The sequence below is a fragment of the Chryseobacterium sp. T20 genome (genome assembly GCF_047345655.1).
Taxonomy (GTDB): domain Bacteria; phylum Bacteroidota; class Bacteroidia; order Flavobacteriales; family Weeksellaceae; genus Chryseobacterium.
On sequence record NZ_JBLFDU010000009.1, the window covers coordinates 114951 to 172621 of the forward strand.

48 protein-coding genes and 5 tRNA genes (1 of these 53 only partly in view) are annotated in these 57671 nt (G+C 36.7%); 35 read left to right on the plus strand and 18 right to left on the minus strand.

The features are described 5' to 3' along the window. Positions 1 to 39 precede the first annotated feature (39 nt). Both ACMA47_RS18750 and ACMA47_RS18755 read left to right on the plus strand, forming a co-directional pair. Complete coding sequence (locus ACMA47_RS18750) at positions 40 to 1764, plus strand: hypothetical protein (protein WP_413931067.1); 1725 nt, start codon at positions 40 to 42, stop codon at positions 1762 to 1764. A 98-nt stretch (positions 1765 to 1862) separates the two neighbouring features. After that, positions 1863 to 2651, plus strand: coding sequence for a choice-of-anchor J domain-containing protein (locus ACMA47_RS18755; RefSeq protein WP_413931002.1), 789 nt, complete (start codon positions 1863 to 1865; stop codon positions 2649 to 2651). Between the two features lie 51 nt (positions 2652 to 2702). On the opposite strand, the gene ACMA47_RS18760 is transcribed toward ACMA47_RS18755, so the two are convergent. Then, positions 2703 to 3584, minus strand: coding sequence for a cupin-like domain-containing protein (locus tag ACMA47_RS18760; RefSeq protein ID WP_336701887.1), 882 nt, complete (start codon positions 3582 to 3584; stop codon positions 2703 to 2705). Between the two features lie 449 nt (positions 3585 to 4033). Here ACMA47_RS18760 and ACMA47_RS18765 point away from each other — a divergent pair, with 449 nt between their 5' ends. After that, positions 4034 to 6811: a carboxypeptidase regulatory-like domain-containing protein gene (locus tag ACMA47_RS18765; RefSeq protein WP_413931003.1), complete on the plus strand. Its 2778-nt coding sequence runs from the start codon at positions 4034 to 4036 to the stop codon at positions 6809 to 6811. Between the two features lie 50 nt (positions 6812 to 6861). On the opposite strand, the gene ACMA47_RS18770 is transcribed toward ACMA47_RS18765, so the two are convergent. Next, on the minus strand, positions 6862 to 7359 hold the full coding sequence (locus ACMA47_RS18770) for a DinB family protein (protein ID WP_413931004.1): 498 nt from the start codon (positions 7357 to 7359) through the stop codon (positions 6862 to 6864). A gap of 182 nt (positions 7360 to 7541) precedes the next feature. Here ACMA47_RS18770 and ACMA47_RS18775 point away from each other — a divergent pair, with 182 nt between their 5' ends. From ACMA47_RS18775 to ACMA47_RS18815, 9 genes are all read left to right on the plus strand, one after another. Beyond that, positions 7542 to 8441, plus strand: a complete 900-nt coding sequence (locus ACMA47_RS18775; protein WP_413931005.1) for a GLPGLI family protein — start codon at positions 7542 to 7544, stop codon at positions 8439 to 8441. A gap of 182 nt (positions 8442 to 8623) precedes the next feature. Then, a complete protein-coding gene (locus tag ACMA47_RS18780) occupies positions 8624 to 8914 on the plus strand; it encodes a hypothetical protein (protein WP_413931006.1) in 291 nt (96 codons plus the stop codon). A 119-nt stretch (positions 8915 to 9033) separates the two neighbouring features. Further along, positions 9034 to 9288 carry a FeoA family protein gene (locus ACMA47_RS18785; protein WP_034693968.1) on the plus strand — a complete coding sequence of 85 codons (255 nt, stop codon included), beginning with the start codon at positions 9034 to 9036 and terminating at the stop codon, positions 9286 to 9288. Beyond that, a complete protein-coding gene (gene feoB, locus ACMA47_RS18790) occupies positions 9288 to 11321 on the plus strand; it encodes a ferrous iron transport protein B (protein ID WP_413931007.1) in 2034 nt (677 codons plus the stop codon). Before ACMA47_RS18785 ends, feoB begins: the two co-directional genes overlap by 1 nt. Positions 11322 to 11569: 248 nt before the next feature. Beyond that, entirely contained in the window at positions 11570 to 12532 is a 963-nt protein-coding gene (locus tag ACMA47_RS18795) for a DUF4421 family protein (RefSeq protein WP_413931068.1), read from the plus strand. Positions 12533 to 12601: 69 nt separating this feature from the next. Further along, positions 12602 to 13984 (plus strand): phosphoglucosamine mutase, encoded by a 1383-nt coding sequence (glmM, locus tag ACMA47_RS18800; RefSeq protein ID WP_413931008.1) that lies wholly within the window; start codon positions 12602 to 12604, stop codon positions 13982 to 13984. A gap of 6 nt (positions 13985 to 13990) precedes the next feature. Then, positions 13991 to 14611: a Crp/Fnr family transcriptional regulator gene (locus ACMA47_RS18805; protein ID WP_413931009.1), complete on the plus strand. Its 621-nt coding sequence runs from the start codon at positions 13991 to 13993 to the stop codon at positions 14609 to 14611. A 359-nt stretch (positions 14612 to 14970) separates the two neighbouring features. Next, a complete protein-coding gene (locus tag ACMA47_RS18810; protein ID WP_413931010.1) occupies positions 14971 to 15939 on the plus strand; it encodes a quinone oxidoreductase family protein in 969 nt (322 codons plus the stop codon). A 207-nt stretch (positions 15940 to 16146) separates the two neighbouring features. Then, positions 16147 to 17529 carry a tetratricopeptide repeat protein gene (locus ACMA47_RS18815; RefSeq protein WP_413931011.1) on the plus strand — a complete coding sequence of 461 codons (1383 nt, stop codon included), beginning with the start codon at positions 16147 to 16149 and terminating at the stop codon, positions 17527 to 17529. Positions 17530 to 17574: 45 nt separating this feature from the next. Here ACMA47_RS18815 and ACMA47_RS18820 read toward each other — a convergent pair whose 3' ends face one another. The 4 genes from ACMA47_RS18820 to ACMA47_RS18835 are packed head-to-tail and all read right to left on the minus strand — an operon-like array spanning position 17575 to position 20444. Continuing rightward, positions 17575 to 18441, minus strand: a complete 867-nt coding sequence (locus ACMA47_RS18820) for a hypothetical protein (protein WP_413931012.1) — start codon at positions 18439 to 18441, stop codon at positions 17575 to 17577. Positions 18442 to 18488: 47 nt separating this feature from the next. Beyond that, the gene (locus ACMA47_RS18825) at positions 18489 to 19367 is read right to left on the minus strand and encodes a DMT family transporter (RefSeq protein WP_253318024.1); all 879 of its coding nucleotides are present in this window, start codon (positions 19365 to 19367) and stop codon (positions 18489 to 18491) included. Next, positions 19354 to 20007 (minus strand): leucyl/phenylalanyl-tRNA--protein transferase, encoded by a 654-nt coding sequence (gene aat, locus ACMA47_RS18830; protein ID WP_413931013.1) that lies wholly within the window; start codon positions 20005 to 20007, stop codon positions 19354 to 19356. Before aat ends, ACMA47_RS18825 begins: the two co-directional genes overlap by 14 nt. A gap of 59 nt (positions 20008 to 20066) precedes the next feature. Beyond that, on the minus strand, positions 20067 to 20444 hold the full coding sequence (locus ACMA47_RS18835) for a DUF3127 domain-containing protein (protein WP_034694219.1): 378 nt from the start codon (positions 20442 to 20444) through the stop codon (positions 20067 to 20069). A 178-nt stretch (positions 20445 to 20622) separates the two neighbouring features. Here ACMA47_RS18835 and ACMA47_RS18840 point away from each other — a divergent pair. The 5 genes from ACMA47_RS18840 to ACMA47_RS18860 all read left to right on the plus strand — a co-directional run bounded on the left by ACMA47_RS18840 (position 20623) and on the right by ACMA47_RS18860 (position 21235). Further along, positions 20623 to 20704: transfer RNA gene (locus ACMA47_RS18840), tRNA-Leu, on the plus strand. Positions 20705 to 20708: 4 nt separating this feature from the next. Next, positions 20709 to 20784, plus strand: a tRNA-Gly gene (locus ACMA47_RS18845). Between the two features lie 6 nt (positions 20785 to 20790). Beyond that, positions 20791 to 20874, plus strand: a tRNA-Leu gene (locus ACMA47_RS18850). A gap of 120 nt (positions 20875 to 20994) precedes the next feature. Next, positions 20995 to 21076: transfer RNA gene (locus ACMA47_RS18855), tRNA-Leu, on the plus strand. 75 nt (positions 21077 to 21151) lie between these two features. Continuing rightward, positions 21152 to 21235 (plus strand) — tRNA-Leu (locus ACMA47_RS18860). A gap of 81 nt (positions 21236 to 21316) precedes the next feature. Here ACMA47_RS18860 and ACMA47_RS18865 read toward each other — a convergent pair. After that, positions 21317 to 21946 carry a helix-turn-helix domain-containing protein gene (locus ACMA47_RS18865; protein ID WP_413931014.1) on the minus strand — a complete coding sequence of 210 codons (630 nt, stop codon included), beginning with the start codon at positions 21944 to 21946 and terminating at the stop codon, positions 21317 to 21319. A 122-nt stretch (positions 21947 to 22068) separates the two neighbouring features. On the opposite strand from ACMA47_RS18865, the gene ACMA47_RS18870 reads away from it, so the two are divergent. The 8 genes from ACMA47_RS18870 to ACMA47_RS18905 all read left to right on the plus strand — a co-directional run bounded on the left by ACMA47_RS18870 (position 22069) and on the right by ACMA47_RS18905 (position 33491). Further along, positions 22069 to 22464 (plus strand): hypothetical protein, encoded by a 396-nt coding sequence (locus tag ACMA47_RS18870; RefSeq protein ID WP_034693957.1) that lies wholly within the window; start codon positions 22069 to 22071, stop codon positions 22462 to 22464. 19 nt (positions 22465 to 22483) lie between these two features. Further along, complete coding sequence (locus ACMA47_RS18875) at positions 22484 to 23185, plus strand: PspA/IM30 family protein (RefSeq protein WP_413931015.1); 702 nt, start codon at positions 22484 to 22486, stop codon at positions 23183 to 23185. Between the two features lie 3 nt (positions 23186 to 23188). Further along, on the plus strand, positions 23189 to 23845 hold the full coding sequence (locus ACMA47_RS18880; RefSeq protein WP_413931016.1) for a hypothetical protein: 657 nt from the start codon (positions 23189 to 23191) through the stop codon (positions 23843 to 23845). Positions 23846 to 23968: 123 nt separating this feature from the next. Further along, a complete protein-coding gene (locus ACMA47_RS18885) occupies positions 23969 to 25990 on the plus strand; it encodes a flotillin family protein (protein ID WP_034693954.1) in 2022 nt (673 codons plus the stop codon). Positions 25991 to 26144: 154 nt separating this feature from the next. Next, positions 26145 to 30947 carry a DNA repair ATPase gene (locus ACMA47_RS18890; protein WP_413931017.1) on the plus strand — a complete coding sequence of 1601 codons (4803 nt, stop codon included), beginning with the start codon at positions 26145 to 26147 and terminating at the stop codon, positions 30945 to 30947. 218 nt (positions 30948 to 31165) lie between these two features. Beyond that, on the plus strand, positions 31166 to 31534 hold the full coding sequence (locus tag ACMA47_RS18895; protein WP_413931018.1) for a hypothetical protein: 369 nt from the start codon (positions 31166 to 31168) through the stop codon (positions 31532 to 31534). A 41-nt stretch (positions 31535 to 31575) separates the two neighbouring features. After that, the gene (locus tag ACMA47_RS18900; RefSeq protein ID WP_233333272.1) at positions 31576 to 32991 is read left to right on the plus strand and encodes a PLP-dependent aminotransferase family protein; all 1416 of its coding nucleotides are present in this window, start codon (positions 31576 to 31578) and stop codon (positions 32989 to 32991) included. 14 nt (positions 32992 to 33005) lie between these two features. After that, a complete protein-coding gene (locus tag ACMA47_RS18905; RefSeq protein WP_413931019.1) occupies positions 33006 to 33491 on the plus strand; it encodes a GNAT family N-acetyltransferase in 486 nt (161 codons plus the stop codon). Between the two features lie 75 nt (positions 33492 to 33566). Here the strand turns inward: ACMA47_RS18905 and ACMA47_RS18910 are convergent, their stop codons facing one another. The 6 genes from ACMA47_RS18910 to ACMA47_RS18935 all read right to left on the minus strand — a co-directional run bounded on the left by ACMA47_RS18910 (position 33567) and on the right by ACMA47_RS18935 (position 42900). Further along, entirely contained in the window at positions 33567 to 35420 is a 1854-nt protein-coding gene (locus ACMA47_RS18910; RefSeq protein WP_413931020.1) for a LamG-like jellyroll fold domain-containing protein, read from the minus strand. Between the two features lie 396 nt (positions 35421 to 35816). After that, positions 35817 to 36485 carry an HAD-IA family hydrolase gene (locus ACMA47_RS18915; protein ID WP_413931021.1) on the minus strand — a complete coding sequence of 223 codons (669 nt, stop codon included), beginning with the start codon at positions 36483 to 36485 and terminating at the stop codon, positions 35817 to 35819. A gap of 7 nt (positions 36486 to 36492) precedes the next feature. After that, positions 36493 to 37647 (minus strand): TIGR03364 family FAD-dependent oxidoreductase, encoded by a 1155-nt coding sequence (locus ACMA47_RS18920; protein ID WP_413931022.1) that lies wholly within the window; start codon positions 37645 to 37647, stop codon positions 36493 to 36495. A gap of 11 nt (positions 37648 to 37658) precedes the next feature. Further along, positions 37659 to 38957, minus strand: a complete 1299-nt coding sequence (locus ACMA47_RS18925; protein WP_413931023.1) for a DUF5690 family protein — start codon at positions 38955 to 38957, stop codon at positions 37659 to 37661. 9 nt (positions 38958 to 38966) lie between these two features. Further along, positions 38967 to 41792: a TonB-dependent receptor gene (locus tag ACMA47_RS18930; protein ID WP_413931024.1), complete on the minus strand. Its 2826-nt coding sequence runs from the start codon at positions 41790 to 41792 to the stop codon at positions 38967 to 38969. 538 nt (positions 41793 to 42330) lie between these two features. Beyond that, positions 42331 to 42900 carry a helix-turn-helix domain-containing protein gene (locus tag ACMA47_RS18935; protein ID WP_079243618.1) on the minus strand — a complete coding sequence of 190 codons (570 nt, stop codon included), beginning with the start codon at positions 42898 to 42900 and terminating at the stop codon, positions 42331 to 42333. Positions 42901 to 43093: 193 nt separating this feature from the next. Here ACMA47_RS18935 and ACMA47_RS18940 point away from each other — a divergent pair, with 193 nt between their 5' ends. From ACMA47_RS18940 to ACMA47_RS18985, 10 genes are all read left to right on the plus strand, one after another. Further along, entirely contained in the window at positions 43094 to 43801 is a 708-nt protein-coding gene (locus ACMA47_RS18940; protein WP_413931025.1) for a response regulator transcription factor, read from the plus strand. 3 nt (positions 43802 to 43804) lie between these two features. Next, positions 43805 to 45220, plus strand: coding sequence for a sensor histidine kinase (locus ACMA47_RS18945; protein WP_413931026.1), 1416 nt, complete (start codon positions 43805 to 43807; stop codon positions 45218 to 45220). Between the two features lie 234 nt (positions 45221 to 45454). Continuing rightward, positions 45455 to 45949, plus strand: coding sequence for a hypothetical protein (locus ACMA47_RS18950; RefSeq protein ID WP_413931027.1), 495 nt, complete (start codon positions 45455 to 45457; stop codon positions 45947 to 45949). 30 nt (positions 45950 to 45979) lie between these two features. Continuing rightward, on the plus strand, positions 45980 to 46807 hold the full coding sequence (locus ACMA47_RS18955) for a YoaK family protein (RefSeq protein WP_062672662.1): 828 nt from the start codon (positions 45980 to 45982) through the stop codon (positions 46805 to 46807). Between the two features lie 315 nt (positions 46808 to 47122). Further along, positions 47123 to 48919, plus strand: a complete 1797-nt coding sequence (mutL, locus tag ACMA47_RS18960) for a DNA mismatch repair endonuclease MutL (protein ID WP_413931028.1) — start codon at positions 47123 to 47125, stop codon at positions 48917 to 48919. 5 nt (positions 48920 to 48924) lie between these two features. After that, entirely contained in the window at positions 48925 to 49653 is a 729-nt protein-coding gene (locus ACMA47_RS18965) for a rhomboid family intramembrane serine protease (RefSeq protein WP_413931029.1), read from the plus strand. A gap of 9 nt (positions 49654 to 49662) precedes the next feature. Further along, positions 49663 to 50655 (plus strand): endonuclease/exonuclease/phosphatase family protein, encoded by a 993-nt coding sequence (locus tag ACMA47_RS18970; RefSeq protein ID WP_413931030.1) that lies wholly within the window; start codon positions 49663 to 49665, stop codon positions 50653 to 50655. 73 nt (positions 50656 to 50728) lie between these two features. After that, the gene (locus tag ACMA47_RS18975) at positions 50729 to 51700 is read left to right on the plus strand and encodes an endonuclease/exonuclease/phosphatase family protein (protein WP_413931031.1); all 972 of its coding nucleotides are present in this window, start codon (positions 50729 to 50731) and stop codon (positions 51698 to 51700) included. 4 nt (positions 51701 to 51704) lie between these two features. Beyond that, positions 51705 to 52067 (plus strand): hypothetical protein, encoded by a 363-nt coding sequence (locus tag ACMA47_RS18980; protein WP_413931032.1) that lies wholly within the window; start codon positions 51705 to 51707, stop codon positions 52065 to 52067. Positions 52068 to 52095: 28 nt separating this feature from the next. Further along, positions 52096 to 52506: a hypothetical protein gene (locus ACMA47_RS18985; RefSeq protein ID WP_413931033.1), complete on the plus strand. Its 411-nt coding sequence runs from the start codon at positions 52096 to 52098 to the stop codon at positions 52504 to 52506. Positions 52507 to 52576: 70 nt separating this feature from the next. Here ACMA47_RS18985 and ACMA47_RS18990 read toward each other — a convergent pair whose 3' ends face one another. The 5 genes from ACMA47_RS18990 to ftsA form a co-directional block, all read right to left on the minus strand. Next, complete coding sequence (locus ACMA47_RS18990; RefSeq protein WP_413931034.1) at positions 52577 to 54091, minus strand: GH3 auxin-responsive promoter family protein; 1515 nt, start codon at positions 54089 to 54091, stop codon at positions 52577 to 52579. 105 nt (positions 54092 to 54196) lie between these two features. Then, positions 54197 to 54607, minus strand: coding sequence for a BrxA/BrxB family bacilliredoxin (locus tag ACMA47_RS18995; RefSeq protein ID WP_079243608.1), 411 nt, complete (start codon positions 54605 to 54607; stop codon positions 54197 to 54199). 452 nt (positions 54608 to 55059) lie between these two features. Next, the gene (locus ACMA47_RS19000) at positions 55060 to 55506 is read right to left on the minus strand and encodes a GatB/YqeY domain-containing protein (protein ID WP_062672649.1); all 447 of its coding nucleotides are present in this window, start codon (positions 55504 to 55506) and stop codon (positions 55060 to 55062) included. Positions 55507 to 55607: 101 nt separating this feature from the next. After that, positions 55608 to 57521 (minus strand): cell division protein FtsZ, encoded by a 1914-nt coding sequence (ftsZ, locus tag ACMA47_RS19005; protein WP_413931035.1) that lies wholly within the window; start codon positions 57519 to 57521, stop codon positions 55608 to 55610. Between the two features lie 122 nt (positions 57522 to 57643). After that, positions 57644 to 57671, minus strand: partial view of a cell division protein FtsA gene (gene ftsA, locus ACMA47_RS19010; RefSeq protein ID WP_413931036.1) — the 3' portion only. 1358 nt of this gene lie beyond the right edge of the window; the window shows 28 of its 1386 coding nt (coding positions 1359-1386); its start codon lies beyond the right edge, outside the window; its stop codon occupies positions 57644 to 57646.

Sequence of the window (57671 nt, forward strand, 5' to 3'; positions counted from 1 at the left end):
AAAAGATAACTACTTTTAAAGTCTGAAAATATGACTTCAATGAAACTGAAATATCTTTTATTCACCCTAAGTTCTACCTTGTTTTTAGCTCAAAAATCATTTCAGACTCCTTTTGAAAAAGGGAATGGAAATCAGACGGTTACCTACGATGAAATGAACAGTTATTACCAGGATCTGGCGAAAAATTTCAATACCATTCAATATCTGAAAAAAGGAGAAGATGACAACGGAAAGCCCATTTATGTAGTGGTCTATAACCCTTTTCCTGAAAAAGATCTTGAAAAATTAAGAAAAGACAAAGCCGTCCTCTTCGTCAATAATGGGATTCATCCTGGAGAACCGGACGGAATTGATGCAACCATGATGCTGATGAGAGACCTCGCTGCCAAAAAGATCAAAACTCCACAAAACTTTATTATTGCGGCTATTTCTGCCTATAATGTAAGTGGAATGCTGAATAGAGGATCCTATTCCAGAGCCAATCAAAATGGCCCGGAACAGTACGGATTCAGAGGAAATGCAAGGAATTATGACCTGAACAGAGATTTTATCAAGGCCGATTCTAAAAATGCCAGAAGCTTTCAGGAAATCTATCAGTGGTTAAAACCGGATGTTTTTATCGATAACCATGTCAGCAACGGAGCAGATTATCAATATACATTCACCTATATTTCTACATTTAAAGAACGTCTGGGAAATACCCTTGGAAATTATTTCTACAATGATTATCAGTCTAAAAATCTTGAGGATATGAAAAAACTGGGGTATGAAAGTACTCCCTACGTCAACATTCATGGAGATGTTCCGGAAGTCGGATTTGCCTCATTTGAAGATTCTCCCCGATACTCTACGGGATATACTTCCCTTTTTAATTCTTTGGGAACCGTTCCCGAAACCCATATGCTGAAACCGTATGATAAAAGGGTAGATGCCACTTACAAATATATGCTGGTGAATCTGCAGAATTTAGATAAAGATTATCATAAAATAAAGCAGCTTCGCATAGAAAATCTAAAACAATATCAGGCAGGTAAACCATACGGAATCCGTTGGAAAATAGACTCTACAAAATTCTCTATCATGGATTTTAAAGGCTATGAAGGAAAATACAAACCCAGTGAAGTTTCAGGGAAGCCAAGGCTGTATTATGACAGAAATAAGCCTTTTACGAAGAATATAAAACTCTTTACGACGGCTGTTCCAACGGGATACATTACCATTCCAAAATATTATGTGATTCCACAGTCTCAATATCGTGTGATTGAAGAATTTAAAAGAAATAATATTCAGATGAAACCGATACAGAAAGACAGCACTTTAGCGGTTGAGTCCTATAAAATTAAGGATTTTAAAACCGTTAAAAGCCCTTACGAAGGACATTATCTGCATTTTGAAACTACAGTTGATGCTACACAGAAAAATAGGGCATTTACAGCCGGAGATTATCTGGTTTCAACCAATCAGCCTGGTGTGAAATATATTATAGAAACCCTTGAACCTGAAGCATTAGACTCATTTTTCAATTGGAATTTCTTTGATGGAATTCTGGCGCAGAAAGAATACTATTCCGCCTATATTTTCGAAGATACTGCCGCTGAACTTCTGAAAAAGGATAAAAAGCTGAAAGAAGCATTTGAAGCAGCTAAAGCATCTGATAAAAAGCTGTCTGAAGATGGAGATGCCCAATTGGATTGGGTGTACAGACATTCTCCTTATTTTGAAGAAAAAACATTCAGACAGTATCCTGTTTATAGGGTGTTGTAAATATTTTTCACGAAAATTCTGACTATTTTTTTGTTTTTATAGTAATTTGTTAATCAATGTTTTAGTTTTTTATTAAATTAGTATCAAAAACAAACACTATGAAACAAATTTATCAATTCGTAACATTGCTGTGCTTTGTACCGATAGGTTTACTGGCACAGTATTCTCAAAGTTTTGATTCGGCAACAATGCCTGCTGACTGGACAATAATTAATGGTGGAGATCCCGGAACCTGGGAAACCTTTAGTTCTTATGACTCTTCATTCAATGCTCCTCATTCGGGAACACACTTCCTTGGATTGGAATATGGCAGTACTTCCCATGATGATTATGCCATAAGCCCTGCCATAGTGGTCACTGCGGGAGTATCTGATAAGCTTACTTTCTGGGCAAGAAACAGAGGAGCAGGGCTTGCTGAGACAGTGGATATAAAAGTGTCAACCACAACTCCTACTATTGCAGGCCTTACCAACACGCTTGCTGCAGCAGTAAAACCTCCTACTTCGTGGAATCAGTATACGTACGACCTGACGCCTTTTGTAGGACAGACAATTTATATTGCTTTTCATTCCACTACAGAAGATGTCTGGTTTATTGGGATCGATGATTTCCAGATTTCAACAAACAGTTTATCGGTTTCTGATGCCAAAGCCGATAACAGCCGTGCATCCATCTATCCAAACCCGGCACAAGATGTTTTACACATCAAAAATAAAACTAAGATGTCTGAAATTAACATCTATGATCTTAACGGAAAGCTAGTGAAAAAAGAAACAATGAATACAGAAAACGGAACGGTAAATGTAAGTGAACTGGCAGCGGGAAATTATATAGTGAAGGTCAAAGATAAAGAGACTGAAAAAGGCTATAAAATGATTAAGAAATAAAATTGTTATAATAGAATCAAAAAAGACGTTTCAAGTGAAACGTCTTTTTTATTATCTTGGTAAGCCTCTCTTCAGGGCCATTTCTGCTCTTTTAACAGCCATTTTTTCTTTCCAGTCCATGTAGCTTTTTTTGAAGTTTGACTTCATAATGTCGTCAAATTTACGCTGTACGGTAAGATTCCATAGAGAATGTGCTTTTACTGCCCATGATTTGTCCCATGCTCTTAAGGAAATTGAGAAACTTCCGTCCAGATATTTCATCCAGTGCCACCATCCGGTAGGCATAAATAAAGTATCACCATGCTCAAGATAGCATTCAATTCCTTCTACACCATCCAGTGCAGGGAATTTTGTAAAATCAGGGTTTTCAATATCATAATCTTCCAGTGCATAGGTTGCATAAGGAATCTGGTAAAGTCTTTCTCTCCATTTATAATCAAAAAGAAGAATATGTTTTCTTCCGTTGAAATGGGTATGGAAAATATGGGCCATATCGATATCGAAGTGAAGGAAGGTTACAGAGCCTTTTCCTCCAAAGAACATATTCGGGTATTTATCAAGGAAGCCTCCCATTAATTCTTTAGGAGAAATATAATCTTCCAAAAGTTTAGGAGCATATTTTATGGGGTCGAATAGGAAAATTCTAAGATCAGTAGGCTCTCGCTGGATAAGATCTATATAATCTCCGAACTTCATTTTTGCTGCTGATGCATTGATGGGAGCAGAAGGATCTGCCTTTGAGCTGTCATATAGCGGGACCTCCACATCTCCTACAACCTCCTTCATATATTCCATCGTCCATTTTTGGTAAGCAGGCCATTTTTTTGCCATATTTTTGATGACAACGGGCCTTCTTGGCTTCAGATATTTTTCGTAGAATTCTTCTTTCGAAATGTCATCTACAACATCTATAGGCTTTAAAATTATTCCCATTTTATAAATTTTATGTTACAAAATTATTAAATATATATTTATGTACCAGTGTTTAATTTTTTTTTAATCTATGATTCAAATCAGATTTTCCTATTTAGAATAAGTAAGATTATTAATTCCTTAGCTTCTTATTAAAATTGTTCTTTTATCTCATTAATAAGACAAAATCTATTCAGATTATGTTACATAAATCAAAAAATAAATCACTCGCTTATTTTGCGAATTTTTTATGCCAAACATGATTTTATGATACAATAAATATTCGCAAAAACGGATAAACAGATTCTGAATTTGCTTAAAAAGATTTCTTTTTTCAAATGAAAATCAAAAGTTTGAAAATTATCACTATGTTTGTAGTGATATTGATTTAACCTTTAACTATAAAATTCATCTTTATAAAAAGTGTAACAAAAAACTATAATGATTAACTAATTGAGCAAATAATAAGTATGAAAAAAAATATTTCTTTATTTCTGATGCTTTTCTTTACTGTGCTTACTTTTGCACAGAAAACGGTTTCAGGAAAAATTACTGATGATGACGGGGTAGCAATACCAAGCGCCAGTGTAACGATAGAAGAGCCCGGTAAAGACGCTATTCTTGCTTATGCCATTACAAATTCCAAAGGAGAATATAAAGTAACTTTTACTTCCGCTGAATCCAATGTGGATCTGAAAGTGAAAGCATTCAATCAGAAACCTCTTACGAAGCAAATTAATAACAGTGATCAGACTCTGAACTTTAAAATGCAGTCTGAAGCTACAGAAATTAAAGAAGTACAGCTGAAAACCAAAATGATCACCGCAAGAGGTGACACCATTTCTTACGATCTTAAAGCATTCAATAGTAAAAATGACAGAACCCTTGCGGATGTAATGAAAAAGATTCCGGGAATTGAAGTAAACAAAGACGGAACAATTCTATACCAGGGAAATGCTATCAATAAATTCTATGTAAATGGAAAAGACCTGATGGAAGGCGGTTACGGTACCATCAACAACTCACTTCCTAAAGATGCCGTACAGAAAGTAGAAGTTCTGGAGAACCACCAGCCGGTAAAAATACTTCAGGATAAAGTACCTTCAGACCAGGCAGCCATCAATATCAAACTGAAAAACTCTGTCACCATGACAGGTAGAGGAGAAGTAGGAACCGGTTTCGGAGATCCATGGCTTTGGAATGTAAAACTGACACCCATGTTTTTTGGGCAGAAAAGCCAATGGGTAGTCAATTATAAAACCAATAACATGGGTGAGCAGGTTGAAAATGAAGGGAATATTTTAGCATTTGGCAGTCCATGGGAAGGAAGAAGAAGTAACATCTCGCAAAATAATTGGTTAAGTGTAGAAAATGCAAGTACACCAAATTTACCAGTGAAAAGGTATTTGATGAATAATGTTCACTATTTGTCTGCAAATTACTTAACTAATATTGATAAAAAGAAAGAATGGGAATTAAAGGTTAATGCAAATTATACAAATAATGCAGTGGAAAGAGAGGATTATAATGAAACAACTTATTTTCCAACTAATGACAGACCCCAACAGTCTACTGTGGTGATGAGTACCAGAAATAATTTTTATACAGATAAACTGAAGGGAGAATTAATCTTTACCAAAAATGCTAAGAAAGGATTCTTTAAAAACACCACAAGTTTCAGTCAGTTCTGGAATGCAGACAGAGCATTTGCTGAAAGAGCAGGAAGATCAGGAAATCAAGGAGTGGAATCTCCAACATCATCTTTTCAAAACTCATTGAGTACTATTATTCCATGGGGAGAAAAGATGGTGAATTTCAAATCATATATCAATTATCAGGATGATCAGCAGACATTGAAAGTAGATCCGGCAAGTTATTTACAGCTGCCATACAAACTTCCAAAGGTAAACCCTAACGATCCTAACGAAAAAGATAGATATGGCATTGTAAATTTTGCACCAGGCACTTTAGCGTTACAACAGTTCAGACTAAAAACTTTAGATACTTCACATTCAGCAAATATTAGTTTTTCTAAAAAAGGATGGACATTTACTCCTCAGGTGGGATTTGATTTCTCTACAGATAAGCTAAATACAAACTTTGATGGGCAGGCAATTCCAAATCCTTCTGTACCGAATGATGTTCCACCAAATTTCAATGATGGTATTTATGAAAACAACCTGAAATTTACAGAAATTGTTCCTTCTGCTTCACTAGGTGTTAATTATAAATCTGAATCTTGGAGTATTTTTGCAAATTTTCCTGCAAATTTCAACAGCATAAAAGCTGAAGATGATTTAAGGGGAGTTTCAAAATCACTAAATAAGACAACATTTACTCCAAATGCTTTTATTCAATATTCATTTGCTTCATTCTGGAAAGCAAGTTTGAATGGAAACATCAGCAATAATTTTGGAGATATTCAAACGGCTTATGCAGGCTACATGCTATTAAGCCCTAGAGGATTTAATGTAATGGACCCTAATAACCCGATCCCTCAAATAACGTCAAAAATGGCAGGATCAAGAATTGAATACAGAAATCCATTAAACAATCTATTTTTTAATATAAATTATTCATTGAGCGATAGTAAAAGAAATTTGCTTTCTTCTCCAATTTTGGATGCAGCAACGGGGTCTACTTTAATCCGATACATTGAAAGAGAAAATCATTCAAAGAGTAATAGATTTAATGTTGAGGTTGGTAAATACTTCCCAAAATTCAAGACCAATGCTTCTGTGAGCTATGGAAATACATTGACAAAAAGTGATGCGTTCTTGGATGACACTCAATATTTGAGCAAAAACAATACTCAGACTTATGGACTTAAGTTCAATAACACCTATTTCAGCTGGGCGAGTGTAGATTATACACTTAATTTATCAAGAAACAAACAAGATAATATAGGCTTGAGTTCTAATCAAAGCAGGCTCGGTGTCAATACAGGATTTAATCACAATCTGGCAGTTTATTTCTATCCTATAGAAGACCATACGATTGGATTCAATTGGGATCAGGTGAATACAAGTGATGGAAGTAATAAATATAAGAATGCGTTTTATGATATTTCTTACCAATTTTCATGGTCTAAAAAGAAAATTGATTTTGAAATTAAATGGTTAAATATTGCTAACAGAAAATTCTTTGAAACCTATAATATCAATCAAACAACAAATAGTTCTTCTTACACGAAGATTCAGCTCCGCCCAAGTCAGGTGATGCTAAGTGTAAAATTCAACTTTAAATAAAATAAAAACCAATCCATCCGGATTGGTTTTTTTATTGAGATATACTGAAATTAAAAGCTTTGCTGGTCTGCAGAAGGCCCATAGCTTCCCGGCAAAGGAATATTGTTTAGTCTGTAATACACTCCCAGTTGAGCCCTGTGATGAGTGATTTGGTTTAAAGCATGCCGGATAGCTCCGTATTTGCTCCAGCTTGCCAGTTCATGGCCATCATTTTTAATGGTCCAGCTGGGGTTCAGATCGTCCTCTGTACTATTTTCCAATGCTGTTTTTGCAGACTGATAATCATCCTCCAGTTTTTTTATGAGATCATCTCTTGTAGAAAGAATGGTAGGTTTATAGTCTCCTTTGGCAAAATCCAGCTCGGAAGTTTTCAAAATAGTATTTGGCCATTCAAAAACTTCAACAAGATGGGTGGCAAGTGGCATTAGTTTCATACTTTTTTCATGCGGAGCATAATCATTTTTTCCTTCAGGGAATAGTTCAATAAATTTTTTTGTGGTTTGGAACTCTCCCTCCAGTTCGGATTTTAATTGAGATAAGGTATCCATAATATTTTGTTTTTTAGAAACTTAAAGGTAAGTGTTTTAAAAATGAAACTGTTTTAAGAGAATCATAATTTTTTAATTAGTAAAGATTTGAAACGGTGAATATTTTTTACCAAAAAATAAAATTTCTGAAAAACTGTAACAAAAGAAGACAAGTGATTACTAATTATATAAAACTTGCTACAATGAAAAAGTTATTCTCAGTATTTCTTATTGCTCTTTTTGCATTTGCGGGAGCTCAGGAATCTAAAGAAACAGCGAACCGTTTCTTTTATGAACTGACTTTTAAGCCGAAGAAAGATTCGGCAAGAATGGATAAGATCATTACGATTCTTGATATTACCCCAAAGAAATCAATCTACCAGGATTATACAATGCCGGCTCAGGATTCTATCATTAAAGTTCAGATAGAAGAAATGGAGAAAACCAAGTCTTTCAAGGACATGACCAAATTTATAAAGTGGCCAAAATTCTCTTATAAAATTATCAAAAGCTATCCGGACATGAAGGTTCAGTATGTAGATAGAATCAGTAGAAACCTATTCTCCTACGAGGACGAACCGAAATTACAATGGAGTATTTTACCTGATAAAGAGAAAGTAGGTGCATACAATGCTCAGAAAGCAACTACAGAATTTGGAGGAAGAAAGTGGACAGCCTGGTTTAGTTCTGACATTCCTTTTCAGGATGGACCTTATAAATTTAAAGGACTTCCTGGTCTGATTGTAAAAGTCGAAGACGCAGATAAAAACTATTCATGGCAATTGAGCGGAAATAAAAAGATCGAAAACTATGATGAATTATCATATGCCGATAAGATCAATGCTAAGATGGGAATGATGAGCAATACTGTAACACCTACATCCAAAGAAAAATTCCTGAAGTCTTACGAGGGATACAAAGCAGATCCATTCGCAGAATCAAGACCTTACATGACTGCAGAAAATATGAGCAGACCGATGCCGGGAACAGACGGAACAGTAGGAGATTTCATGAAAAGACTGGAAAAGCAGGTGAAAGATTTCTTCGGGTCCAATGATAATCCCATAGAAAAAGAACAGGCTTCTGACAAGAAGAAAAAATAAGCATTCATATCAACTAAATTATATTTTGAATCAACCCAGATACAGCAATGTGTTTGGGTTGATTTCTTTTTATCAGGTAAATTCTACGTTTGACCAGCAGAAACTTTAAAAAAATCTCAGAAAAAATTTGATTTTATTTTTTATTCTCATATGTTTGCTAAAACTAATTTAAAAATTATACCATGAAAAAATCTATTGTCGCAGTTCTGCTGACAACATCTGCATTGCTATTTGCTAAAAATGAATCTCCAAATAAAAATACGGAGCCCAAAAAGGCAACTGAAACTGTTTTAGTCACTAAGAAGACTATTGAAAAAACAGATCAACTACAAAAACCTATTACATTATCCACAACCGCAAAAGAGAGGGAAAAGGAATTGACTACAGAAGAAAAATGCGCTATTGAACTTGCTGTAGGTCCTGTAATTGCGGGACCTCCTGTTCATTGCTTTCAGCTTGGAGCAGAAGGATAATCTTAATAAGATATAAATAAGCCCAGATACAACGATGTGTCTGGGCTTATTTCTTTTATCCCAAACGTTATTTAGATTAAATTTAAATAGCGTATATTTGCAGGACTAAAAATTAGGCTTTGAAAGAGAAAGGATTACATAAATTAAGTGGATTCCCTAAAAACAAAATGGGGAAGATATTGGGGTATGATAATGACCATCTGAAAATGCCCAATAAAATCATTGAAATGGGGCTTCTTCCGGAAACCACTTTCAGAATTTTGTATCAGGCACCATTCAATGGGCCTATGTATGTGGAGTTTGGAGCAGAAAAAAGCCGGATTGCTCTTCGTGAGGAAGAAGGAGATTACATCATTGTTGAAGAATTGAATTAATGCAGGAAAACAAGAAAAAACAGATACTTTTAGTCGGAAATCCTAATGTAGGAAAGTCAACGGTTTTTAATACGCTTTGTAACAAAAAGCAGAAAACCGGAAACTATGCCGGCGTTACCGTAGCAAGCCATTCAGGGAATTATGCTTATAAAAATGAGGAAGTGGAGGTTATTGACCTTCCGGGTTCCTACAGTGTATACCCAAGCTCAGAAGATGAGGCTATTTTTTCCAAATACCTTATTGACGAGCAGAAAAACTACGCAGGAGTTGTCTATATTCTTGAAGCATTAAGTTTAAAAAGAGGGCTGCTGCTATTTCAGCAGATTCAGGATCTCGGAATTCCAATGATTTTGATTGTCAATCAGATTGACCAGGCAGAAAGAAGAGGAATTACTATAGATATTCAAAAATTTTCCGAAGCATTGGGCATTAAAATTATTCAGACCAATGCCAAAGAACAAATCGGGATTGATGAAGTAAGAGAAGCTGTTTACAACAACGAATTTGTAAAAACAAATACCCTTTCTTTTGAAACACCTAATGAGCACAGGGATTTTATCCAGAAACTGGCAGCACATAAAGGTTTCGATAATGAATATAAAGCATGGATGAGCCTCTCCCTGGGAACAGATCTTGGAAGAATTGGCTCAGTAATGGAACAGCTGAATGAATCTGATTCTAAAAGTTTGGTTCCGAAAAGATTACAGGTGCAGGAAACCGTAAGAAGATATCAGAATGTAGACAAAATACTGGCTGATGTCATCTCTAAAAAAGCTCAGTTCAAAGAATTATTAACGGAAAAACTGGATAAAGTTTTAGTTCATAAATTCTGGGGTTATGTCGTATTCTTAGCGATATTACTTGTTATTTTCCAAAGTGTATTTTTCCTTGCGGAATACCCGATGAACTGGATCGAAGAGACCTTCTCATGGCTGGCAGCATTCTCCAATGAACATCTTCCTGAAGGGCCAATTAATTCACTGATTTCAAACGGAATTGTTCCGGGAATAGGAGGAATTGTAGTGTTTGCCCCACAGATCGGAATTCTGTTATATTTTCTTTATTTATTAGAAGATTCAGGATATATGGCAAGAGTCGTATTCCTGATGGACAGATTGCTTCGTCCTTTCGGGCTTAACGGAAAAAGTATTGTTCCGCTAGTATCAGGAACAGCCTGTGCCATCCCGGCGGTGATCTCTACAAGAAATATTGAGAATGTAAAAGAAAGATTGCTTACGATATTGGTAACACCATTTATGACATGTTCTGCGAGACTTCCGGTTTACAGTATCATTATCGGACTGATTATCTCAGAAGGAACATTTTTAGGAATCAAATATAAAGCGCTGGTCTTGATGGGAATGTATCTCCTTGGCTTCTTAGTCGCTTTATTCTCTGCAGCAATCCTTAAAAGATTTATTAAAAGTAAAGGAAAGACATATCTCGTAATGGATCTTCCAGCCTATAAAAAACCACTTTTCGGATATGACTTTAAAATGGTTTTAGGAAAAGTATGGGACTTCATTACCGGAGCCGGAAAAATAATTTTCATTGTAAGTATCATCATCTGGTTTTTAAGCTATTTCGGGCCAAGCCAGAAAACAAATGAATTGGTAGCTACAGATGTTCACTTAGACCATTCTTACCTTGCTAAGATGGGTAAAGGAATAGAACCTGTAATTGCTCCGCTTGGTTACGACTGGAAAATGGGTGTAGGAATCCTTACAAGCTTTGTCGCAAGAGAAGTTTTTGTAGGAACAATGTCTACCCTTTACAGTTTGGAAGATGATGCTCCCGAAGTGAAAGTAATTGATAAAATGAGAAGAGATGTAAAACCCAACGGAGAAAAAGTCTTCAGTTTTGCAACCGGAATCTCGGTTCTTCTTTTCTATGCATTTGCAATGCAGTGTGTTTCTACACTTGCAGTAGTCTACAGAGAAACCAAAAGTTGGAAATGGACCGGCTTTCAGGTAGTCATGATGACAGGTTTGGCATATTTTGTGTCGATGATAGTATATCAGATTTTAAAGTAATGGAATCATCATTAATCATTCAGTACGTACTTATTGTATTAATCGTAGCATTTGCTTGCTACTCTTTATTTAAAGTACTTAAAAAGAATTTCGCTCCTAAGAAATTCAGCTCCAAAAGAACCAACTGCGATAAAGATTGCGGCTGTTCTTAAACAAGCCTTAACAGAAATTTAAAAAAATAATAGTATTTTCATCCTTTGAAAATATTAATTATTTTGACTCTAAAAAACACAATTTCAGTTCTCTTGTTGTTCTCATGCATTTTTTACGCTAGGTGCCAGACAGATACAACACTGGTAAAATCGTACAAAGATCAGGTGATGATCCGCCTTAATCTGGATACCAATCTTGAAAAGTATATTCTTTCCCAGGGAGGAAATGATAAAATGGAGCTGTCCATTAATAACAAAACAAGGACATCAGTATCTATTGACTACCGTGCCATTAGTGCAACCCTTTCTTTCTCACCCAAATTTATCCCAGGAAATAATGAGGATGATCTGAAAGGAAAAAGTTCTTATACAGATCTGAGCTTCAGGTTTTTTCCAAAAAGATTTATCCAGACTCTTTATTATAAAAAAGTAAAGGGGTTTTACGTGGAAAATATGAAAGATTTTAATCCGGATTGGCAGGAAGCAGATGCTTATTTGCAGTTCCCGGACTTAAAAGTACTGAGCTTTGGAGGAACAACATCGTATGTGCTCAATAAAAACTTCTCAGCCAAAAGTGTATATACTCACAGTGAATGGCAGAAAAAAAGCAGCGGAAGCTGGGTTCCCTATCTGGATTATGATGTCAGCTTTTTCACCAATACAATCAATGAAGTGAAAAGCAAAGAAGTTCAGTATAAAATAGGGGCCAATATGGGATACTTTTATAATTGGATTATAAGAGATAAAGTGAATGTTGCACCCTACCTTTCTGTAGGACTTGGAGGACAGTTTTCAAGCTCCCGGCAGAACAATGAGCAGAAAGAAAATGAACAGTTTGTAACCCTGAGAATGGAAGGAGGTCTTCACGTGGGATATAATTCGGATCGTTTTCTTTTTGGAGGAAGGATGAACTTTAGGGCTTATACGTATCAGAAAAATGGCGAAGCAGTTGAAAATAATAATCTTTATGGACTGTTATATATAGGGTATCGTTTTGCACCACCGAAAGTTGTGAAAAATACCTATGATAAAGTCCAAAAAAAGATTCCGGTTCTATAAGTTGAAGGGTCTTTTAAGTATCTTTGCGTTGGAAAAATTCAGAAAGAACAAAATAAAAGCAAAAACATCATGTCATTAATAAAATCTATTTCCGGAATTCGCGGAACCATTGGTGGAAGAGTAAATGATAACTTAACACCGCTGGATGTTGTAAAATTCGCATCCGCATTCGGAACCTGGCTTCAAAATAATAAAAACAAAAAAGATCTTACCCTTATCATCGGAAGAGATGCCAGAATTTCTGGTCAGATGGTTTCTTCTTTAGTTACAGCTACATTGCAGGGATTAGGAATCAATGTGGTAGATCTGGGTCTTTCTACAACACCCACAGTAGAAGTAATGGTTCCTGAGCTGAATGCAGACGGAGGAATCATTCTTACCGCTTCCCATAATCCAAAACAATGGAATGCTCTTAAACTCTTAAACGAAAAAGGAGAATTCATCAGCGGTGAAAACGGAGCTGAAGTACTGGCTTTGGCAGAAAGTGAAGATTTCAATTATGCAGAAGTAGATGATCTTGGAAAATATGAAACAAGAGACGATGCTTTTGATATCCATATTCAGCAGATTCTGGATTTACCGATGGTAGACGTGGAAGCAATCAAAGCAAAGAATTTTAAAGTAGTTCTTGATGCTGTCAACTCTACAGGAGGAATTGCTATTCCAATGCTTTTAGATAAATTAGGTTGTGAAACCATCAAATTATATTGTGAACCTACAGGACACTTCCCACACAATCCTGAACCGTTGAAAGAACATCTGGGAGATATCTGTGACCTGGTGAAAAAAGAAAATGCAGACTTAGGAGTAGTCGTAGATCCGGATGTAGACAGATTAGCCCTTATTGATGAAAAAGGAGAAATGTTCGGGGAAGAATATACACTGGTAGCTGTTGCAGATTATCTGTTGAAAAATAAAAATGGAGTAGCAATCTCCAACCTTTCTTCAAGCCGTGCATTGAGAGATGTAGCACAAACCCACAATTCAGAATACTTTGCAAGTGCTGTAGGAGAAGTAAACGTTGTTACTTTGATGAAAGAGAAAAATGCTGTAATCGGAGGAGAAGGAAACGGAGGAATTATCTACCCTGAATTGCATTACGGAAGAGACTCTTTAGTAGGAGTTGCATTATTCTTAACGCATTTAGCTAAAGAAAACAAGACCGTTTCTGAATTACGAGCTGGATATCCAAGCTATTTCATGGGTAAAAAGAAAATAGAGCTTACACCGGAGATTGATGTAGATGCTATCTTGAGTAAAATGGAGCAGGAATATCAGAATGAAGAAGTTTCTACCGTTGATGGTGTTAAAATAGACTTTGAAAACAACTGGGTTCACCTTAGAAAATCCAATACAGAACCAATTATCAGAATTTATACTGAAGCTAAATCTCAGGAAGAGGCAGATCAGTTAGGAGATGATATCATTGCTAAAATCAAGAGTTTAATCTAAAAATATATGAAGAGCGGACAAACAGTCCGTTCTTTTTTTATATCAGAAATGTTTGAACATATTAAAAACAGATTTCCTTTCCCTAAAGAAAAGTGGAGAAAATTTCTGGGCAGTTTCCAGCGTATGGAAGTCCCTGCCAAGACTTTGCTTTTAAAAGAAGGTGAAGTTTCCTGCAATGCCTATTATATTGAAAAAGGCATGGTAAGAGCCTGGTATAATAATGACGGAAAAGATGTTACCTTTCAGTTTTTCCTTGAAAACACAATGTTTTCCTCTCTTGAAAGCTTTAAAAAAGGTTTGCCAAGCATGGTTTCATTTGAGACCATAGAACCCTGTATTTTATACAAAATCAATAAACCTGATGTGGATGCTTTTCTGGAAGAAGTTTACGAAAATCCGGAGCTTAGAAACCTCTTTATGGATGCTCTTTTTGAAAGAGTATTCGATTATATGAAACATTTCTTTTCATTCATTAAAGACACGCCACTGCAGCGATATCTGAATCTGGTTAAACAAAAACCGGAGATCATCAAAAGGGTTCCCCAGCATTATATTGCTTCCTATCTCGGGATTACTACCGTACATCTCAGCAGGATCAAAAGTAAAATATTAAAAGAAGGACTTTAAGAGGGTGGAAGATGGAAGTCAGAAGCTGGAGGTTTCAAGAAACACCGTATTACTTCGGACTTGTCCTATTTAAATTTTAAACGCGATGTCCGCAAAGAATAATATATATTGTTGAAAATTCTCGCAATGGTGTTTCACTCAGCAAGGGTCGCTATTCTTTGCTGAATGAAGTGCCCTTGCGAACAAATAATAATAACAATATCATGTTTCCTAGCGACCGCAGCGTTTTAACTCTATTACTGGCTCTATAAACTCCCAGCTTCCCACTTCCAGCCTCCTTTCCCAAAATCCAAAACTCATAACAAATGTTATCGCCCGACAGTATTCATTCCTCATAATTTTGTATAAAAATTAAAAGAATGAAAGCAGCAGTAGTATTTGAAAAAGGAAGTATTCCTCAATATGCAGATTTCCAAGAGCCTGAAGTACAGGAAAATGAAATTTTGATTTCAGTAAAAGCCGCATCAATTAAAAATCTCGACAGAGCCAGAGCAGGTGGAAATCACTATTCAACAGAAAACCAGGAACATCAACCAACGGTTATCGGAACAGACGGAGCAGGATACCTTGAAAACGGAAGTAAGGTTTATTTTTTCAGTAAAAAAGGAACTGTCTCTGAAAAGGCTGCAGCCGATAAAAAGATGATCATTCCAATTCCTGAAGAACTGGATTTTTCTCTGGCTGCTGCATTACCTAATGCAGTTATGGGATCTGCTATGGCATTAAAGTTCAAGGCAGGAATACAACCTGGAAACACTGTTTTGATTAATGGAGCGACAGGAATTACAGGCAGAATTGCTGTTCAGATCGCCAGATTATATGGAGCACAGAAGATTATTGTTACCGGAAGAAATGAAGAGTCTTTGCAGTCTTTACTTGAGCTGGGTGCTGATGAGGTCGTTTCTCTAAAACTGGAAGACAATGATTTTAAACAAAAAATAAAAGAAATTCATCAGGAAACACCGATAGATATTATCATAGATTATATCTGGGGACATTCTGTTGAAATGATTTTGTCTGCTTTTAAAGGAGACGGAACCTTTTCCCATAAGACAAAGCTTGTAACTATAGGAGGAATGAGCGGAGATACCATTCAGCTGTCTTCTCAGATCCTCAGAGGAACTGATATTCAGATTTCAGGATCTGGATTGGGAAGCTGGACAAAAGAAGAATCAGCACTTCTTTTTTCGGAAATTATCCCGGAAATGTTTCAGGCGGCAGTTGAAGGAAAAATTAAAATGGAAACTCAGGACATTGACATAAAAAATATAGAAAGCATATGGAATGCTGAGATAGAAAGCGGAAAACGTCTGGTCATAAGAATTTAACCCCAATTTCCGTTTTTTTATCCACAATCCTTTTATCGGTTTTCTTTTTTTACTATTTTTATAATAGAAATTTATGAAATGGAATATTCAAAAAAAAGTTGCAACTTTGCATAAATATTTGAATATCAGTTTCAGATGTATTATTAACTAAACGTTTGCCGAGGTTTGTAAGCAAATTCAAGCGTTGGGCCGACAAAGAGGACACTATTGGAAGAGTATTTTGGAAATGAACTTGTAAAAAAGTTCGAGGAAATGATGGAAAACAATGACGAATTCTACTTCGATACCGAAGAGCTGGAAGACATTATTGTTTATTATTTGGAGCTTGGTGATTTTAATTACGCTGACATGGCTGTTAATTATGGACTAAAGCTTCATCCCAATTCGTTGGATATCAAGATCAAAAGACTTGAGATCCTTCTGGAATGGGAAGAGTATAATACGGCGAAAGAACTTATTGACGAACTGAAAGGTGCTTCTATGGAGCATACAGACTTTTTGGTTTGCTACGCCAAGTATTATTCGAACCTAGGAAATCCCAGAAAATCCATTGAAATCTGCAAAAAAGCTTTGACATTAGAGGAAGAAGAAAACTTTCTCCACAACTTTATTGCGGATGAATATGTGAATCTCGGAGATCCTTTTAACGCTCTTAAACATTACAGAAAAGCACTGAAAGAAGATCCTACGGATGAATATTCGCTGGAAAACTGTATGGTGTGTTTCAGTGACCTGAATAAGAGTGAGGAGGCTATTGCCTTTCTTAATGAATATTTAGATGAATTCCCTTATTCTGAAACCGCATGGTTTGAATACGGACAATTCTATTTCAACAGAAAAAATTATGATGAAGCGATAAGAGGCTATGACTATTTACTGGCAATCAACTCAAACTCTGTAGGAGTATATGCCAATAAAGCAGCCTGTTATGAAGCTTTAGGACAATACCAGAAGGCCATCGAAACTTATGAAGAAATGCTGGAGCTGGAATATACAAAAGCATTTACTTTTTATAAGATCGGATTATGCAACAAGGCTTTGAAACAGCCTATTTTAGCTTTAAACGCATTCCAGAAATCATTGAGAGAAGACCCTCAGTTTTATCTTGCGATGATGGAACAGTCTTATCTTTATGAAGAAATGGGAGGAATGTCTGAAGCATTGCATTTTGCCAAAGAAGCTACCCAGCTGAATGAAAACAATCTTGACTATCAGAAGAGACTGGCATTTTTATTCATTGATTCAGGGAAGTTTGAAGAAAGTCTTTCCTGTCTTAAAAAACTGGTAGATGCTGAACCTTCAAGGTTCTACAACTGGTATGCCTATTCAGAAGTTTTAATGTTGGTAGGAGAGTATGAAGATGCGGTAACCGTATTAAACAGAGCGATAAAAAAACATTACAGAGCCGAGTTATTTTATCAGCTGAGTAATTGTTTTTACAATCTGAAAGACCAGGATAAAGGAATGGAATCTCTTCAAAAAGCATTGGAACTTGATCCTTCTTTAGCTAAGGATATGCAGAAAAAATATCCTTTTATTAAAGACGAAGTGAAAAAGGTAAAAGCCAGCAAAGTGAAGAAAAAGAACTAGATTTCTCTAACAAATAACAGAAAACCTGCAGAAATGCAGGTTTTTTTATTGATAATTGTATTCGTAGAAAAATTTATCTGGAGCATTGGTATTGGCATTTCCATTCATATCAAGAGATTGTCTGCTCTCTTCAGATGGATAACCGGCAGTATTAAAAGTGGTTGTATACTTGTGAGACGTCGTTCCGGTTGCTGTTCCTCCTCCAGCGGTTGTATTGGAAAACTCTCCTTTGTAAGTGCTTAAGCTGTTCTTAATATTCGAAAATAGCATGCTTATCCCATCGCTGCTTTCATTTCCGTTAAATATAATTTTGTCAAAACCTTTGACATTTTTAAAAGGATAGTTCTTATCCGTATAGGTATAAGTCTCTTTTTCTGTATAATTAATCGTATTTCCATTAACGATTCCGGTTCCTGATCCTACGTTACTTACCATATTTCCATTGCTGTAGGTAAATACACTGTTGATCGTAGAAGAACCGGCAGTTCCTGAATTCGTCTGTCTTTTTACATTGATTTCTGTATTACTGGTATAGTTATAAGTAAATGTAACCGTATTCTGTACAGTTCCGGTAGTGGAATATTCCTTTATGACAGCTGAAGCCATACGCCCATTAGAATATCCGTATTCTACAGTACTTTCAAGAACATTATTTTCGTAATGTTTAACCCCGGAAATATAATCATCGGTATAGGAGAACTCCACTCTCTGTCCATGATTAATGTTGTTAATCATACTGATGATTTTGACTCCGTTGTAATTGATTTTCATTACAATACCGTCCATAGTCATCTTCGTGGGAAGAATTACGCTTTGATTAGACGGATCACTGTTGTCGAAAGGCGTGTCGTCAGAGTTGGAACAAGAAAGTGTAGATAGGGCTATAGACCCAAAAAGTAGAATTTTTTTCATAGTTATAAGTTAAATCATCCAAATATAATTTAATTTATAACATAATTTTACTTTTTCGGATTTGTTCTTAAAAATATCAGTCCGGCAATAATAACTCCGGCTCCTATAAATTGTAAATAAGTGAGTTTTTCACCATCAATAATTCCCCAGATAATTGCAACGATTGGCATTACCAAGGTAACCGTTGAAGCAAAAAGAGGAGAGGAAACTTTCAGTAAACGATAATTCATCATCATTGCCAGTCCGGTTCCGAAAACAGATAAAAGGCTGACAAACATAAGTCCCATCAGATTATCCTTTGAAAAGCTGAATTCTGAAAAGAATCCTGTACCTGTTAAGGCAATAATGGACGGAAGTAATAAAACAAATGAGAAAACAAAAGCAGATAAAACGGTAGAAGATACCTCCATCAGTTTAGACTTCACGGTCGTTGTACTCATTGCGTAGCATAAAGTAGCCAATAAAAGCAACAGAATCGGGATCATTTTCAATTCTCCGCTGTCTCCACCACCAAAAGCCAGAATACAGACTCCAGTGAAGCTTATTAACGTGCCCACAATTTGTTTTTTTGTTGTTTCGAACTTCCATACCAAAGCTCCAACAATAATGACGAAAATAGGCATCATGGAGTTGATAATCCCTGCAATGCTGCTGCTTATTTCGGTTTCAGCAATCGGAAACAGAAACATCGGAATGAAATTCCCTGTAAAAGCAGCCAGAATCAACCATTTCAAATGTTTTTTAGGGAAAAGTTTGTAATTGGAAATAGCAACCGGAAGCAGAATAATGCCGGCGATAAGAACCCTTAGAGACCCAACCTGAAACGGATTGAAATGCTCCAGCGATTTTTTGATTAAAATAAAGGATGATCCCCAGATAATGCTCAGGATAACCAGAAGAACCCACTTTTCTTTATCTGCGTTCATTATTTTCGTGTAAGATTTTTAGAAATTCTTTTTTGGGAATCATTTTTGCTCCCAGACTCTCCAGGTGTTCGGTATGTGATTGACAGTCAATTAATTCGATGTTATCCTTGTTGCTTTCTACAAAGTTGATAAATCCCGCTTTTGAAGCATTACTTACCTTGGCAAACATACTTTCTCCGCAGAAAACATTTCCAATCTGCAATCCGTAAAAACCACCTACAAGTTCTTCATCCTGCCACACCTCAATGCTTTTGGCCAAACCATATTCATGAAGCTGGATAAAAGACTCCATCAGTTCATCAGAAAGCCATGTCCCTGACTGTCCTTTTCTGGTGGCTTGCTGGCAGTTCCTGATGACTTCCCTGAAATTCTTGTTCTCAGAAAAAGTAAAAACATTCCTGTTTAAAATTTTTCTCATTGATTTTGAGATTTTTAATTCTTGGGGAACAAGAACAAATCTTGGATCAGGACACCACCAAAGGATTTCCTCTCCGGGATTGTACCATGGAAAAATGCCCAGCTGATAAGCAAACCAAATACGTTCTACGGACAGGTCGCCCCCAAAAGCAACTACTCCCTCATGACCCTCATAAAGCTCAGGGTCAGGAAATGAAATCTCGTTTTCGTCTAATCGGACCATTTTTAGAAAAAAAATCCCACTTCAAAAAGCAGGATTTATATTTGATCTTTATTCTTTAATTAGAAAGGTAAATCATCATCGTCGTCTCCGGCAAACGGATTCTCATTAGAAACTGGAGATGCAGATTGCTGAGGCATTGCCTGAGTAGGTTCAGAACCATTGTCAAAAACTTTTTCTACTCTCCATCCTGTAATAGAGTTGAAGTATTTCGTTTCACCTTGAGGAGAAACCCATTCTCTTCCTCTGATGTTGATTCCTACTTTTACGTTTTCTCCTTCTTTAAGGTTATCTAATAAACTGATTTTATCAGATAAAAATTCTATGTTTATCGGCTGTGGATACTGTTCCTGGGTCAAAATAACCATTTCTCTTTTTTGAAACCCGCTCGCAAATGTTTGAGCATCAAAAAGTTTCTTTACCGTTCCTTGTAATTCCATATCGTAAATATTAACGATGTAAAAGTAAGAAAATGAAATGTAATAAAAGAAGCCGTGAAAAAAAAATATGGAAATTTTATTTTTTTTTCCTGAAAAGTTTGGTAGTAAAGGAAATTGTCCTATATTTGCACTCACAAAAACGAAGCAAGCTCTTTAAAACTTACAATATAAAAAACCAGCGGATGTGGTGTAATTGGTAGCCACGCCAGACTTAGGATCTGGTGCCGTGAGGCGTGGGGGTTCGAGTCCCTTCATCCGCACTATGCGAAAATAGCTCAGCTGGTAGAGCACAACCTTGCCAAGGTTGGGGTCGCGGGTTCGAATCCCGTTTTTCGCTCCACACCATGCCCTGGTGGTGGAACTGGTAGACACGCAGGACTTAAAATCCTGTGTCCGCAAGGACGTACGGGTTCAAGTCCCGTCTGGGGTACAAGACCCTCTGTAATATCTTACGGAGGGTTTTTTGTTTTAATAGAGAGTGTTCCTTAAATAAAAATCTTATATTTGTAAGAAATCAGGTTGAATCTGAGTATTCAGATCAACAAAACCAGCGGATGTGGTGTAATTGGTAGCCACGCCAGACTTAGGATCTGGTGCTGTGAGGCGTGGGGGTTCGAGTCCCTTCATCCGCACTATTCGAAAAACTCTTTAGAGTTTTTAAGAAGGTTGGAACCCTTGGTTCGAATCTTTTTTTTTGCCCACACCATGCCCTGGTGGTGGAACTGGTAGACACGCAGGACTTAAAATCCTGTGTCCGCAAGGACGTACGGGTTCAAGTCCCGTCTGGGGTACAAAGCCCTCCGTAATAGCTTACGGAGGGCTTTTTTATTGATCCTATAATCTTTATATTACTTAGTGGGTTGTAAAAATGATTAATTAATTCTGTTTTTGCGTTCCAAATTCTCCAACCTCTCAAATATACTGGTGAAAATATTTTTCTCAGCAGTAGAAACGTATCCTACAATCTTATAATATTCCTGATCAGATTGGGTTGGTGATGGGTTGTCTGTAGCGTGCATAAGGTTTCCATGCTGATAAATGAGAAGGTTGTTGATAGATTCTGTTTTCAGATCTGTTTTATTCAGAAATAGGATATCGCCCTCCTGATATTGAGGTAGCAAGGTTTTTTCAGGAGTAAATTCATACACCCAATCAACGGATGCTAATATTTTTTGCATTACAGGTTCGTAAGGATTGGTTTCCTGTGTTTTTTCCTGTGCTTCTTTGCTATTCTGAATGGCTAATTCCGGGAAAAGCATGAGCTGATCTATATCGGAAACACTTACTAGCTGGTTTACCTGAAGGGTTTCTGTCAGTAATTTATCAAGATTAAGGTTAAAATGATTGGCTACCTTTAATATAGTTTCTATTTTAGGTTCTGCGCGCCCTTCCTCATAAGAGCTTATTACTCCTCTGTTTAAATCAAATAAATCGGCAAAAGCTTTTTGGCTTAGTCCTTTAACCTGTCTTATTTTTTTAATATTAGTTCCAAAGAAGCTCATCTTGTCTAATCTTTTTTGCAAAGATAGAGAATCTGAAATAAATAATTGCTAATAATATTTGCATTTTGAAGATTTTATTTTATATTTGTGTAGACGAAAAATAAAACACTAAACCAGCCATCATGAGAAATCAAATATTCAGAACGGTCAAAGAGTGGTTGTTAGATTATGAGTTTAACATCACGTTGGAAGATGAGGCTCAGAGAATCTTAATCATCGAAAAAGAATCCAACGGGATAAAAAACATGATCCTTATAATATCAGACTCTATTCTGATCATGGAACAGTTTCTTTTTGAAATCAAAAACCCATCCGAAAAAATATTTCTGAGACTCCTTCAGAAAAACAGAGACATCGTTCACGGAGCATTTGTACTGGACGGAAGCGGAAGAAGGGTAATTTTCAGAGATACACTCCCAACCGATAATATGGCACAAAACGAAGTGATGGCTTCCATCAATTCTTTAGGAATCCTTGTGGGGGAATTTACAACAGAAATGCTTGAAATGAGTAAGTAATTCACAAAAGATATTTAAAATGAACATTTTTAAAAGATTGTTAACGATAGGAAAAGCAGAGATCCATTCTGTGATCGACAGCTTTGAAGACCCAATTAACCTAACGGAACAGGGAATCCGTGAAATGAAAGAACAGCTGGGAAAAAGTATAGAAGCTCTTGCTCAGCTGAAAGCTCTTGCCATACGCAAAAAAAATGAGGCAGAGACGGAAGAGCAAACTGCAAAAGATTACTATAATAAAGCTATAGTCATTGTTCAGAAAGCAGAAAAAGGAGAAGTGGAAACCGCTGAGGCAGACCGCCTTGCTAAAGAAGCACTGAAAAAACAGACCTCTTCTTTGGAAAATGCAACAGCTCTTCAGAAAGAACATGAGAAACTGTATGATGACTGCGAAAAGTTACAGGGTAATATCAACCATCTGAAATCAAGCATTGCCAAATGGGAAAATGAATTGAAAACCCTGAAAGCAAGAGTTCAGGTAAGTGAAGCTACAAAAGATATCAATCAGAAGATGACCCAGATGGACACCGGAAGTACAGTGAGTATGCTGGAAAAACTGAAGGATCGTGTTGTACAGCAGGAAGCCCTTGCGGAAGCTTATTCTGACCTTTCAAAATCAGGAAAAAGCATTGATGAAGAGATAGATGCCATGGTGAACAGTAATGATACAAAAGCTGAAGAAGCTTTAAACAGATTAAAAGAAACCCTTAAAAAAGGCTAATATATGACCTTTCAGGAATTTTTAACTATAGCATTTTCTCCGGTGAATACGGTACTGACCGTCCTTCTTGGGCTTTCAGTGGTCTATTGGCTCTTTACCATTCTTACAGGGTTGGATATCGATGTGGGCATTCATTCCGACCTGGATACAGATGCAGATATAGACGTTCCGGATGGCCACCTTCACGCACCTGATCATGATCCTTCAGCCTGGATGCATTTCCTGAAATTTCTGAATCTGGATATCGTTCCGGTAACATACTTTCTTACACTCTCATTGCTGATTACCTGGCTGGGCTCATTTTATCTGAATTATTTCGTACCTCTTCCTACTTGGGCAGGAATACTGATTCTCTTTCCAATGATGATTGGGGGAATGCTATTAACCAAAATAATTCTAAAGCCCTTGAATCCCTTTTTTAAAGAGATCAATCATAAAGGAGAATTGTCCTATGCCTTTTTAGGAAGAGAAGGACGCTTAAAATCCAGCATTCAGGATGATAAAATAGGAATGATGGAAGTCTTCATCGGAAGTGATCCTATGACGCTGATGGTGAGAAGCAATGACGGAAGCAGGCTAGAGCACGGAACCCGCGTTATGATTGTAGATGAAGAACCCGAAAAAAGGATTTACTACGTACAGAAATCAATAAGATATTAAAATAAAAACTAATAACCATGCTGACTATTTTTTTGATTCTGATGAATTATATCCTGGATATCATCTTTCAATTCTTATAAAAATAAAAAAACACATCTATATAAACTATAAACTTATAAAACTATGAACTTACCTTTAATTGCTGGAATTATTGTTGCCGTCGTAGCAACAATCGGATTGATTTTCTGGATTTTATCGATGTATAAAAAAACTGTTCAGGGAATCGTTATTTTAAGAACTGGTTATGGAGGTACAAAAGTCTTCTTTAATGCCGGTATTGTCATTCCCATTATCCATCGTATGGAATCTATGGATATCTCCGTAAAAAAACTGGAGATTTCAAGAGAGGGAAGAGCAGGATTAATCTGTAAAGACAATATGAGAGCAGATATTCAGGTAGCATTTTTTATCCGTGTCAATAAATCAGTAGATGATATTGTGAATGTAGGTCAAACCATTGGTTGTCAGCGTGCTTCAGATGCCCAGACATTAAGAGAATTGTTTGAAGCTAAATTTTCAGAAGCTCTTAAAACGGTAGGAAAGAAATTTGATTTTACAGAATTATACGAAGCAAGAAGTGAATTCCGTCAGGAAATCCTTGATATCATCGGAACAGACCTTAACGGATATGTGCTGGATGACTGTGCGATAGACTACCTTGAGCAGACCTCAATTGATAAATTAGATAAAGATAATATTCTTGATTCTGAAGGGATTAAGAAAATTACCGAACTTACAGCTACCCAAAATATTAAAGCCAATCAGGTTCGTCGTGATGAAGAAAAAACCATTACAAAACAAAATGTAGAAGCCAGAGAAGCTATTCTGGAACTTGAAAAACAGCTGGCAGAAAAAGAAGAATCTCAAAAAAGAGAAGTGGCCAATATCAAAGCACGTGAAAATGCAGAAATTCTGAAAGTAGAAGAAGAAGAACGTCTGAGATATGAAACAGTACGCATTGCTACAGAAGAGAAACTGCAGATTGCAGAAGAAAATAAACTACGTCAGGTCGTGATCGCTGCTAAAAATAAAGAACGTGCAGATCTGGTAGAAACCGAAAGAGTATTAAAAGATAAAGCCCTTGAAGCTACAGAAAGAGAAAGAATTGTCTCTCTTGCTCAGATTGAAAAGGAAAAAGCAATAGAACTAGAGAAGAAAAGTATTCAGGATGCGATCCGCGAGCGATTAACCATGGAGAAAACTGTAGTGGAAGAGCAGCAGGGAATCAAAGATCTGGAAGCTTTCAAAACTGCGGAAAGAAACAAGCAGGTAGAAATTACCGTTGCCACTCAGGAAGCAGAGAAAAAGCTGATCGAGGAAACAAGAGCCGCAGAATCCCGCAGATTGGCAGCAGAAAAAGATGCACAGAAATATGTAATTGAAGCACAAGCGAAAAGAGATGCAGCAGAAAAAGAAGCTGAAGCCCGTAAGATCATTGCAGACGCGAAAGCAAAAGAAGAAGCTACAGTAGGACTATCAGAAGCTCAGGTAATGCATGCGAAAGCAGATGCTGCAGAAAGACAAGGTGTTGCAGAAGCAACAGTGATTGAGAAAAAAGCAGATGCCAATAAAAAAGAAGGAATTGCCCAGGCAGAAGTTATCAAAGAAAAAGCATTGGCAGAAGCAGCAGGAATCACAGAGAAAGCAGAAGCCATGAAGAAACTGAACGATGCCGGAAAAGATCACGAAGAATTCCGTCTTCAGCTTGCCAAAGAAAAAGATGTGGAACTGGCTCAGATTGCTATTCAGAAAGATATTGCAGAAGCTCAGTCTATGGTACTCGCAGAAGCCTTCAAATCTGCAAAAATTGATATCGTAGGAGGTGATAATACTTTCTTCGACAATGTTATCAGACAAGTTTCTGCAGGAAAAGGATTAGATAAATTTATCAGCCACAGTGAAAATGCACAGATTGTAAAAGAAAATCTTCTGGGTGATGGTGAAAATATCATCGGAAAAGTGATGGGAATGGTGGATAAATATAAAATCTCATCCGATGACATCAAAAATATGAGCATTGCTTCCCTGATTTTTAAACTGAACGGCGTAGCCAATCAACAGGAAAAAGGGATTCTGGAAAGAGCACTTGACATGGCTAAACATCTGGGAGTGGAACACAAACCGGTGAACAATAATCATGTTTAATGCAAGAGAGCTTTAGATGCTTTAAGAGATTCTAAACCTCAAACCTTATGGGTTTCCAAAACCTATAAGGTTTAGACTAAAAAATTTTCAAAGTACCACAAGTTATACAAAGACCTGCTGTCCTACAGCAGTCATGACAACCTAAATAAAAACGATGTCAGAACAACTTAATTCCGGAACTTACGAAATTATTCAGAACCGTTTAAATGAGCAGAAGAATGACCTGATTCAGAGACTTCAGCAGCTTAATGAAAACCGTAAAAATATATTTGGCGGAGTAGATTTTTCGCTTGTAGCCAATGAAAGAATTTCTACGGATCACAGCTGTATTGCCAAAGATATTTATTCACTGGGTGACCACCTGATATTCGGGTCGAATGCTCATCTTGGACTTCAGACGGAGATCAATATTTCGGACGTTTTTTCAATATATACAATCAATAATGACCGGTTTGAACCTCAGGATCACACCCTGATCAATGATGAGGTTTTCATTGACGAGTTTAAAAACCTTTACAAATATTACAGAAATACTTTCTTTGCCAGATTTACCTTCACGGAAAACTATCTTTATATGGTTTTTCAGCTGTCGGAAAGTACTACAGATATCAAAGCCTTTAAATGGCTGATCAAAGAGAATCAATTGACGTATGTCGATTCGAGAAGTGCTTCCGAAACCTCATATCCTCAGCAGCATGGCTTTGTATGGACAAAGGCAACAAGAGATATGCAGAGATCCGGAAAACATCCTCATATTTCTTTAGCAGATAAAGTTTTTGTAGAAAGCATCGGTGGAGATATTACCATCAAAGTAGAAGACAATACAGATACCGGAAAGGGAATTTACTCTGAAGATGTAATTCATAAAGATCAGAATCTGGATGATGCAGAGATTCATTTCTGTGATCTGGATAATCTTGTCTTGTTTAAAATAAAGCCTTACCAGGAAACAGAACGCTATTTTATTTATAACCACAAAGAAAAGACCGTTTCCAGAGCAGATGCTCTTAAATATTCAGGGCTTTTGCTTCCGGAAAATCAAGGGGTATTATTTTCAAACGGATATGCCCTTCAGACTGGAGGATTAAAAGTGATTTCTCAGGATCAGAACAGACTTTACTATCTGAAAACCATTACGGAACCGAATGGAGAGAACTTTCTGTATGTTTTTTATGATGATAAAACGAATAACTATCAGCTTATTTCTTACAATATCATCACCCAGACCATAGAAACTCCGATCCGTTGTAGTGGATTTACTTTTTTGCATGACGGAAAACTGATCTATCTAAGAGAAAGCATCGAAACCACAAAGCATCATCTGTCTCAGATCTGGCAAACTCCTTTTTCCAAAGAAATATCTCCCAATATTGATAAGGCAGACAGTCTATTGTATAAAATTGGTAATAAGGATATTGTACGCGTCATGGCAGAAAGCCAGGAGCTGATTACGCTTTTAAATAAAAAAGATTCTTACAGTGGCTTGTATGATGATATTGTGAAGCTCTCTACGTTTATTCTGGATACTTACTATTTTCTTGGGGAAGAGGAAGTTCAGAAGCTGGATATGCCATTGAAAGAGATCAGAGCGATTGCGCATTCGGCCATCAATGAGTACGAAAAAGTAGTAGAACAAAGGAAGAATACAGAGGAAACTTTAGAAAAAATAAAGCTGTTCTGTGATAAAATTCTTGAGGATACCAAAAGGCTTCACTATTCTCAGCTTACAGAATATATTGACGCTCTTTCTCAGATCAGAGCATTAAGAGGAGAAGTGACAGGAGCAAGAGAGCTTAAATATGCGGACACAGCGTTGCTGGATAGATTGGAAAAATCTCTTGCAGACCGTTATACAGAACTCTCAAATGCCTGTGTGGAATTTCTGCTTCAGGAAGGAGCATTATTGCCATACGAAGAAAGGGCACAGCAGATTTCCGAAGATATCATTGGATTACAGAAAGCCATTGATGCCAAAACAATTGAAGAAAATATCAATACCCTTTCAGGGCAGCTGGAATTATTGGTGGATATCGTTAATAATCTTAAAATTGAAGACACCTCCCAATCTACCCAGATTATTGAAAATATCTCTCTGATTTTTGCCAGATTGAATCAGGAAAGACTTGAACTCAGCAAAAGAAAAAGAGAAATTTCAGGGAAAGAACTGGCTTCAGATTTCCAGGCTCAGATTACCTTATTTGACCAGTCTGTGATCAATTTTCTGGAACTTTCCCAAACTCCTGAGAAATGTGATGAATATCTGACCAAACTTTCCATCCAGTTGGAAGAAATGGAAACGAAATTTATTGATTTCGAAGAATTCATTCAACAGATAGGAACCAAAAGAGAAGAAGTTTACGGACATTTCCAGAATAAAAGGGTACAGCTTACTGAAGCAAGAAATAAAAGGACTCAGAATCTTTTTGATGCTGCGCAGAGAATCCTGAAATCGGTACAGACCAAAGCAGAATCTTTTGACTCAGAAAATGAGATCAATGGCTATTTTGCTGCCGATCTGATGGTGGAGAAAGTGAGAGACCTCTCCAGACAGCTTGCAGAATTGGAAGACTCAGCAAAGTCGGAAGAGATTCAGACCTTGTTAAAAACCCAGCAGCAGGAAGCCGTAAGAAAACTGAAAGATAAAAAAGAGATCTATGCAGACGGAGAAAGCGTCATTGCATTGGGAGACTATAAATTTGCAGTCAATCAGCAGAAGCTGGATCTTACGCTGGTATTGAGAAATGCTCAATATTACTATCATCTTACGGGAACAAGTTTTTATGAACCATTGAACTTCACGGCAGATGAATTCAAAGAAGTCTGGAATCAGGAATTTGTTTCAGAAAACAACAGGGTAAAAAGATTTGAATATCTTGCCTGGAATGTATTTTCGGCTCACAAGGAAATAACCTCGGAGATTGAAAACGGAAAGGCAGTACAGCAGTTTACGGCAGAGCATTTCGGAGAAGGACTGGTAAAAGGAATTCACGATAAAGATGCTGAAATGATTGTGGTGAAACTTCAGCAGGTCCATAATGAACTTGGACTGATGAGGTTTACAGCACAAGAGAGAGCTTTGGGTCAGCTGTTCTGGTTTTTCCTTGAAAGTGAAAGAAAAGAATACTATACCAAACAGTTTGAGGCTGCAGCTATTATTGCCCAATCATTCACTGTAAAACAGGGATTTGAATACTTAAGCAGAGAAATTTCGGAAGAAATGAAATCTTTTGCATCAGTGCATGGGATCTTTAAAGAAACAGATTGTATCAATGCTGCCATATACCTGAAAAAAGAAGATAAAGAAAGCTTCCTGATCTCAGAAAAAGCAGCTGCTTTGTATGAATTGTTCCTGAAAGAACTCAAAGAAAAAGGGAAAGATCTGGAGTTTATTGCCCAGATACAGGCTATGTATCAGTATCCTGCAGCGTGTTATTACATGGCTGAGAGTGCATTACAGGTATTTGATCCGGAAGCTGACCAGAATATTATCCAGGAAGCCGCAGTATTTATCATTACTCAAAAGTTTGATCCGAAAAATATCAAACACATTGCGTATGAAGTAGCCATAAAAGAGCTGAAGTCTCTTGAAAAAGCCACGGAATATCATCTTAACTACTTTGAATTTGTATCCCGACTGAATCACTTTAATACGGTTACCGTTCCGAAATACAAACGCCTTCAGGAATTGAAGTACAGCTGGGTAGATGAAAAGAAAAAAGCATTGAAGCTGGATACTTTCAAGCCACAGGTATTGAGTTCATTTGTGAGAAATAAACTGATCAATGATGTCTATTTCCCTCTCATCGGAGCCAATCTTGCCAAGCAATTGGGAACAGTAGGTTCAGACAAAAGAACAGACAGAATGGGAATGCTTCTTCTGGTATCTCCACCAGGATACGGAAAAACGACCCTGATGGAATATATGGCAGAGCGTATGGGGCTTGTATTTATGAAGATCAACGGACCTTCTCTAGGATATGATATTGTATCAACAGATCCTTCTGAAGCGAGAAATGCAGGGGCGAGACAGGAGCTTGAAAAACTGAATCTTGCGCTGGAAATGGGAGACAATGTTATGCTTTATCTTGATGATATTCAGCATTGTAATCCTGAATTTTTACAGAAATTCATCTCTCTTGCAGACGGACAGAGAAAGATTGAAGGAATCTACAATGGGGAAAGTAAAACTTATGACCTTAGATCCAAGAGATTCTGCCTCGTCATGGCCGGAAACCCCTATACGGAGAGTGGAGAAAAGTTTAAAATTCCGGACATGCTGGCCAACCGTTCAGATACCTACAATTTGGGAGAAATATCCGGATCGAAAACAAACCTTTTTGACCTGAGCCTTATTGAAAATGCTTTAATGTCTAATGAATATCTGACCAGGCTGACCAATCCGGGAATGGAAAACCTGTATGAACTCTATGACTGTGTGCTTACAGATAATCCTGCCGATAACCTGAAAGGGAATTTCAGTTCTAACGAAATATCAGATTTCAGAGCAGTACTGAAAAGCACAATCAGGGTGAGAAATATGGTATTGAAGGTGAACAGAGAATATATTGCATCCGCAGCCATGTCAGACGATTACCGAAATGAACCGCCATTCAAATTGCAGGGATCTTACCGTAATATGAATAAGCTGATTGCACAGATACAACCGATCCTGAAAGACAATGAAGTCATTCAGATTGTGCTGAATCACTATCAGAATGAATCTCAGACGCTGACAACCGGAGCAGAAGCCAATATGTTGAAAATGAAAGAACTGATAGGAATTCTTTCAGAAGAAGAAACCGAACGCTGGAATGAAATAAAGAAAACATTTGTTAAAAATAAAACCTTAAAAGGATTGGGTGAGAATGATAGAATGTCACAGATTGTAGCACTGCTTGCCCAGTTTGGAGACGGATTAGAAGGAATCAAAGAAGCCCTTAAAAAAGCAGAACAATAACCATGAGACTTTAAATAGTTGTAAACAGGCTGTTTCAGATAGAAACAGTCTGTTTTTTATTATCAATTGTGTGAATTAGGATTTTTTCAAGAGAATAATGTGCTTTATCTGCGAGCTAAAAGATCAAATAAAAAAATCTGTACCCATAATATTCTATAGTTCTGTATCTGTATCCAAAATTAAATACTCCATAATTTTGTTTAGCTAAAGAAGAAAATATGGAAACAATCACTCAACATCAGAAACAGTTTCAATATGCTGAGGCTTATGTATCAGATATGTTGGAGCTGAAAAACATTTTTCTGGAAACACAGAATTTGAAGAAAGCAGATCAGAATTTCGGACTTCCTTTTCTTTTGGCTAAAAACGGAAAAGAAACTGTTGCTTTTGCCTGTCTTATCATCAATGAAAAAGATAAAATATCTTTTAAAATCTATGATAAAAACAGAATGACGGATACCGAAAAAAGGAATTTTTATTCCCGCGCTGAAAGATATTGCAAAAATAATAATACACCCAATTTCAAGGATCCGGAACAATTAAAAAGCAGTATCAACAGTATGATCAGTTGGCTGAATCCTGAATAAAAACAGGATAAAATTGTACATTTACGTAAAACCCAGATTCTATGTCTAAAGATGTTCTGTACCTTAAAATAGCCAATTCTGTCACAGAGCAGATTAAAAGCGAAACCCTACAGTTTGGAGACCGGCTGCCTTCATTGAGAAGTGCCCAGAAATTATACAATGTAAGTCTGAATACCATAAAACAAGCGTATATGGAACTCGAAAGCCGTTCGCTGGTAGAATCACGTCCGAAATATGGATATTATGTAAGCCAGACTTCCCAGCGAAAACTGGCGTTGCCTTCTGTGACACAGATGAAAGTTTCAGAAGGGAAAAATACCCCTCAGGATTTGATTGACAAGGTGTTCGGAAGTATCGGAGGGACAGATGTTACACAATTCGCACTTGGAATTCCCGGGAAAAGTCTTCTTCCGGTGGCCAAGATGAAAAAGTGCATGATTGATGTGATGAAAAGGAAGAGTGACAGCGGAACGAACTATGAACCCGTTCAAGGAAGCGAAGTGCTGCGCCGTGAAATCGCTAAATGGTCCATGGTCATGGAAGGGAAAATTACAGAAGATGATCTGGTGATCACTTCCGGAGCGATGAATGCCGTTTATAATTGTTTAATGGCCGTGACACAACCGGGAGATTCGGTGGCAGTGGAAAGCCCTGTGTATTTTGGAATTCTTCAGGCCATTCAATTATTGGGACTGAAAGCAGTTGAAATTCCTACGCATCCCATCACAGGAGTGGATCTGGATGCTTTAAAGAAAGTGCTGCCCAAGCTCTCGGCATGTTGCTTTGTGGTAAATTATAATAATCCGTTGGGATTTCAGATGCCGGACGAGAACAAAAAAGAGCTGGTTAAAATGCTTACCGAGCACAATGTTCCTTTGGTGGAAGATGATGTCTATGGAAACATCTATTTCGGAGCAGGAAGACCGAAACCGTGTAAGTTTTATGATGAAGCAGGAATTGTGATGTGGGTAGGCTCGGTTTCCAAAACATTGGCTCCAGGATTTAGAGTAGGATGGGTAGCGCCTGGAAAATTTAAAGAGAAAATTATTCGCCAAAAATTGGTTCAGACGGTAAGCGGGCCTTCTTTATTCTCGGATGTGATTGCTGATTTCCTTGCTCATGGAAGGTATGATCATCACCTGAGAATGTTCAGAAAGAAATTGTACGCTAACTACCTTCAGATCCAGAAATCGGTGATTGAATATTTTCCGGATAATACAAAAATCTCAGAACCCAAAGGCGGTTTTATGCTCTGGCTGGAACTGGATAAGAGAATCTGTACGGAAGATCTTTATGATTTGGCTGTCAGTCAGAAAGTAAACTTTGCCCCGGGAAGAATCTTTTCACAATATAATCAGTATCAGAATTGTATGCGTTTAAACTATGCATTAGAATGGACAGACAGAGTGGAAAGTGACCTGGAAAAGCTGGGAAAAATGATAAAAAACAGAATTTAATAAACCTTATAGCGATGAATGATAGTAAGAATGAAGTAAACATTATAGCATACGAACCTCAGTATAAAGAAGCTTTCAAAGCTTTGAATGAGGAATGGATCAAAACATTTTTTGTGATGGAAGCAGGAGATTATAAACTGCTGGATCATCCGGAAGAAGAGATTTTAAATAAAGGAGGACACATTGCCTTTGCTTTGCTGGATGGAGAAGTTGTAGGAACCTGCGCATTGGTAAAAACAGAGGATCATCCTCTTACCTTTGAGCTGTCCAAGATGGCGGTAAGTCCTAAAGCGCAAGGGAAAAAATTAGGCTATCTGCTGGGAAATGCTTTAGTAGAAAAAGCAAAAGAATTAAAGGCAGAAAAAGTTTTTCTAGTTACCAATTCTATCCTTGTTCCGGCTATTAAATTGTATGAAAAGCTGGGCTTTATTCATACACCTATCGGTCATGCTGAGTACGACCGTGCAGATGTTAGAATGGAATTGATTTTCAATGCATAAACAAAAAAAATATTAGAACTCGGATAGGAATATCCTTGTTCTAATATCAAATTTAAATCTAATTGCTTTACTGTTTTATTTCTTGATGAATGTCTTGGTCAGTGCTTTTTTGCTTCCGTTGATTTTAATGAAATACACCCCAGCCGGAAGATTTCCGATATTGATTTTTTCATCGTAAAAACCTCTTGGAGACTTCAAAAGTGTTGTTAAAACATTTGATCCTTTACTGTCGATGATTTCTGCTTTAATTTCCTTATCCTCAGATTGATACTGGACTCCAATGAAGGTAGAAACAGGATTCGGATAAATTTTAAAATCATCAGCGATTACCTTCGCCTCTTTTGCTGCCAATATCTCTTTGGAACATGCCGGAATTCTATTCACTCCATCTATTCCCCATGAAGACTGCACCGGAATACAAAGCCAGTTCAATACTGTAGGGAAGTGGTCGGTTTCTCTCGTTGTTGAAGTATAATCATACACCTTAAAATTATTCACTGTACCCGCATTGTAAGTAGGAGAACCTGTTACAGTCATGTTATTTGCGTTTGGACCAGAGTCTGCCAATGTATTTCCTGAAGTTCCATTACATTTCCAATTGGCTAATAATTGAGAATAATAAGGATGTGAAGTTGTAATATCCTGGTTCGCCCAATTCACGATAACATCATTGGGAAGAGCCGATTTCCAGATTCTTACATCTTTATAAGAAGCCGCCAGATTAATTCCGTAAGCATTGGTTCCATCCTGATTTAATGTTAGAGGAAGTCCGGAATCAATATTCCCGATGGTATTCATTTTTGCAAAAGTTACCGGAACACCATCTTCATATAATGTTACAAGACCATCTCTGTCAAAGCTTGCCGCAATATGTTTCCACTTATTCGTTTCCACTTTTCCACCTACAAGGTCAATTCTGTTCGTTCCATCTCCGATATTCATCTTGAAAGTCTGTCCTGAATATCCTGAGAACACAAATCCTTTATTTTTTCCGTTCGCCCAGTTTTTATTACTGATCATTACCGGATCACTGGAGTAAGCAGCATTAGGTTTCATCCAAAACTCAATGGTGAAATCCTGATTAGCTCCAAAATTAAAAGGAGTCTGGCTTGCTGGCTTTGCATAAGTTCCTGCCGGGAAATTCAATTGATTGAATGTTTTATTGGACTCCAGAACAGTTTTGCTGATCTGTTGAGGAGTAAATCCAGGATTGGAATACACCGTAAAAATATTTCTCTCCGTAAGATTTCCGCCTCCATGAGAACTTTCGATAGCTCCATGATCTGTAGTCAATACTACCAACCAGTCTTCATTATTATAAGAAGGCCTGTTTTTCATTGCAGTAACAATTTCTCCAATATAAGAGTCCGTAGTCTTAATAGAATTGACATATTGAGAAACAGTGGATGAGAATCCATAAGAATGCCCGGCATGGTCTACATCATCAAAATCAACAAAAAGAATATCCGGATTATCATTCTGCAAAGCTGTAACGGCTGCATTTTTCACGGCAAGGTCCGTTGCCAGATTGGTTTTTACATCAGCAGTTTGGATGATTTTGTCATTGATAGGCGACCAATGAGCCAGAGAAATAGTTCTTAGAGCGGGATTATAAGTCTCTGCTCTGGTTAAAAAATCAGGGTAATTAACATAGTTCGGGCTGGTAAAGTTATTGTCCTGAACATTGTGCTTGGTATGCCATACGCCGGTAAGCATGGTACTCCATCCGTTTCCGCTCCAGGTAGTGGCAGCGCAAAGACCGTCAATAGAATAAATGGACTGACTGATGAGGTTTTGGATGTTGGGAGTTGGGGTAGACATCATGACATCTGCACGACATCCGTCAATACCAATAAAAAGGACTTTTTTAGTCTGAGCTCCAAGGAAACAGCTCATTACAACAGCCATTGAGAATAGTTTTGTTTTCATGGGGAAAAAGGGTTTTTAGAATTGTGAAAGTTTACAAATAGTAATTTATTTTTAACTATTGTAAAATTAGTTTACTATTTGTAAACATTTGTGAACTGAAAGTTAATTAATTGATAATTAAAAAGTTCAAATAAAAAGCTTAGATATTAACCACAAAAGTCACAAAAGAAAATGACTTTGTTTATTTTAAGTTACATGCTTTGCGAATAGAAGATCAAAAAAGTTGCTGGAAATGTCGGTTATAACAAATGCCTAATGATCCGTACTACATTCCCCTCTTCTGGAGGGGTGTCAAATTGGAAATTTGACGGGGTGGTAAAAACACAAACATTTCCAATAGAAAAACCATGAAAACATTTGTGTCAAGAAGTATTTAAAAATAATCTGAAAAATGGATTAAAGGATTTCTTCAGCCTCAGAAATGGTATTCAGAATATAATCGGGAGCTGCCTTTTCAAGCTCTGATTTACTTTGAGCTCCTGAAAGAACCGCTACTGTTAGTCCGCAACCCGCATTTTTTCCCTCTTCAATATCAATCACAGAATCACCTGCCTTTAAAACTTTATGAGCTTCAGTAATATTGAATTTCTTCATCGCAAGATGAATCATTTCAGGGCTTGGACGACTTTCTGAAACATCATCAGCGGTAATTAAAGCATCAAAATGAATACTTTCTTTCCAGTTGAGTTTATCTAAAAGCTGATGGGCGATTTCTGAGGTATATCCTGTATTCAAAACGATTTTCTTATTTTGAGCTTTCATATTCAATAAGAAATCTTCCGTTCCGTTAATGGGTTTTACATCCAGATTTTGATAAGATTCTTTCAGCTGGTCAGAAAAATTCTCAAAAATAGCAGGAGCATCTTCTTCATTTCCATTGATTTCCTTTAAAAGACTTGTGATGGCTTCCAGTTTTTCCATTCCGGCACAGCTGGATAATACTTTTTCCAGGCTTACTTTATAGCCATAATCATTCACGGCACTGGTAAGCGTTTTGTAAACTACATTATCCTCATCAATTGTTGTTCCGGCCATATCCAGAACGAGTAATTCTATATTTTTCATGTAAATGTTATGCGTAAATTTTTTCAATATTAAATTTGGAAAAGCCACCGCTTCCCGTCATTCCTTTTCCTCCGATCCCTGTTACAATATGAATATTGGCAGATGGGCTGTGCTCAAAAATATCTTTTGTTTTGCACTGAGAATAGATTCCGAACCATCTTCTCTGAATTTCATAGGTAGGAAGATCAATAATTTTTTTTGCCTCATGAATCATGAATTCATCAATCTCCATATTAAGATCATACCCCAAATCATCTGAATTTTTAGCATCTGCATATTCATGAGAATCTCCTATGATCACAGAACCGTCAAGAGCCTGTTTGAATAAAATATGAACTCCATACTTCTTTTCGAATGAGTTTGGGTCTTCTAAGGCCTTGATTTTCTGAAAAGAAGGGCACTCACTAAAAGATTCATATCTTCTCACAGAAAGACCTGTAAGAATATTTCCCTGAAGCGAATAAATTCCTTGAGGCTTTGTTTGAAGCATCTGCAGCTTACTCACTTCCAGATCGCTGTTATTGAATACTTTAGGATATAAAGTTTTGAACTCGTGTCCACCGCAGATTATGATTTTGGAAGCGTTAAATTCCGTTCCATCTGCAGTTACCGCTGTACATTTCTGATCATCTTCATGGGTTTCAAGAACTGTTGTGTTATAGAAAATCTGTAATCCCATTTTTTCCTGAAGCAGCTTGTGAAGCTTTACAATCATATCTGCAGAATCTACGGAAAGTTCCTGTGGGAAAAACAAACCTCCTTTGCAATAGTCGGAACGAAGACCGTCAAATTTCTTGATGCAGTCGTTTTTTGATAATAAAACAGATTCATACTCATTATTTCTGTTGATTTCATATAGCTCTTCAATCAATTGAAGCTCTTCATCATTTGAAGCAATATAGATGGAACCGTTTTGCCTGATGGTAAGGTCTGCCTGATCATGAAGTTCATTGTAGATGGCCAGACTTTCCCTTCCGAAGTTCTGCCATTTAAGATCCATTCCGGAAGGCACGACCTGCCCGAAATTTCTTACCGTGGCACCCTGAGGAACAGAATTCCTTTCCAATAAAGCTACCTTAAGATTTTTCTTCAGCGCATGATAAGCATGGAATGTTCCTAAAATTCCACCTCCTACAACGAGTAAATCAAATTTTGTTGTCATTGTACTATAGTTTATAAAATTTTCGACGTATCGAAATTGATGAATTGATTAGAATTAGATTTTGGTTTTGACTTTTTTCTGAAAGCCAGAAAAGCAATCACGGAAAGAAGGAAAACCGCTATGGTAATGATATAATTTAAGTTGATATAAAAATGTAACCAGGAAGTCTGAGCTGAACCGAAATTTTTGTACAACAGAATCAGAACACTTCCCAGATAACCGAAGGAATCCACAATGTAGATCAGAAAACCTACATTTCCTTTGATTTCAAAAGCAGCGATCATCCGGTCAAAATAAATTCCGTTGAAAGGAATATAGCAAATGTACATTCCGAAACCTGAAACCGTCATCCATAAAAAAGGCGACAGAGAACCTTGCTGAAACAGATACGTAGAAAGTCCTACCGTAAGAATGCCGGCAAAAAGGATGTAATGATAATAGGCAAATGCCTTTTTATTGTTTTTTACTTTTACCATAAAACTTAAAATCACCAGAACCATTACCGCAATAGGAATTTCTGTTAAAGTGAAAATAGAACTGTCAAAAGTAAAGTTCAGGCCGTCCCAGATCTCACGGTTAAAATTATCTCTGAAATCCCTTAAAACCGTTAAACTTATATATAAAAAGATGATACATACGATGGGAACAAAAAACTGTTGGATCAAAGCTTTTCTTTCCTTACCATTCAACGGTTGTCTCTTATTTTTAAGCAAAATATCTTCGTCTGAAGGCTTGGGAATCCTTTCAAGCAATAGTCCGAAAAGAATCAATGGAATTATGAAAACAAGTCCGGCTGAAAACGGCATCCAGAATTCTGAAACCGAGAAAGTATCCATCAGAAATTTTCCTACAGATTTTGTAAACCCAGAAGAAACTACAAAGCTTGAGCATAAAAAAAGTCCAATGATCTCCGTAGTTTTTCGTCCTTCAATATAAGAGAAAACAATTCCCCAAATCATTCCCAGTGGAATACCGTTTATAAACATAAACAGAATATTGTAAGGAGCAGGAACGGCTGCAAATCCTAATAAGGCAAGTTCAGCAACAGCAATGAAGGTAAAGAGATAAGTGATTCTTTTCTGAGGTTTCAGTTCCGAAATAAATTTGATTCCAATGAATTTTGAGATAAAATATCCTACTGCCTGTGCAATGATAATCAGAATCTTATAATCTACCCCGAAATAGGAAAGTCCTTCGAAAGAAGCTACGGTAAAAGGTTTCCTGAAACCGTACATGCAGAAGTAAACACCGAAAGCAGCAAAAGCAGCCTTCAGTGTTACCCGTGTTTTTTTATTGATGGTTCTGGCCATGGTAATGGTTTAGAAATTCAGTTTTATTCCAAGATTGAAACGTACTCCATAATATTCCACCTGCTCCGGACGGTCTTCACTTTTACCAAAGTGGTAGATCAGAGGTTTGTTCAGAATATTGTTTACATCCGCATACAAAGTCAGGTATTTGGTAAATTGATAAGAACCTCCGAAATCGAGATTGCTGTATTTACCATAATAAGAATCATTGAGATCCTCTTCTGCATATTCTACAGCATATTTTCCTTTGTAGTTGTAAGCCAGCCTTGCATTGAATCCTTTTTTCTCAAAGAAAAGTTGCGCATTGTACAACTCTTTGGCCTGGTAGGGAAGTGCTACCGTTCTTCCGCTTGGCTTTTCCATTTCGGAAGTCATGAAGGTGGCATTCAATTGTACTCCAAAGTATTGTAAAAACCCTGGAAGGAAGTCAAATCTTTTATTAATTCCCAACTCAACTCCTCCCAGCCATGCTGCTTTTCCATTATTGGGAGCTGTAAACTGTACGCCGTTGATTCCGTTATAATTTCCGATAAAAGAGTCCTGGAAAATAGGATCAGTAATCGACTTATAGAAAACACCGCCACTCAGAATTCCGACATTGGAAAAGTAATATTCTCCCATCAGGTCAAAATTCAAAGAATACGTAGGATTAAGATTTGGGTTTCCTCCTTTAAACTCATTGTCTGCTTCAATATAAGTTCCTCCCGGAGTCAGGTCGCCAAAATTTGGTCTTGAAAAAGTTCTTGTCGCAGCAAAACGAAGATTGGTTTTATCGTTCAACGTATATTTTAAATGAATCATCGGAAGAACAGCCAGATAGTTTTTGGTATTTTCTACCGGTGTCAGGACGTTATCATTCACACTGTAACCTCTTACTTTGGTATTCGTATTTGATAATCTGATTCCTCCTAAAATGATGATTTTATCATTCAGTTTATAGGTTGCCATCCCGTAAGCATCTGCATGTTTTTCAAACACATCAAAGTTTCTTCCTAATGCTTTATTATATTCCAATGCTTCAGAATCAGTAGTATTGATTTTTAAATTTCCCTGATTGTCATACCAAAACTGGTTCATTCCTGCGGTTGAAAGTACCGGACCGAAAGTATTGCCGATATGGGCATTCATTTCACTTAAATATTTCGGTCCGTTGGGCTGTGTTGTGATATATTGAGAATAATCCGACAGAAGAGGCGCTGTTCCGCTGCTCCAGTTGTAGAAAATATCGGAGAATTTTGCATTACGTTCTTTATCTCTGTATTTAAAACCATATTTTAAAGTCAGTTTATCAGATGCATTGATCTCATGGTTAAAAGCAGCTACGATTTTATCCTTTTCCTCTACAAAGACTTTATAAAATTCAAGATCTGTGAATCTCATCTGAGAAGCATCCATTTTAAAATTCTGATCACTGTAGAAACCGAATAAAGCATCCGGATTTTTATAATCTAATTTCCCACCGTCAGCTTTCCAATAAGCTCTCGGACCATTTCCATGATTTGAAATATAATCAGGATTGATGCCTACACCAGATTGAGTGTACTTGATCACATAGTAAGAATTGTTCTGCTTATCAGGAATATTTCCATACTTAAACTTGTTGTCATAATAGGATAAATCCCAGTCGATTTTTCCTTTGTTTAAATTATGGACCGCTCCCAAAGAAACAGAAGTAAGTTCCGTTATCAGTAAATTATGGATGTTTTGGAGTTCCACTCTTGCTGTATTATTAGCACTGCTGAATTTATCAAATCGGATTCTGTGTTTATAGTGGGTTTCATCATCCGATAAAGTACCATACATTCCTTTTAAATAGAAGGTCGTCTTTGGAGAGAGTACATATTCAAAAGCGGTATTGATTCCCGTTGTTTTTCTGACTCCGTTATAATCACGAAGTTCCAGTCTGAAAACCCCTTCATCACCACTTCTTCTCGCCTCAAAATTATCTGTAGACCAGTTTCTTATGAAATGCGCAAAGTTGAATAAATACCCGAATTTTTTATCCTTCGTTCTTCCTCCATATAAAAATCCAAGGTTGTAAAATCCTTTGTCAGACTTTGCGTTATAACCGCTTCCCACAGTGGCTTTGAATTCTGTTTTCATCGGTGGAGTTTTGGTGATGAAATTGACACCACCACCTATTCCGTCAGCTTCCATATCTGGGGTAAATGATTTATTTACATGTACATAGGAGATCAGTTCCGTAGGAAAGAAGTCGAATGCTGTTGCTCTGGAAGTAGTTTCTTCCTCGGCAGTAGGAAGTCTGTTTCCATTGATGGTTGTGGATGCCCAGAATGGTGGAAGTCCTCTCAGGGAAACAAATCTTCCTTCTCCCTGATCCCTTTCAATAGAAACTCCCTGCACACGCTGCACGGTTTCTGCTGCATTCCTGTCCGGTAGCTTTCCGATTCCGTCTGAGGCAATTACATTGGTAATGTTGATGGCATTTTTCTGAAGATTTAAAGCTCTTGCTTCCGTATTTTTTAAAGTTCCGGTAACTACGACTTCATCAATGGTTTTTCGGGGTTGGGAGAGTTTGATGATTCCCAGGTCAACTGTTTGCTCTGGTTTTAGATCTACATTGATATCTGAAGATTCATAACCGATATAGCTGATTTGTAATGTATATTGGCCTTCTTTAATATCGTTGATGGTAAATTTTCCTTCAATATCAGTTGTTATATTTTTAGATAAGCCTTTTATTTTGACTGTGGCCCCGGGGAGAGGCTGGCTGTCGTCAAGAACAGTTCCTATAATTAACTGTTTTTGCGCTGAAACAAAGACTATGAAACAGACAAAAACAAGGGTAAGTAATTTCTCTAATTTTGTTTTCATTTTTACATATATTAAATTTTTTATGCAAATCACGCTAATAATTTTAATATATATAAATATTTTGTATTAAGTATTGTTTAACAAATAAACCATGTTTGTTACGCTTTTTTTACTTTAGAACCAATTGAAGTTAACCTTTGAAAATTCAAGAAAATAAGCTTTAAAGTGACTGTTTCAACGTTTTTAGTAAATATTTACAATAAATAAAAGGAACTGAAATCAGTTGAAAATTGGTCTGTTTTAGTTCATATTTCGTTCATCTTGGAAGAAAACAGAAAAACAAAAGTTGCATATTTGTAAACTTTTGTGTGTTTCGGAAATCCAAAACTGAAGAATGATGTAAAAATTGGAGTAAGATTTAAAAGCAAAGTTTAATAATTATAATACCACATTATAAGTGTGCAAAGGTTACGATGTTGTCGTTGATGAAGCTTTAGTATTAGGCATACGCTTAGAAAGAATCAATGAAATTGATTCCATTCTTTGCTCCCTAGAAATATGAGGTTTAGTAATAAAATCTTTGCGTTAAAAAAAGTAATTAAGCCGTATAAAAATAAAGAACAAGCATCACACAGCTTTCATCACTGATGCTTACCGGAACGTGAGGAAACTTCCCATTGAAATAAAGCGAATCCCCTTCTTTAAGGATAATTTCTTCGTTATCAATTACATATTTCACTTCTCCTTTCAGAATATATTTGAATTCCCAGGCATCGGTAATAACCTTTTCTCTTTTAGAATTCGGTTCGAGAGTTAGCAGCACGGCTTCAAAACCTAAAGAATGAAGACTCTTGCTGAAGATATGCATATACTTAAATCCCTCAGCTTCTACTTCTTTTTCAATGACTTGCTGGCTTTCCTTTGGAACATAGATGAATTTGGCGTTTGATTTTTTCTCAACCCCTTCAAAAAAATAGCTGGCATCAATTTCTAGCGACTGGATAAGATCTAATAAAACAGGAAGTGAAGGAATCGTTCTTCCGTTTTCAATCCTGGAAACAAGGCCGTTGCTCACATTGGCTTTGAAAGCCAGTTCGTTAATGGTTAAATTATTCTTTTTTCTAATATCCTTTAATCTCTTTCCGATACCTATTAAAAAGTCATTCATACTGTGTGCAATTTAACCTGATTATTTTTTCATCATTATATTCAAAAACAAAGGTAATATTATTCTATAGAGTTTGCATACAGGAGAGAATCAATTCATTGAAAATTATTATTTGTTTCTCGCTTCCTCAGATTCTTTCACTTTTTCTCCCCCGGAAAATTTCCCTATTTTTGTAAAACTCCTTATTTCATTTATGAAAAAAATTATTCTTATCGAAGACGAAACCAGTGTGGTGTCCTTTATTAAAAAGGGACTTCAGGAAAATGGATATGAAATTTCTGTTGCTTTTGACGGGCGTACAGGAGTACAACTGGTACAGGCTAATGATTTCGATCTGGTAATTTTAGATATTATGCTTCCGGAAATGAATGGGCTAGACGTATGTAAAGAAATAAGAAAAACTAATCAAAGTGTTCCGATTTTATTTCTGACTGCTTTGGGAACTTCTGAAAACATTGTTCTCGGATTGGAAAGTGGCGGAGATGATTATCTGGTGAAGCCTTTTAAATTCATTGAACTCGTAGCCCGTGTAAAGTCTTTACTAAGGAGAAGCAATAACAACGGTCCACTGGAAATTGCTGAACCGGAGCCGGATAATGAACATGTCTTTCAGTTTTCGGATCTGATGGTGAATGATTATACCAAGAAAGTAACCCGTGCAGGGGAAGATATTTCCCTGACATCAACAGAATATAAATTGCTGCTGTATTTCCTGAATAACCCGGAAAAAGTAATTTCAAGAGCAGAAATTCTTGATGCCGTGTGGGGTGTAAATTACGAGCTGGGAACCAATGTGGTAGATGTATATGTAAATTATTTAAGAAAGAAACTGGACAGCCAGGATGATAATAAGTTGATTCATACTGTGATAGGAATGGGGTATGTATTGAAAAGAACATAATGAATGTTTAATAAAGTCATTACAAATCAGACCAAAACGATGGTACTTTTGATGTTGGTTTTTACCGCCATCATTTTGCTGTTCAGTGGTTTGGTGTACTTTTCAATCGTTAATTTTTCACACCAGAGATTTTATGAACTGTTGAAGATCAGGACGGCAACAATTGTTCAGATCGAAAAAAGCAAAGATCATCTCGACCTTCCGGAAAACTATGTTCTCAGCAGCCTGAATGATGAAGAGCTTCCGATGGAAAAAGACTATGTTTTTGCCGTTCCTACAGATTCCAATTTCAAAAAAATATCTCAGGAAGTTCATATTCCTGCCTATTTCTTTAAAAATATTCTCAAAGAAGGAGAGTCCAATTATAATGATGAAGAATTCTATTATATAGGACAAAGCTTCAAATATGATGATAAAGATTATATTGCTATTGCTTCTGCTAAAAACCATTATGTCGTTTATTATCTGGGGTTTTTAAAGCGGACACTGCTTACCTGTATTGTGCTGTCTCTGTTCTTCAGTATGATTTTCTCTTTTTATTTATCTAAAACTTTATTCAGACCGATCTTAAAAATCACTGGAAAAGTAAAGGAGATCAGTTCTGAAAATCTTCACTTAAGGCTTGAGTCTCAGCCTGACAATAAAGAACTGAATGAGCTGGTGGATACCTTTAATGATATGCTCAACCGTATTGAAACTTCTTTCGAAACCCAGAATCACCTGATTGGAAATGTTTCCCATGAATTAAGAACTCCTCTTACGTCTATTATGGGAGAAGCCGATGTTGCTCTTTCTATCAGCAGAACAGCGGATGAATATAAAGAAACCCTGGGAATCATTCTGGATGAGGCCGAAAAGCTGGATAAAAAGATCAAAGCTTTATTAATGATTGCCCAAACCGGATTCGATGGGAAAATCCAGAAAATGGATAAGGTAAGAATTGATCAGCTGCTTTGGGACGTTATTGAAACCCTCAGAAGAATTGATTCCCGAAATAATATTTATCTGGATATCAGCATGCTTCCCGATAATCCGAAGAAATTAAAGGTACAGGGGAATGAGCAATTATTGCATCTTGCGGTGGCCAATATCATCAGTAATGGCTGTAAATATTCTAATTTCCAACAGGTTAAAGTCTCTCTGGGAGCAACCAATTCGGATGTATACATCATTGTAAAAGATAATGGTATCGGAATTCCTGAGGTGGAAATGAACAAAATCTATGATCCGTTCTTCAGAGCTTCTAATACCAATAATTACGAAGGCTACGGAATCGGGCTTCCATTGGCGCGAAACATCGTAAGAATGCACCATGGTGAACTGATTGTAAGCTCTCACGAGAATCAGGGAACAACGGTACAGATGAAGTTCCCGAATTTCTATAGCATGATGCAGAAAGGTGAAGTGATAGAGAAATAAGAATCTTCATTTTAGCATTTTCCTACCTGTTTTAGTCTGTTTGGTTCTGAAAAATAGGCTGTTATTTCCATTTTTCGATTTTTGTTTTTTCCAATATGAACTCCCCTTAACAATTTTCTAATCTCATTTTAATCTCTTTAATCACATTTTAATTCCATTCCAAAGATCTTCTAATATGGTCGTTCTAGTTTTGTATCATCAAAAAAGATAAACACAATACAAAATAATAAGAACATGGCTAAAACAATTTTAATTGCAACAGATTACTCTCTTGAGTCATTGAATATATTGAAAAAAGTACTTAAAGAGAAAGATGCAGCAGAAGATCAGAACCAATATAATATCCTCCTGACTTCCGGGTATGATTCCGGAGATTCTATCAGAGATCTTTTGTTCAGCACCAAAACATCTGTTTTCAATAAAATCAGACCTACAGAATTCTGCGATGCCTTTGGGATTATCAGTAATAAATATCCTCACCTTGTTAATAAAATCATCTGTGATGTCTTTACAGGAAGTTTCCAAAGAACATTCAATCAGTATGTAAAGGCGGAAAATATTGAGGAAGCTTACTATTCTCCATCTATCAAAAGCAAAGGAAAAGGCAAATTTGACCTGATTCCCTATATCAAAAAATGCAAAGAGCTTAAGTCTCATGAAATTACTGTTGAAGTAAGAGAAAAACTTCCGGAAAGAGGAAGGCTTGCAGAGATCTTTGTAGAGGTCTAAAAATTAAACACAATTTAAAAACGATTAAAAATGTTAAGAAATTATAGTAACAGCAGGACACTGGGGGATAATATCAGGTTGGGGACGCTGACTGCCTTCACGGCAGGTACTATAAATATCGCATCCCTATTGATATTCCTCTCTTTTACGTCGAACGTAACGGGACACTACGCAATTTTAGCAGCGGAAATCAGTAAAGGTAACTGGACGCAGGTAGGAGTTGTGGGAGGATGGATCTTTTTGTTCTTCTTCGGAAGCTTTCTGTCCAACTTCATTGTCATCAATTTTAATAAGAAAAGTAAATATTTTGCCCATTCCATGCCCATTGTGCTGGAAATCATATGTCTTCTTTTTGTAGGAGTTTACGGGCAGTTTTATTATCAGAAAACATTAGAAGAAACAGAGTATTTAGTAGCATTGATGCTTTTCGCGACCGGATTGCAAAACGGATTAACGGCAAGTATCTCCAACTTCTCTGTAAAAACAACCCACCTTACCGGAACAACTACTGATCTCGGAATCCTGGTATCCATGTTTACACAGAAAAAATACAGGAGAAACGGAGAACTGATTGGCAGAGCCAAACTATTGATGAGTATTATGCTTGCTTATGTGATGGGAGCCGTATTTTCAGGGTTGACTTACTATTATCTGGAATTCAGAGTATTCTATGTCATCAGTATATGTCTTCTGATTGTCATCGGCTACGATGCTTATAAAATTCATATCCGTCACTTCAACACGAAGTACAGATACAACAGGATTTACAGAAAGCCCAATATCTTTGCTTATCTGTATGAGAAAATCCATGGAATTCCTAAAAGAGAGAAGAAAAGAAAATTGGTCTTTGAGGATTAAAATAGAAAACACACTATTAATTTTTTGTATAAACTAGCTGTAAATGCCCTTATTTTGTTATGAAATAGGGGTGTTTTTATGAAAAATGATCTTTGGTATAAGCGTTTCTGTTATTTTTTACCATATTTTTCTGACGGTTGAAATGAAAGTTTTCTGATCTGACTTATCGACTTGCTAACGCCCTTCATTACAAACATTAAAAAAATTGGTTGGGGATAAATAGGCAAAAATGTTGATAATTAAATATTAAATCACGATTTTAGTATTTTAATTCCCGTTTTCATTAACTATTTTTGTAAGTTGATTTACGTTTTTATGTCAGATATTATTCAGCTTTTACCGGATCATGTAGCCAACCAAATTGCAGCAGGAGAGGTGGTGCAGCGGCCTGCATCCATCGTGAAAGAACTTTTGGAAAATGCTATTGATGCCGATGCAACGAAAATTGAATTGATCATCAGAGATGCCGGGAAAAATCTTATTCAGGTAGTAGACGACGGAAAAGGAATGTCTGAAACAGATGCCCGCATGGCGTTTGAAAGACATGCTACCTCCAAAATCAAAGGAACTGAAGATATCTTTAAGATTGCCACGAAAGGGTTCCGTGGTGAAGCGCTGGCTTCTATTGCGGCTGTTTCCCAGGTGGAATTGAGAACAAAACAGAAAGATACTTCCATTGGAACCAATATCTATATTGAAGGAGGGGTTTTCCAGTTTCAGGACCCGGTTCAGACAGCAGACGGATCAAATTTTTTAGTAAAAAATCTTTTCTATAACGTTCCTGCAAGAAGGAAGTTTTTGAAAAATAATAATATTGAATTCAGACACGTAATTGATGAATTTCAGCGTGTTGCATTAGCTCATGAGAACCTTGAATTTTCGCTGTTCCATGATGACGAAGCTGTTTTCAGGCTGAGAAAAGGAAGCCAGATGCAGCGTATCGTAGATGTTTTCGGAAGAAAACTTCAACCGCTTTTAATTCCCATCAAAGAAGATATTATCTGGTGTAAACTTCATGGTTTTGTTGCCAAGCCTGAAGGCGCTAAGAAAGCAAGAGGGGAGCAGTTCCTTTTTGTCAATGGAAGATATTTCAGAAGCCCATACTTCAATAAGGCAGTACAGGAAGCATTTGAAGGACTTCTTCAACCTGGATACGTCCCTTCATTTTTCCTTTTCCTGGAGCTTGATCCGGAGAAGATAGACGTGAATATCCATCCACAGAAAACAGAAGTGAAATTTGAGGACGAGCATCTTATTTTTGCTTTGCTTCGCTCAACCATAAAAAGATCTTTAGGAATTTATAATGTTTCTCCTAGCCTTGATTTCGACAGAGATCCGGAATTGGATGAAATGATGAATAAACCGATTCCCAGCAAAGGAAATGGAGGTGGAACCGGTGGAGGTGTTTTCAAAATGCCTGAAATCATTGTAGATAAAGACTATAATCCGTTCCTGGAAGAAAAAAATGTAGTACATCCGGAAGAAATTCAGAATCTTACGGAAATGTATCATCAGAATATTACGGCAGAACCTTCAAAGATTAACCTCTTTGAAGATGAAGATTTTGACGAAGATTTAATGAGACTTCCCAATGGATACTGGCTTTTCAACAAAGGAGATGTCACATTAATGCTGGACTTGGGAAGAATGCACAGACTATTAGTTTCTGAAGGAAATAAATCCACCAGAAAATCAAATACAAACAGTCATGCTCTTCTTTTCTCTCTGGAGTATCATATGAATGAAATCGAAAAGACAAAATACAATTCGATAAAAAAATATCTTCCGGAATTAGGGTTTGACATGAAAATTGCTCATGAAAGTGTACTTCGAATAGATTCACTTCCCGAAGGACTAAAAGAAACACAGGCCATGAAGTTCCTGGAAAACCTTTTTGAGATCCTTGATTACAAGACAGAAGAAGAATTTTTGCAGTATTACCATAACCAATGGAATAAAATGCAGTCGAAGTCAAGATTTGACTTTATTTATAAAAAAGATGCGGAACAGCTGATTAAAGACTTTACAGCATTAGGCTTCCCGGAATTTTTACCGGACGGCAAAAGATGCTTTTATGAAGTTCCGTTTAACGACTTTAAAAACAAATTTTAAAAAATATGTTTAATAATATACCGCCAATTACAAGGAATATCATTATCATCAATGTTATAGTATTTATTGTAACTTACTTTATGGGAAATCAGATGATTGGCTATCTCGCTGGCTTTTATCCGTTTTCACCCTTTTTTCATTCATGGCAGGTGATTACCCACATGTTCATGCATGGAAGTATTATGCATATTTTATTTAATATGATGACGCTCTTTAGCTTTGGGCCTATTCTGGAACAGACATTAGGAGACAAAAAGTATTTGATTTTATATTTTGCAAGTGGTTTGGGAGCATTTTTCCTTTTCAATGCATGGAACTTTGTAGAAGTTCAACAAATTTCCGGTGAGCTGGAGCAGCTTGGATTTAATGTGAATGCCTATCTGTCTGGAGCAAGTGTTGAATTTGCTGGAAATACAGGCTCCATTCTTAAACAAAGAGAATTATTGGAAAGTTTAAAAGCGATTGTTGCGACTCCAATGGTAGGAGCTTCCGGAGCTATTTTCGGCGTTGTAGCTGCTTTTGCCACACTATACCCGGATGCTAAAATCGGAATTATGTTTATTCCTGTTCCGATTAAAGTAAAATATCTTTTGCCAATCATTGTGGTCATTTCTGTATATCTTGGGGTTTCTGGAAACGGAGGTGGAATAGCTCACCTGGCTCACGTAGGAGGAGCTTTGGTAGGATGGCTACTGGCAAGAATTTGGAAGAAACATTTGTACAGATTCAACTAAAATAGAATTGTGAAGATTTTCCGACTTATCTTATTGATTATCCATCTGGGAATTTTATTTCTATTGTTGGGTACTTTATTGAACGCGTATGTTCCACCAAAGGCTTTTCCTTGGTTTAATCTGCTTTCCTTAGGCTTTCCTGTGCTTATTATAGTATATGTGGTTCTAACGGTTTTCTGGATATTTAGCTGGAAAAAAAGAGCTTTTGTATTCATGTTTGCAGGGTTAGCGTTTATCAATCCTGTAAAACGTTGGGTTAACTATTCTTCTCCTAAAAGTGGAGATTCTGAGATAAAAGTAGTATCATTTAATGCAAGAGCAGGTTTCTGGGGGAGAAGAAATATTGAATCCTATTTGAGGTCCCAGAATGCGGATGTTATTATTTTGCAAGAAGATGGTGCTGGATTATATGAGTTTGAAGGATATCAGAAAGTGAAGCCAAGCGGGATATTTGCTATTCTTACCAAACATAAAATCATTAACGAAAAAATTATACAACCTCAGGATAAAGACTTGAGAATACCTGGTATAATTGCTGACATTGATATAAATGGAAAGGTATACAGGTTTGTGGATGTTTATCTTAATCCGTTCAGGTTTGAAAAAGAGATGATAAAGCCCGGAAAAGATGCTAATACCAATGAAAAGAAAATACTGGATGTAGTTAAAAAACTGATACCCACGTTTAAAAAGCATCAGGATCAGGTAGCGCTTATCCGAGAAGAAATTGAAAGCTCTCCTTATCCTGTAATTTTAGCGGGTGATTTTAATTCTGTACCCAATTCGTATGAATATTATCATTTATCAGACGGGCTTGAAGATGCATTTTTGACTGCAGGAAAAGGAAGTGCAACCAGTTTTCATGACTATAAATTCCCCATTAGAATCGATTATATTTTTTCTTCAAAATCAGTAAAGGCAATATCTTATAAAGTTGACCGTTCTGTAAGTATTTCAGATCATTATCCTGTCACAGTTAAGTTTTCTACGGATAGCAAATAATCATAAAAATAGTTAAAGTTATCTGCTTGGTAGGATTTTTGTTGAAAGAAAACCGTACCAAGACCGTTTTTTCATGAAGTCGAACCAGATATTACTATTTATACATATCGTTGTTGCTGTTTTGCTGTTATGCACATTGGGGAATGCATGGATTCCACCCAATATTTTAGGCAACCTGAATCTTCTGTCTCTTGGTTTTCCTTATCTGATCCTGTCACACCTGGTTCTTACGCTGATCTGGATTTTAAAAAAAGAAAAAATTGCTATTGCTTTTGCTTTAGGTACGCTTATTTTCTACAATCCAATCAGACGATGGGTGAACTTTTCTCCCAAAACAGAAAATTTAAAAACAATACGGGATATTAAAGTATTGACCTTTAATGTTAAATATGGAGAATATGGCTGGGATAAAGTAAAAGACTATATTAAAGCACAGGATGCTGATATTATTCTGGTACAGGAAAAAGATACAAATCGTGTTATAAAACGTGATCTTATAAAATATCCGTCAGTTATTCTTAAAACTAAGCATAAAATTGTAAGACAAGCGGAACTTATTGATGAGAAAGCCCGTGGAAATTCATTTTATGCTGATATAGACATCAATGGAAAAGTAATCAGAATTATTAATGTATATCTTGAACCCTTCAGACTCCATAAATCAATGTTTACGAAACTTGATAAATTAGGGTTGGGAAATGTTTCAACATTACTTTCTCATATGACTCCTACATTCCAGGCTCATGAAGATCAGGTAAAAAGAATCAGAAAAATGATCGATTTATCTCCTTATCCTGTTATTCTGGCAGGAGATTTTAATTCTGTTCCGAATTCATACGAGTATTATAATCTTGGAAAAGATCTTCAGGATGCGTTCTTAGTAGCAGGAAAGGGTAGTGCAAGCAGCTTTCATGATTATAAAGTCCCTTTAAGAATTGATTATATCTTTACTTCAAAATCAATCATTCCATTAAGCTATAAAGTAGATCAGTCTGTAAAATTATCGGATCATTATCCTGTAATTGCAGAATTTCTGTTAAATTAGTTCCATGAAAAATTTACTGGCTGCGATTTTTATTTTTACTCTTCTTTTTGCGGCTTGTTCCAAGAAAGAATCTCCGGGTTTCGGAGCAGAACAGGAAGTGAAAGTACGGTATGATACAACTGCTATCGACTCCTTTTCTACAGGAGCTGTTTCAGTGGATATTGCACGAAAAATAAGAATGTCTTCTCCTCAGTATCTTGATTCTGTAAAACAGGCTAAAAAGCTTCAGGATGAAGAAAATAAGCTTAAAGCAGAACTTGAAAAGGAAAACAAAGCAAAACAGGAAGAGGAAAAGAAAAAAGCAGATGCAGAAAAGAAGCTGAAGACAGCAGAAAAACCAGTTACCCAGGAAACCAAAACAGAATAATTTTAAATTACCATTAAAAATATACAATATGAAAAAGCAAATTATTGCCGCAATAGTGATCTCAGTGTTCACTGTAGCATGTACAAAATCAACTACAAAAACGGAACAGGTAGAAAACCCTGACGGATCTACTACCACAACCACAACTACCACTACAGAAACACCGAATGTTGTGGATACTGCAAAAATCAACAATGCAAAAGAAGATGTGAAAGCTAAAGTAGATGAAGCGGGTAATAAGATTGATAATGCTGCTAAGAAGGCAAAAGATAAGATTGATGCCACTGCAGATAAGACAAAACAAGATCTTAACAAAGCAGGGCAGGATATCAAAGCTGAAGCTAACAAAGTAGGGCAAGATGCAAAAGAAGCTGCGAAAAAAGGAGCTTCGAAAGTAGAAGAAGCTGCGAAAAAAGTGAAAGAAGATTTAAGCAAATAAATAAAAGAGCCGTAGTTCAATAGAATTACGGCTTTTTAATATGCAATTGAGAGTTAGGAATCTTTCTCTCTTATTTATTCATTTCCAGCAATGGATCAATATATTCTCTGTCATTGCTTAACCTTGGTACTTTATTTTGGCCACCTAGCTTTCCTTTAGCTTCCAGCCAGTGATAGAACAGGTTTTCTTTGGCGATATGTACAATCGGGCGTTTAAGAGTCATATTGTTGTATCTTTTCGCTTCATAGTCTGAATTGATGGTCTTTAAATGTTTATCAAAAGCATCAATAAAATGATCCAGATTATCAGGATGCTGACTGAATTCAAAGATCCATTCGTGAGCACCCCCTTCATTTCCTTTCATAAAAACCGGAGCACCTGTAAAATCTGTGATCTGTGCTCCTGTTAATTCGCAGGCTTTGGAAAGGGCAGATTCCACATTGGTGATCATCAGTTCTTCCCCAAAAGCATTGATATAGTGTTTTGTTCTTCCTGTTATTTTTATTCTGAAAGGATTGATCGAGGTAAAGACAACGGTATCGCCAATCAGATATCTCCACAGTCCTCCGTTGGTGGTGATCACCATTGCGTAGTTTTTTCCTACTTCCACATCTTCCAGACTTACGACTTTCGGATTTGAAAAATGGAACTGATCCATTGGGATAAACTCATAAAATATTCCATAATCCAGCATCAGCAACATCTCATCACTGTCTGATCTGTCCTGGATACCGAAGAAACCTTCGGAAGCGTTGTAAATTTCGTAGTAATTGATGTTTTTTCCGATGATCTGTCTGAATTGCTCCCTGTAGGGCTTAAAGCTGATTCCACCGTGAAAAAACACCTCTAAATTAGGCCACAGCTCAGAAATACTCTCTACATGAGTTTCCTTTAATACCCTTTGAAGAAGAACCATCATCCAACTCGGTACTCCAAGGATACTTCCTACATCTTCATTTTTTACTTCTGAGGTGATTGCTTTAAGCTTACTTTCCCATTCTCCCATCAAAGAAACTTTCTTACTCGGAGTGGTGGTGATTTCTACCCAAAAGGGAAGGTTATCAATGAGAATCGCAGATAAATCTCCAAATTTTGTATTGAAATCAGCGTATAGCTCAGAGCTTCCGCCTAAACGTAAGTTTTTATAATTAAAAAGCTGGTTTTCGGGATGGTTGTTGGCATAAATGGAAACCATGTCCTTTCCGGCTTTCATATGGCAGTATTCAAGGCTTTCTGCAGAGATCGGAATGAATTTGCTTTTAGCATTGGTGGTACCCGATGACTTGGCAAAATGTTTAATGAGACCTGGCCAGCTTACATCTTTATAGCCCTGTCTTGCTTTTTCAATAAAAGGTTCCATTTCTTCATAGGTAACAATAGGAACTTTGTTTTTAAAATCCTGATAACTCGAAATAGAATTGAATCCGTATAGTTTGCCATATTCTGTATCCTCCGCATGAAACAGCTGAGAAAAGAGTATACCTTTCTGGGTTTCAATAGGATGGTCCATAAAATTCTGTATCTGGTCAATCCTTTGACGGATGAACCAGTTGACTACGGTATTGAAAAGTGCTTTGGTTGCCATTTCAACAAATATAATGATATTTGAATTTTCAGAAAATTTTTTACATGATTAAATAAAAAAACCGTTACAAAATTTGTAACGGTTTGATATTTAATTGATTGCCTCTTAGCAATATTCATCGTATGCTGCCTGAAGGTTAGCTGCGATAGCTCCTGCAGGGTTTCCTTCGATGTGGTGTCTTTCCAGCATGTGAACCAATTCACCATCTTTGAAAAGTGCTACACATGGAGAACTTGGAGGGAATGGAGCAAGGTGTTTTCTTGCTTCTACCACCGCCTCAGTATCAAATCCTGCAAATACAGTAGTTAAATGATCTGGTTTTTTGTCTCCTGTTAAAGAGTATACTACTCCTGGTCTTGCAGCACCTGCAGCACAACCACATACAGAGTTGATGACCAATAATGTAGTTCCGGATTGTTTTAACGCATCTTCTACCTGAGTTGGAGTTGTTAAATCCTGAAAACCTTTATCTGTAAGCTCTGCCTTCATAGGCATTACTAAATCTGTTGGATACATATATTTTGTTTTTTATCGCTACAAAGTTAAGCAATTCTTTGCGTTTGTTCAATATATAAAAACTATCAATTGATTAGTCATATAAAATTAACAAAGTATTAATAGTGTAATAATATTCTAAAAAAAGTGAATTAACGCTAGGAATAATAAAATATTATTATTAAATTTGAAATGATTCTGAAAAACAAACGACCGTGAAAAAAACATTTGAAGCTTTCCCTCAAGCAATCAATCACTTAAATACTCTCTGAAATATGGTAGTAGCTTAATTCTCTTTCAGTTTAGAATCAAACTGATTAACAAACTTTAATATCCAAAGAAAGTGAAGCCCGGAACTGAACAGTTCCGGGCTTCTAATCAAATCGATATGCAAAGGTTGTATATCCTATAGTTATGGAGGGAGAAGCGTTTTTAAACTTTGAAACAAATCTAAGTGTAAACGCAAATCACCATTAAGAAAGGAGCTTTTTAGCCATCTCAGAAATACTTTTTCCGTCTGATTTTCCGGCTAATGCTTTTGATGCCACTCCCATTACCTTCCCTAAATCTTTAACAGATTCAGCTCCGGTTTCAGAAATAATATTTTTAATTTCTGTTTCCAATTCTTCAGCAGAAAGCTGTTTAGGTAAGAACTGCTCAATAACTTTCATTTGAGCGTCTTCTACTTCTGCAAGATCATTTCTTCCCTGTGCAGTAAATTGGTCGTAAGAATCCTTACGTTGTTTTACCATTCTCTGAAGAATAGCAATTTCCTGTTCTGCCGTTACTTCAGCTCCGATGGCTTCCGTTTTAAGCAGTAATATCTGAGATTTTACAGCACGCAGAGAATCCAAAGCTACCTTGTCTTTGGCTCTCATTGCTGTTTTTATAGCTTCGTTTATTGTATTTTCTAAACTCATATTATCTTTATTTGTATTAACGTAAAAAGTATTAATGTATTCAAGAACTGAGTCTGTAAAATCATTAATACATTTTACATCAATACATTAATACGTTTATTTTAGTCTACATCTTTATTTAAAAATCTGTTTTCTCTGATCTGCATAGATCCATTGTTATCAGACAGGTAAGTGTTGATATTCTGATCTGATGCATTGTTTCCGTCGATAGAAATATTTTTTCTTTTAAAAGCAGGAATAGATTCGAATTCACTTGTGCTATCAAAATTCTGGTAACGGGAGTTGAATTCTTTTAATTTATTTCTTCTTTCAATTACTCTGTCCTGATCAATCGTTTTATTCACGAAAGTGAATTCTGATTCTTCAGTTTTTGGAGCTTCAATTTCTGTTTTGTTTTCAAAAGTTGATCTTGTTTCAACCTTTGGTTCTTCCTGTTTCTGGTAGAACGTTTCAATCTTTTGAGCTGGTTCAGCTACCGCAGCATTCGTAGGAGTATTAAACTCTGCTTTAGGCTGTCCAAAATCGCTATTAGGCTCATTTCTGATAGGTTCATTTACAAAGAAACTGAACTCAACAGGTTTTTCATTTGAAAACGAATTGTTGAAGGGTGTTCCGGATTGTGGTTCCTCTTTTTTGTTTTCAAAATCAAATGAAAAAGACTGGATCTCAAGATCGTTAGGGTCATCATGCTCTTCATCAATAGCTAATAAGCTATATTCTTCTTCTCCTTCTTCTTCATTTCTCCAGTTTTGTTCCGGTGTATTTACCGTATCTTCCTCTTTATCAAAGAATTTTATTTCAGTTCTTGGCTGCTCTTCTTCAATAATCATTTTTTTTTCAGTCGACGTCACATTGAACGGAGTGTCATGCTCTTCGTCATCCAGTCTGAAAAGGTTTTTTCCTCCAAAATCATGAGTTGCTTCAGGAGCTGATTCTCTTTCTTCTCTTGTTTTGAAAGGAGAGTTTTTAGGAGTTTCAAAACTGTCGTTAAGACTGATTCTGATTTTCTCTGTAGGCCCAGCAAACTTCTTATTATCATTAGAGAATCCTGTTGCAATCACAAGAACGCTTACTGCATCTCCTAATTCTTCATCTGCACCCACCCCGAAAATGATATCTGCAGTGTTTCCTGCTTCTTTCTGGATGTGGTCCATAATGATACCGATTTCATCCATGGTAACTTCTTCAGCCCCACTTCTGATCAATAACAATACGTTTTTAGCACCTGTGATCTTGTTATCATTCAATAACGGAGAATCAAGGGCTTTTCTTACGGCTTCTTCAGCTTTATTTTCACCTGAAGCAGTTCCAGTAGACATCAATGCAGTACCGGAATTCTGAAGTACAGATTTAGCATCTCTAAAGTCAATGTTTACATCAAAGTAACCTGTAATAACTTCTGCCATACCTTTAGCAGCATTGGCTAACACTTCATCAGCTTTTGAAAACCCTTGTTTGAACCCAAGGTTTCCAAACTGCTGTCTTAGCTTGTCATTGTTGATCACAATTAATGAATCAACATTATTTTTTAGTTTATCAAGACCATTTTCAGCCTGATCCAGTCTTCTTTTCCCTTCAAAGCTGAAAGGAACGGTAACGATACCTACAGTAAGAATTCCCATGTCTTTTGCCACTTTAGCAATGACAGGAGCAGCTCCGGTACCTGTACCACCACCCATTCCGGCAGTGATGAACACCATTTTGGTGTTTTGGCCCATAGCAGCCTTGATATCTTCAATACTTTCGATGGCTGATTTTTCTCCTACTTCAGGATCAGCACCCGCTCCAAGACCTTCTGTGATAGAAGTTCCCAGCTGAACTTTATTGGCTACCGGGTTATTATCTAACGTTTGAGCATCTGTATTACAAATCACGAAATCAACTCCGTGGATTCCTTTCTCGTACATGTGCTTCAGAGCGTTGTTTCCACCGCCCCCTACACCGATTACTTTTATGATGGATGAATTTCCTTTTGGCAAATCAAATGAAAATCCTTGTGTACCTATATTTTCCATAACTATACTTTTAATAATTGATAAGCGATAGATGATAATTGATGAATGATATTCGTTATTAAATTAATAAATATTAAATTATTTCCAGCTATCATTAACCATTAATCTTGTATCATTTATATTTATTCTACTTCTTCAAAGAATTTTTTT

What these genes read in the sequence shown, in the direction of transcription:
- ACMA47_RS18750 (WP_413931067.1), top strand. Translation starts at nt 40, where the DNA reads ATGAAACTGAAATATCTTTTATTCACCCTAAGTTCTACCTTGTTTTTA.
- ACMA47_RS18755 (WP_413931002.1), top strand. Translation starts at nt 1,863, where the DNA reads ATGAAACAAATTTATCAATTCGTAACATTGCTGTGCTTTGTACCGATA.
- ACMA47_RS18760 (WP_336701887.1), bottom strand. Translation starts at nt 3,584, where the DNA reads ATGGGAATAATTTTAAAGCCTATAGATGTTGTAGATGACATTTCGAAA.
- ACMA47_RS18765 (WP_413931003.1), top strand. Translation starts at nt 4,034, where the DNA reads ATGAAAAAAAATATTTCTTTATTTCTGATGCTTTTCTTTACTGTGCTT.
- ACMA47_RS18770 (WP_413931004.1), bottom strand. Translation starts at nt 7,359, where the DNA reads ATGGATACCTTATCTCAATTAAAATCCGAACTGGAGGGAGAGTTCCAA.
- ACMA47_RS18775 (WP_413931005.1), top strand. Translation starts at nt 7,542, where the DNA reads ATGAAAAAGTTATTCTCAGTATTTCTTATTGCTCTTTTTGCATTTGCG.
- ACMA47_RS18780 (WP_413931006.1), top strand. Translation starts at nt 8,624, where the DNA reads ATGAAAAAATCTATTGTCGCAGTTCTGCTGACAACATCTGCATTGCTA.
- feoB (WP_413931007.1), top strand. Translation starts at nt 9,288, where the DNA reads ATGCAGGAAAACAAGAAAAAACAGATACTTTTAGTCGGAAATCCTAAT.
- glmM (WP_413931008.1), top strand. Translation starts at nt 12,602, where the DNA reads ATGTCATTAATAAAATCTATTTCCGGAATTCGCGGAACCATTGGTGGA.
- ACMA47_RS18805 (WP_413931009.1), top strand. Translation starts at nt 13,991, where the DNA reads ATGAAGAGCGGACAAACAGTCCGTTCTTTTTTTATATCAGAAATGTTT.
- ACMA47_RS18810 (WP_413931010.1), top strand. Translation starts at nt 14,971, where the DNA reads ATGAAAGCAGCAGTAGTATTTGAAAAAGGAAGTATTCCTCAATATGCA.
- ACMA47_RS18820 (WP_413931012.1), bottom strand. Translation starts at nt 18,441, where the DNA reads ATGAAAAAAATTCTACTTTTTGGGTCTATAGCCCTATCTACACTTTCT.
- ACMA47_RS18825 (WP_253318024.1), bottom strand. Translation starts at nt 19,367, where the DNA reads ATGAACGCAGATAAAGAAAAGTGGGTTCTTCTGGTTATCCTGAGCATT.
- aat (WP_413931013.1), bottom strand. Translation starts at nt 20,007, where the DNA reads ATGGTCCGATTAGACGAAAACGAGATTTCATTTCCTGACCCTGAGCTT.
- ACMA47_RS18835 (WP_034694219.1), bottom strand. Translation starts at nt 20,444, where the DNA reads ATGGAATTACAAGGAACGGTAAAGAAACTTTTTGATGCTCAAACATTT.
- ACMA47_RS18865 (WP_413931014.1), bottom strand. Translation starts at nt 21,946, where the DNA reads ATGAGCTTCTTTGGAACTAATATTAAAAAAATAAGACAGGTTAAAGGA.
- ACMA47_RS18870 (WP_034693957.1), top strand. Translation starts at nt 22,069, where the DNA reads ATGAGAAATCAAATATTCAGAACGGTCAAAGAGTGGTTGTTAGATTAT.
- ACMA47_RS18875 (WP_413931015.1), top strand. Translation starts at nt 22,484, where the DNA reads ATGAACATTTTTAAAAGATTGTTAACGATAGGAAAAGCAGAGATCCAT.
- ACMA47_RS18880 (WP_413931016.1), top strand. Translation starts at nt 23,189, where the DNA reads ATGACCTTTCAGGAATTTTTAACTATAGCATTTTCTCCGGTGAATACG.
- ACMA47_RS18885 (WP_034693954.1), top strand. Translation starts at nt 23,969, where the DNA reads ATGAACTTACCTTTAATTGCTGGAATTATTGTTGCCGTCGTAGCAACA.
- ACMA47_RS18890 (WP_413931017.1), top strand. Translation starts at nt 26,145, where the DNA reads ATGTCAGAACAACTTAATTCCGGAACTTACGAAATTATTCAGAACCGT.
- ACMA47_RS18895 (WP_413931018.1), top strand. Translation starts at nt 31,166, where the DNA reads ATGGAAACAATCACTCAACATCAGAAACAGTTTCAATATGCTGAGGCT.
- ACMA47_RS18900 (WP_233333272.1), top strand. Translation starts at nt 31,576, where the DNA reads ATGTCTAAAGATGTTCTGTACCTTAAAATAGCCAATTCTGTCACAGAG.
- ACMA47_RS18905 (WP_413931019.1), top strand. Translation starts at nt 33,006, where the DNA reads ATGAATGATAGTAAGAATGAAGTAAACATTATAGCATACGAACCTCAG.
- ACMA47_RS18910 (WP_413931020.1), bottom strand. Translation starts at nt 35,420, where the DNA reads ATGAAAACAAAACTATTCTCAATGGCTGTTGTAATGAGCTGTTTCCTT.
- ACMA47_RS18915 (WP_413931021.1), bottom strand. Translation starts at nt 36,485, where the DNA reads ATGAAAAATATAGAATTACTCGTTCTGGATATGGCCGGAACAACAATT.
- ACMA47_RS18920 (WP_413931022.1), bottom strand. Translation starts at nt 37,647, where the DNA reads ATGACAACAAAATTTGATTTACTCGTTGTAGGAGGTGGAATTTTAGGA.
- ACMA47_RS18925 (WP_413931023.1), bottom strand. Translation starts at nt 38,957, where the DNA reads ATGGCCAGAACCATCAATAAAAAAACACGGGTAACACTGAAGGCTGCT.
- ACMA47_RS18930 (WP_413931024.1), bottom strand. Translation starts at nt 41,792, where the DNA reads ATGAAAACAAAATTAGAGAAATTACTTACCCTTGTTTTTGTCTGTTTC.
- ACMA47_RS18935 (WP_079243618.1), bottom strand. Translation starts at nt 42,900, where the DNA reads ATGAATGACTTTTTAATAGGTATCGGAAAGAGATTAAAGGATATTAGA.
- ACMA47_RS18940 (WP_413931025.1), top strand. Translation starts at nt 43,094, where the DNA reads ATGAAAAAAATTATTCTTATCGAAGACGAAACCAGTGTGGTGTCCTTT.
- ACMA47_RS18945 (WP_413931026.1), top strand. Translation starts at nt 43,805, where the DNA reads ATGTTTAATAAAGTCATTACAAATCAGACCAAAACGATGGTACTTTTG.
- ACMA47_RS18950 (WP_413931027.1), top strand. Translation starts at nt 45,455, where the DNA reads ATGGCTAAAACAATTTTAATTGCAACAGATTACTCTCTTGAGTCATTG.
- ACMA47_RS18955 (WP_062672662.1), top strand. Translation starts at nt 45,980, where the DNA reads ATGTTAAGAAATTATAGTAACAGCAGGACACTGGGGGATAATATCAGG.
- mutL (WP_413931028.1), top strand. Translation starts at nt 47,123, where the DNA reads ATGTCAGATATTATTCAGCTTTTACCGGATCATGTAGCCAACCAAATT.
- ACMA47_RS18965 (WP_413931029.1), top strand. Translation starts at nt 48,925, where the DNA reads ATGTTTAATAATATACCGCCAATTACAAGGAATATCATTATCATCAAT.
- ACMA47_RS18975 (WP_413931031.1), top strand. Translation starts at nt 50,729, where the DNA reads ATGAAGTCGAACCAGATATTACTATTTATACATATCGTTGTTGCTGTT.
- ACMA47_RS18980 (WP_413931032.1), top strand. Translation starts at nt 51,705, where the DNA reads ATGAAAAATTTACTGGCTGCGATTTTTATTTTTACTCTTCTTTTTGCG.
- ACMA47_RS18985 (WP_413931033.1), top strand. Translation starts at nt 52,096, where the DNA reads ATGAAAAAGCAAATTATTGCCGCAATAGTGATCTCAGTGTTCACTGTA.
- ACMA47_RS18990 (WP_413931034.1), bottom strand. Translation starts at nt 54,091, where the DNA reads ATGGCAACCAAAGCACTTTTCAATACCGTAGTCAACTGGTTCATCCGT.
- ACMA47_RS18995 (WP_079243608.1), bottom strand. Translation starts at nt 54,607, where the DNA reads ATGTATCCAACAGATTTAGTAATGCCTATGAAGGCAGAGCTTACAGAT.
- ACMA47_RS19000 (WP_062672649.1), bottom strand. Translation starts at nt 55,506, where the DNA reads ATGAGTTTAGAAAATACAATAAACGAAGCTATAAAAACAGCAATGAGA.
- ftsZ (WP_413931035.1), bottom strand. Translation starts at nt 57,521, where the DNA reads ATGGAAAATATAGGTACACAAGGATTTTCATTTGATTTGCCAAAAGGA.